Origin of the sequence: Caballeronia choica, assembly GCF_001544535.1 — a bacterium.
Classification (GTDB): domain Bacteria; phylum Pseudomonadota; class Gammaproteobacteria; order Burkholderiales; family Burkholderiaceae; genus Caballeronia; species Caballeronia choica.
Genome location: NZ_FCON02000016.1, coordinates 1 through 57438, shown reverse-complemented (window position 1 = coordinate 57438; position 57438 = coordinate 1). Strand labels below are relative to the sequence as shown.

The window sequence follows — 57438 nt, the reverse complement described above, 5'->3', positions numbered from 1 at the left end:
GCGCATCGTATTGAAGAACACGAGGTCGCCGGGCTTCAGTTCGCTCACGCGAACCTTCTCGCCGACACGGCTCATTTCCTCGGCGCGGCGCGGCAAGGTCATGCCGAGCGTGTCCTGGAAGACGTAGCGCACGAAGCCGCTGCAGTCGAGGCCCGAATCCGGCGTGTCCCCGCCCCAGCGGTAACGCACGCCGATCATGTTCAACGCGCCGACGACAACGTCGCCCGCTTTGCTGGCCATGCCGGAGAGGAAGGATTTGGTACCGGAGGGAGCGGTGTTGCCCGAGTCGGCGACCGGGTAGATATCGTTTGCTCTTGACGACGAAAAAATGCCATTGCTGGCATTTTGGTTGGAATTGCTGACTTCGTCGGCGAATGCGCCGGAAGTTGCTGTCATCAGTAGGCCGATCAACATCCCGGCGGCGGCGCGCGCGCAGGTCTGAGTCAAGGTGATTGGCTGCATCGGTCGATAGTATTTGCGAAGAAAGGCTGAAAAATCAGAGGTATACGTAAAGTTTGGGTGATACTAGCTAGGAATTATTTGCCTGTCAAAAGGAATAGATAAAATCAATCACTCTTCGCACCTAATTGGTGAGAAGAGTGAGATTTAGGCTTGCAACGCCGCTTTCAGTAGTTTCCTAGTGTAGGCGTGCGATGGCGTCGAAAAAATCCTCTCGACATCGCCCGTTTCCACGATGAAACCGTTCTGCATCACCGCGACGCGATGCGCCATCGCGCCGATCACTTCGAGATCGTGGCTGATGAAAACGTAGCCGAGGTTGTACTTCTTTTGCAGGTCGGCGAGGAGCTTCAGGACCTGCATCTGGATCGATACGTCGAGCGCGCTGGTCGGTTCGTCGAGGATCAAAATGCGCGGTTCCAGCACGAGTGCGCGCGCGATCGCGATCCGCTGGCGCTGGCCGCCCGAGAATTCGTGCGGATACCGGTTGAGCGCGGTGCGGTCCATGCCGACTTCCCGCAGCACCGACACCACTTTCGCGTGACGCGCGGCGGCGCCGAGTTCGGGGCGATGCAGCGCGAGCCCCTCGCCGACGATCCGCTCGATCGTCTGCCGCGGCGACAGCGAGCTGTACGGGTCCTGGAACACGACCTGCATGTTCGAGCGCAGCACGGTTTTTTCGCGTCCGCGATAATCGCCGAGCGCCCTGCCCTGGAATTCCACCTTGCCTTGCGAAATGCGCTGCAGGCCGAGCAGCGCCATCGCGAGCGTCGATTTGCCCGAGCCCGATTCGCCGACGATGCCGAGCGTCTCGCCCTGCCGCACGGACACCGACACGCCGTCGACCGCCTTGAACGCGCCGCGCCGGAACCAGCCGGCGACGCCGGGAATTTTCGTCGAGTAGTCGACGGACACGTCCTTCGCATCGAGCAGCACCGGCGACAACGGCAGCACCGGCAGCACCGCGCGCTGCGGGCGGCTCTGCAGAAGACGCTGCGTATAGGGATGCTGCGGCGACGTGAAAATCGACTCCACCGTCCCGCTCTCGACGAGCAGGCCCTTCTCCATCACCGCGATGCGCTCGGCGAAGCGGCGCACGAGGTTCAGGTCGTGCGTGATCAGCAGCACGGCCATGCCGCGCTTCTCGGCTTCGTCGCGCTGCAACTCCAGCAGCAGGTCGACGATCTGCGCGCGGATCGTCACGTCGAGCGCGGTGGTCGGTTCGTCGGCGAGCAGCAGCCGCGGGCGGCATGCCAGCGCCATCGCGATCATCACGCGCTGGCGCTGGCCGCCCGACAACTGGTGCGGGTAGCTGTCGATGCGGCGCTCGGGCTCCGTGATGCCGGTGCGCGCGAGCAGGTCGATCGCGCGCTTCCTGGCATCGCGCGGCGACACGCCGTCGTGCAGCCGGATCGTCTCGACGATCTGGTCGCCGACCGTGTAGAGCGGGTTGAGCGCGGTCATCGGCTCCTGGAAGATCATCGCGATGTCGGAGCCGCGCAAGGCCCGCATCGCGCGCTCGCTCTTCGTGAGCAATTCGTCGCCGGCGAAGCGGACCGAGCCGGAAAGCTCGGCATCGCGCAGAAGGCGCAGGATCGACAGCGCCGTCACGCTCTTGCCCGAGCCGGATTCGCCGACGAGCGCCACGCGCTCGCCCGCTTCGATCGTGAGGCTGACATCGTCGACGGCGATGGTGTCGCCGAAGCGCACGCGCAGCTTGTCGATTTGCAGCAGCGGCACGCTCACTGGCCGCCTCCGGCCCGCACCGCATCGGCGATGCGCGCATCGAGCGCGTTGCGCAGCGCGTCGCCCATGAAGGTCAGGAGCAGCAACGTGGCGACCAGCACGCCGAAGGTCGACAGCGAGATCCACCACGCGTCGAGGTTCGCCTTGCCTTGTGCGAGCAGTTCGCCGAGCGACGGTGTCGGCGACGGCACGCCGAGGCCGAGAAAATCGAGGCTCGTGAGTGCGAGGATCGCGCCGCTCATCCGAAACGGCAGGAACGTGATGACGGGCGTGAGGCTGTTCGGCAGGACGTGACGCCAGATGATCTGCCAGTTCGACAGCCCCATCGCCCGCGCGGCGCGCACATAGTCCTGCATGCGATTGCGCAGGAACTCGGCGCGCACGTAATCCGACAAGCCGATCCAGCCGAACAGCGACAGCAGTATCACCAGCAGCAACAGGCTGGGCTCGAAGATCGACGCGAAGATGATCAGCAGGTAAAGCTCGGGCAGCGCGCTCCATATTTCGATCAGGCGCTGGCCGGTGATGTCGATCCTCCCGCCGAAGTAGCCCTGCACCGCGCCCGCGAGCACGCCGAGCACCGTGCCGATCGCGGTGAGCACGAGCGCGAACAGCACCGACACGCGAAAGCCGTACACGAGCCGCGCGAACACGTCGCGGCCGCGATCGTCGGTGCCGAGCCAGTTTTCGCGCGACGGCGGCGCCGGGTTCGAGCCCTTCGAGAAATAGTTGAGCGTGTCGTAGTAGTAGTGATTCGGCGGATACACCGCGAAGTTGCCCGGCGCGCTGAAGCGGTCGCGAATATACGGGTCGAGATAATCGGCGGGCGTCGGGAAGTCGCCGCCGAAGGTGGTTTCCGCGTAGGTCTTCACGAGCGGAAAGTAAAGCTGCCCCTGATAGCGCACGACGAGCGGCTTGTCGTTCGACCACAGCGGCCCTGCGAGACTGATCGCGAATGCGACGACGAACGCAATCAGGCTCCAGTAGCCGAGCCGATGCTGCCTGAAACGCAGCCAGACGCGACGTCCCGGCGTCATCGAGATGGGCGCGCGAAGCGGCTGCCCGTCGGAGTCGGCAGCGGTTCGTCGCGACGATGCGGCTCGGTTCAAGTCAGCGCTCCAGTTGTTCGAATTGAATCCGCGGATCGACCCAGACGTAGCACAGGTCCGAGATCAGCTTGGTCGCGAGCCCGATCAGCGTGAATAGATAGAGCGTGCCGAGCACGACCGGATAGTCGCGCCGCACGACGGATTCGTAGGACAGCAAGCCGAGGCCGTCGAGCGAAAACAGCGTCTCGATCAGAAGACTCCCGGTGAAGAACGCGCCGATGAACGCCGCCGGAAAACCCACGATCAGCGGCAGGAGCGCATTGCGAAACACGTGCTTCCACAGCACGCGCCGCTCCGACAAACCCTTCGCCCGCGCGGTCAGCACGTATTGCTTGCGGATTTCGTCAAGGAAGGCGTTCTTCGTCAGCATCGTGATGACGGCGAAGCTGCCGACCACCGACGCCACCACCGGCAACGTGATGTGCCACAGATAATCGACGATCTTGCCGCCGACGGAGAGCGTCGCCCAGTTGTCGGAGGTGAGGTTGCGCAGTGGGAACAGTTGCCAGAACGTGCCGCCGCCGAACAGCACGAGCAGCAGCACGCCGAGCACGAAACCCGGAATCGCGAAGCCGACGAGCACGATGAGGCTCGTCGCGACATCGAATTTCGAGCCGTTGCGCACGGCCTTCGCGATGCCGAGCGGCACCGATATCAGGTACGTGATGAAGAACGTCCACAAGCCGATGCTGATCGACACCGGCAGTTTCGACACGATCAGCGACCACACGCTCTGATGGCGGAAATAGCTGTCGCCGAGATCGAAGCGCGCGAACTTGCCGAGCATCGACACGTAGCGTTCGAGCGGCGGCTTGTCGAAGCCATACAGCGCCTTCAGTTGCGCGACCTGCTGCGCATCGACGCCCGTGTGCGTCCGCATGCCGAACGCGCCGCCCTGCTCGTTGCCGCGGCGCAGGTCGTGCACTGCCTGCTCGACGGGGCCACCCGGCACGAACTGGATCACGGCGAAGGTCAGCGTGAGCACGCCGAGCAGCGTCGGGATCATCAGCAGGATTCGCTTGAGGATGTAGCTCCACATGGCGGCGGTCCGGGTTGGATAAGAGGGGAGCTTACTTCGCGGCGGGCTTGAACCACCACGTCGACGTGATCCAGTCCTCTGCGGTGTAGTAAAGCGGCAGCGTCGACGGAAAGCCAAGGGTGTTCCGATACGCCACCCGATGCGTCGCCGAATACCAGTGCGGGACCACATAGTAGCCGTGCATCAGCACCCGGTCGAGCGCGTGCGTGGCGTCGACGAGTTGCTCGCGCGTCTCGGCCGACACCACCGCCTGCAAAATCGCGTCGACGGCAGGCGACTTCACGCCCGACAGATTGTCCGAGCCCTGCTCGTCGGCGGACTTGCTGCCGAAGCGCGAAACCTGCTCGGTGCCCGGCACCTGCACGTCGGGCATGCGCACGCTCGTCATGTCGAAATCGAATGCGTCGAGACGCTTCTGGATCAGCGCGTAGTCGACCGTGCGAAAATTGCAGGTGATGCCGAGCTTCTGCAGATTGCGCGCGAACGCGGCCGCGACCGGCTCCATCGATGCGCCGCCGCCCGTGTCGTCGAGAATCTCGAAGACGAACGGATCGCCCTTCGCGTTGCGCAAGGCGCCGTCGCGATAGGTCCAGCCAGCGTCCGCGAGCAACTGGCGCGCCTTGATCAGGTTCGCGCGCAACGAGTTCGGCGGCGGTGCCGTGCGCGGCTGCTGCGTCATCTCGCCGAAGACCGACGGATCGAGTTGCGAGCGCAACGGCGCGAGCAGCGCCAGTTCGCCCTCGCTGGGCGTGCCCTTGGCCTGCAAATCGGTGTTGACGAAGAAGCTGTCGGTGCGCTTGTACTGGTTGAAGAACAGTTGCCGGTTGAGCCACTCGAAGTCGAGCGCGAGATCGAGCGCTTGCCGCACGCGCACGTCCTTGAAGAGCGGCCTGCGCACGTTCATGAAGAAGCCCTGCATGCCACTGCCGTTGTGCTGCGGGAATTCGCGCTTGATCAACTCGCCGCTGTCGAAGCGCTTGCCGATGTCGCGCCGCACCCAGTTGCGCGCGACGTTTTCGACGAGCGCATCGTATTCGCCCGCCTTGAACGCTTCGAGCCGCGCGACGCCATCCGAATACAGCTTGTAGTTGATGCGCTCGTAGTTATACGTGCCGACTCGCACGGGCAGCTTGTCGCCCCAATACGAAGGATTGCGCCTGTAGGTGATCGTGCGGCCGTTGTCGTACTGCTCGATCAGATACGGGCCGCTGCCGATCGGCTTCTGGAACGCGAGTTGGTCGAAAGGAATGCGCGTGCCATCCGGGTTCATGCCCCACTTGCGCGAGAACACGGGGATGCCGCCCGCGAGCAGCGGCATCTCGCGCGTGCGCTGCTTGAAGTCGAAGCGGATCGTGAGCGGATCGATCACGACCGCGCGCGCGATCTGCCCGAAATAGACCGCGTATTGCGGCGCGGCCTTCGGGCTCTTCAGCGTTTCGAACGAGAACTTGACGTCCTCCGCCGTGACGGGGTCGCCGTTAGAAAAGCGCGCCTTCGGGTTGAGGTGGAACGTGGTGGAAAGACCGTCGGGCGCGATCGCGATATCGTCGGCGAGAAGGCCGTAGGCGGTCGCCACTTCATCGAGACTGCCCGTCGTCAGGCTCTCGAACATGAAACCGAGGCCGGGTGCCGGATTACCGCGCAGCGTGAACGGATTGAACTTGTCGAAGCTGGTCAGGCGGTTCGGATTCGCGAGCACGAGCGTCCCGCCGCGCGGCGCGTCGGGATTCACGTAGTCGAAGTGACGGAAGTCCGGCGGGTATTTGGGCTCGCCGTATTGCGCGATCGCATACACGGCGAACGCTGCGTGAGAAAGCCCCAAGCCGATCGACCCGATGGACGCGCTTGCGAGCAGAACACGTGTGATCCGTCGCGACGCGGTCGTGATGCGAGTCGTCATAAGCCCTTTTGGAGGAAAATTGGACGAAAAGTAAGGATTGGCCGATGGCGCAAACGCCGCACGAGGTGTAGGACGGCCATCGCAATGTGAGAGAATTCTACCCAAATCCCACGCGGTTCCGCTCGTGTGTTGCCTCGGCCGAGACAGCAATCCGCAGGAGCGCACGCGTGATATTACTAACCGCAGCTATGTTGCAGGGGATCAGCGTCACCGCTGAAGCGCTAACTCTGATCGACCGCGGCGATGCTGCATGGGATCAGCGCAACCGCTGAAGCGCTAACTCTGATCGACCGCAGCGACGCTGCATGGGACCAGAGTAAGCGCTAAAGCGCTAACTCTGGTCGACAAAGGAGCATTCATGGGCTTTCTCGCTGGAAAACGAATTCTGCTGACGGGCTTGCTGTCCAACCGATCGATCGCCTACGGGATCGCGCAGGCGTGCAAGCGCGAGGGCGCGGAACTGGCGTTCACGTATGTCGGCGAACGCTTCAAGGACCGCATCACCGAGTTCGCCACCGAATTCGGCAGCGACCTGGTGTTCTCGTGCGACGTCGCCGAAGACGCGCAGATCGACGCGCTGTTCGCGTCGCTGAAAGAACGCTGGGATACGCTCGACGGCCTCGTGCATTCCATTGGCTTCGCGCCGCGCGAAGCGATCGCGGGCGATTTCCTCGACGGCATGACGCGCGAGAACTTCCGCATCGCCCACGACATTTCCGCGTACAGCTTCCCTGCCCTCGCGAAGGCCGCGGCGCCGATGCTGGCGGCGGACGCATCGCTCCTCACCTTGAGCTACCTCGGGGCCGAACGCGCGATCCCGAACTACAACACGATGGGCCTCGCGAAGGCATCGCTCGAAGCCAGCGTGCGCTATCTCGCGGCGTCGCTCGGCACGAAGGGCGTGCGGGTCAACGGCATTTCGGCCGGCCCGATCAAGACGCTCGCGGCGAGCGGCATCAAGGGCTTCGGCAAGATTCTCGAGTTCGTCGAAAACAATGCGCCGCTCAAGCGCAATGTGACGATCGAACAAGTGGGCAACGTGGCGGCGTTCCTGCTGTCCGATCTCGCGGCCGGCGTCAGCGCGGAAATCGTGCACGTCGACAGCGGGTTCAATGCGGTCGTCGGCGGAATGGGGGCGGTCGCGGAATAACGCGGCGGGTCGTCTCATTGCTTGCCACGGAAACCGTTCCCTTTGCGGGGGACGGTTTTTTTTCGCGCTCGCGACTCAATGACGATGATTGTCATGCCCATGCCCGTGCCCATTACCCTTCCCGTGATCATGATGCTTGTCGTACCCGCGACCGTGATGTCGATACCAGTCGTCGCGATCCCAATACCGGCGGCCGTCGTAATAGCGGTTGCCATACCAGCCGATCACGACCGGCGGTCGCACATACACGGGCGCCGGCTGATAGATGACGGGCGGCGGAGGCGGCGCATAAACCGGCGGCGGCGCGACATAGACCGGTGCCGGAATGCCGACGTTCACGCCAATGTGGACGTCGGCGGCCTGCGACGCGCCGCTGGCGAAGAGTGCACCGGCCGCAATGGAGCCTGCCAGAAACCGGACGATCGAATTCCTTGTCATGCGTAGCGCACCTCGGCGAGTTCGTTGATTCTTGTCGAGAGCGAATATAACGGATAGCTTTCAATACGATATTTCAGTTTTGTAAGTTGTTTCGCCGATCGGGGAAATGTCAGGAGAAACCTTACCTTTTGTTACATCGGACGATAGCGCAAACGCCCAAGAAAAAAGCCATCTGGCTCGCACCAGATGGCTTTTTTGTTCCGCTACCGCGGCGCTCAGTGCCAGCCGTTGTGATGTCCGTGATCGTAGTGCTCGTGATAATTGTTCGGATGATGGCGATACCAGTCATCGCGATCCCAGTAGCGACGGCCATCGTAGTAACGATCGCCGTGCCAGCCGATCACGATCGCCGGTTGCACCGCGTACACGGGCGGCGGAGGCGGCGCATACACGACGGGCGGAGGCGGCGGCGCATACACCGGCTGCGGCGCCACATACACCGGTGCGGGAACCCCGATGTTCACGCCGATATGCACCTGCGCCATTGCCACGCCCGACATGCCCAGACTGCCGAATGCAACCACTCCTGCCAGCAAATAAGCCTTCGATACCTTGTTCATGTGAAGCCCACCTCGACGGGTTGTTTATTGTGTTGAGGCAAATATAGCGGATTGATCCCGGCGAGTTGTTTCAGGCTGGTAACCCCGTATTACCGTCCGATGGATGCTGATTTCTTACACCGCGAAAGCTACCTCAGCAACCGGAACCGGCGCGGCCTTCGCCCTGGAAATCTGATTGGCTAACCGGCACACCGCCGAGTTGTCGGGCTTCGCTGGATCGCTGCGTCCGAAGGTGCCATCGGCGCGGGGAACCTCGGCCCGATGGCTGTTCCATTCGCAACCTCTCCCGGGTTATTCCGGCGCCGAACAACAACGCGCGGAGACCGATCCGGAACGCGTTCACCGTGCGCACGACCTGCAGTTGAGTACCTTCATGCCAAGCATGGCCGGGGCGACATTCACCGCGCGTGCCTCTCGGTTTGCTAACATCTTCCTTACGATCACCGTCACGCGCGCATGGCGGCCAACACGGCGCCGTAAGCAAATAGGAAACATCGGGTAGCGCTGCCCTTTCCTTCTGCCGACCATCGCGCACCAGCGGCGCATGCCGCTATCGACGTTCTTCAACACAGGAAAAGCAAACAATGAGACTTCACCGTTACTTCATCGCGGCTTCGCTTGGAGCGTGCGTCGCCGGCTGCGCCGGCATGGACCCTAACGCGCTCGCACAGTCGGGCCAGCTCGCCACGCAGGCCGCCATGCTCACCGACGCCGACGTCCGCACGCTCTCCGCCAAATCGTGCGCGCAACTGGACAGCGAGAACCAGATCGCCCCGGCCGACAGCCCGTACACGCAGCGCCTGAACAAGATCGCGACGCAACTCGGCGACAACATCAACGGCGTCCCGGTCAACTACAAGGTCTATCTGACGAAAGACGTCAACGCATGGGCAATGGGCAACGGCTGCGTGCGCGTCTATAGCGGCCTCATGGACCTGATGAACGACGACGAAGTACGCGGCGTCGTCGGACACGAGATGGGGCACGTCGCGCTCGGCCACACGAAGAAAGCGATGCAGGTGGCTTACGGGACGTCGGCGGTGCGCTCGGTGGCGTCGGCAGGGACGGGCGTGATCGCGAGCATGTCGGCGTCGCAGTTGGGCGACCTGTCGGAGAAGTTCGTCAACGCGCAGTTCTCGCAGTCACAGGAAACCGCCGCCGACGATTTTTCGTTCGACATGCAGAAGAAAAAGGGACTCGACCCGTCGGGGCTGGTGACTTCGTTCAACAAGCTCGCGCAGATCGACGGCGGCCAGTCGAGCATGCTCAACTCGCATCCGGCCTCGGCCGCGCGAGCGAAGCATATCCAGGACCGGATCGCGTCGGGGAAGTAAGGCGCCTTGTTTGATGAGCGGTGGAACGCATGGAGACTCCGCCGCTTCGCGCATCGAAGCAGGTGCGCTGGCCACCGGCGTACCTGCTCACATCAAGCACAGTGTCGCGAGTTGGTGGCGAACCGGTGCTCGCACGCAAACACTGGAGCTTATGCGTAGCTTGCAGAGACGGAAAAGGGCCTCTCGTCCGCTTGTGCTTAGTCGAGCCAATCAATGCAAACGGGGGCCGCCTGCGTGATGTCGATGAAACGGCGCGACGCGATATTCGGTTGGAACATCGGCGCATCGCGGAACATTTCGCGACCCGCAAAACAAAAACCCCGCAGAGCCTAGACTCTGCGGGGTTTTCTCCACCATCGCTGGCGGAGACGGAGGGATTCGAACCCTCGATCCAGGTTTTGGCCCAGATGCTCCCTTAGCAGGGGAGTGCCTTCGACCTCTCGGCCACGTCTCCCAAACTTTCGGTCGCGCAGGGAGTCAGCGCGACGAAGCCAAGATAATAGCGGGTTCAAACGCGCTGGTCAAATTCGCAGACGAATTTTTTCATCCATCCAGCGCTTGTCCTGCACGCGAAAAAACCCGCCACGACACTTGCAGCCCGCAGGCCGCCAACGCCGCATCAAACGGCCATGCCAAACAGCAACATCAAACCAGCCTCATCAAGCCTGATCGAGTTCGAACGCCTTATGCAGCGCGCGCACGGCGAGCTCCGTGTACTTCTCGTCGATGAGCACCGAGATCTTGATCTCGGACGTCGAGATCATCTGGATGTTGATGCCCTCTTCCGACAGCGTGCGGAACATCGTGCTCGCGATACCGACATGCGAGCGCATGCCCACGCCGACCACCGACACCTTCGACACCTTCGAGTCGCCCAGCACGCGCTCGGCCTTCACGTGATCCTTCACCTGGCCGTTGAGAATCTCCATCGCGCGATGGTAGTCGCCACGACCCACCGTGAACGTGAAGTCGGTCTTGCCGTCCACGCTCTGGTTCTGGATGATCATGTCGATGTCGATGTTCGCATCGGCAACGGGCCCGAGGATCTGGTACGCGACGCCCGGCTTGTCGGGCACGCCCATGACGGCGATACGCGCTTCGTCACGCTGGAACGCGATGCCCGAAATCACTGCTTTTTCCATGTTCTCGTCTTCTTCAAAAGTAATCAGGGTGCCCGAGTGCATTTCGTCTTCGAGCGGAATCAGCGGGTCGGTCAGGCTGGAGAGCACACGCGTCTTCACCCGATACTTGCCGGCGAATTCCACCGAGCGGATCTGCAATACCTTCGACCCGAGGCTCGCCATCTCCAGCATTTCCTCGAAGGTCACGCGGTCGAGCCGGCGCGCTTCCTCGACGACGCGCGGATCGGTCGTATAGACGCCGTCGACGTCGGTGTAGATCAGGCATTCGTCGGCGGCGAGCGCCGCTGCGATCGCAACCGCCGACGTGTCCGAGCCGCCGCGCCCGAGCGTCGCGATGTGGCCTTCCGGGTCGACGCCCTGGAAGCCCGTGATGACGACGACCTTGCCGGCGTCGAGATCGGCGAGCACGCGGCCTCCGTCGATCTCGTTGATGCGCGCTTTCGTGAACGCGCTGTCGGTCTTGATCGGCACTTGCCAGCCGGCGTAGCTGACCGCTTCGAGGCCCTCGGCATGCAACGCGATGGCGAGCAGGCCGACGCTGACCTGCTCGCCAGTGGAGGCGATCATGTCGAGTTCGCGCGGGTCGGGATTGGGCGTGATGTCTCTCGCGAGGCCGAGCAGGCGATTCGTTTCGCCCGACATCGCGGACGGCACGACGACCATCTTGTGGCCGGCCTTGTGCCATTTCGCGACGCGTTTGGCGACGTTCTTGATGCGCTCGACGGAGCCCATCGAGGTGCCGCCGTATTTGTGTACGATGAGTGCCATTGTCGTTTTGAACTGGAGGGGAAACCGCGCTTCAGGCTGCTGGCGTTGCGATCGACGACTTCGGGTGGCGTTGGATCCGGCGACACGTCAGGCAGCGAGTAACTACGATAGGCGGATGCCGCTCGCGCCGGCTCGTGTGAGTCGTCTTGCGCGAAAGTGCGGTTCAGGCGGCGGAAATCGGGTCTTTTGGACGGAGATGCTGCAGGAAACGCACGGCGGACAAACGAGTTAAATTACCCGATCGGACGTCAAAATACAAGTCGAAACAGGCATTTGGCCATCGCTGCGGTCGGCCATTTCGCGTCGCAACGATCACGCGATGAGCAGGTCGGGCCGCCACGCGATACGTCGAAACGGCCCGTCGCGATCCATCGGCCGAGCGTCGCGATTCAGGCCGATCAGCGGGACGAACAGCAGCGTCTCGCCGACGAACAGCAGCGGCACATCGCGCTTCCATGCCGGCACGCCGCGCTCCTGAAAAAGGTTCTTGAGCGTACGGCTCGGTGCATCGGCGGCGAGCCGCACGCGTTCGCCGCCCGCGCGCGAACGGGCGCAAAGCCGCGTTGAACGCAGGACGCTTTCCGCGACGGCATCGTCGTGGTCCGCATCGCACGCCTCGAAGACGAACGCGCCGCGCCATTGCGCCAGGCGCCAGACCTCGTCGCCCTGCCATCGCAATTCGACCGCCATCCTCGGCGCGGGCGCGCCTTCGTCGAGATCGGCCGGATCGGCGCTATCGCCCTTTTCCCAGAAGATCGCATCGCGATACTCGCGCAGGCAATGCCCCGCGTGATCGATGCGCAGCGCGTGGCCGTCGCGCGTGGCGAGTGCATCGCGCAGTTGCCGCAGGATGTCGGTCATGCGCGCCGTCGATGCCGCCGCGAACCCGAGCGAACGCATCCAGTAACGCAGCAGGTTGATGGCGCGTTCGTCGTCGAGCGCGAGCAGCGTTTCGAGCGCGAGCGCGTTCTCGTTACTGTCATTGCGTGCATGTTCGAGATCGATGCGCGCGAGTTCATCGAGCAGGCGCTGCGCCGACGCCGCATGCGACGCCGTGCGTGCGAGCGCATCGCGAAAGCCCGGAAAGTGCACGGCGAGCACCGGCAGCACGTCGTGGCGCAATGCGTTGCGTGCGTAACGCGTATCGATGTTCGATTCGTCATCGATCCAGTTCAGGTCGCGCTCGTGCGCGTAGTGCTCGAGTTGAGCGCGCAGCAGGTTGAGCAGCGGCCGCACGCGCGGCACCGACATCGTACCGTCGATCCGTTCGGGCGACATCGCGGCGAGCCCCGCCACGCCCGCGCCGCGCAGCAGTTGCAGCAGCACGGTTTCGGCCTGGTCGTCGGCGTGATGGGCGAGCCAGAGCGCCTTCGCACCGTGCTCGTCGCAAAGCTGATCCAGCGCGCGATAGCGTGCATCGCGGGCGGCCGCTTCGAGGCTTTCGCCGCCCGCGCGCACCACGTCGACGCAGCGCGCTGCAAAACGCACGCCGAGCGAATCGGCGAACGACTCGCAATGCGCGGACCATGCGTCAGCGTTCGGGCTCAACCCGTGATGCACATGCAACGCGACGACACGCGACGCGCCCGCGCATCGCGCGGCGGCGTCGAGCAGAACGGTCGAGTCGAGACCGCCGGAGAGCGCGACCGCGAACAGCGAATCGGAGGAAGAAGCCGCCACTCGACCGAGCGCCACGCGAACCGCCTCGATCACGAGGCGGCTGGCGGGAGTGTCGGTGTCGGAGGTCACGGGGAATGTGCGCGCGTCGAGCGCGTCGGGCGATTGGCGGCGTGGGCGTGTCTTACGCGCCCGGCAGCGTTTCCTTGAACTTGCCGTAGGCCATCAGCTTGTCGAAGCGGCGTTCGCGCACGTCCTGCACGCTCATGCCGTGGAACTGACGCAGCGAATCGGCGAGCGCGCGGCGCAGCAGTGCGGCCATGCCCTTCGGATCGCGATGCGCGCCGCCGAGCGGCTCGTTGACGATCTTGTCGATGAGACCGAGCGCCTTCAGCCGATGCGCGGTCAGCCCGAGCGCTTCGGCGGCTTCCGGCGCCTTCGCCGCGCTCTTCCACAGAATCGACGCGCAGCCTTCCGGCGAGATCACGGAATACGTGGAGAACTGCAGCATCATCACGCTGTCAGCGACCGCGATAGCGAGCGCGCCGCCCGAGCCGCCTTCGCCGATGATCGTCGTGATGATCGGCGTCTTCAGTTCGGCCATCACATACAGGTTGCGCCCGATCGCTTCCGACTGTCCGCGCTCTTCCGCGCCGATGCCCGGATACGCGCCCGGCGTGTCGACGAACGTGAAGATCGGCAAGCCGAACTTCTCGGCGAGGCGCATCAGGCGCTCAGCCTTGCGATAGCCTTCCGGACGCGGCATGCCGAAGTTGCGCAGCGCGCGCTCCTTCGTGTCGCGGCCCTTCTGATGACCGATCACCATGCACGGCTGGCCGTTGAAACGCGCGAGGCCGCCGACGATCGCGAGGTCGTCGGCGAACGAACGATCGCCGTGCAGTTCGTGGAAATCGGTGAACAGCTCGTTGACGTAGTCGAGCGTATAAGGCCGCTGCGGATGGCGAGCAATCTGCGAAACCTGCCACGGGGTGAGGTTCGCGTAGAGATCCTTGGTGAGCTGCTGGCTCTTCTTCGACAGCCGCTCGATTTCTTCCGAAATATCGACAGCGGAATCGTCCTGGACGAAGCGCAACTCTTCGATCTTCGCTTCGAGTTCGGCGATCGGCTGTTCGAAATCCAGAAACGTGGTCTTCATTATTCGAATCCTAGGAGCTGGGCAGCGCGTATTCTAACCGCGCGTCACCCTTTCAAATTCGGGTCGCAACTATCGATTATAAGATAACGATAGCGGCCACGGCTTCTTCTGATTTTCAATGATCCGCAGGTATCGGATCGAGACTGCGCCACATGTACCATGTTGCCACCGTCCGCCAAGGCTCCCAGTTTGCCGCTACTTCACGCGCTTCGCTTCGCGTGACCGGCTCGCCGCTGAAATAGTTGACGCTGATCGCCTGGATGAGGCCGAGGTCGTCGAGCGGCAGAACGTTCGGGCGCGACAGGTTGAAGATGAGGAACATCTCCGCCGTCCATCGCCCGATGCCGCGAATCTGCGTCAACTCGCCGATCACGGCTTCGTCTTCCATCGACGTCCAGGTATCGACGTGCAGCGCGCCCGATACGAAATGCTGCGCAAGATCAAGAATGTATTCCGACTTGCGCCTGGAGAGTCCGCACGCCTGCAGTTTTTCGTGACCGAGCTTGATGAACTGCTGCGGCGCAAGTTTCGCGCACGCGGTCTCGACGCGTTCCCAGATGGTCTGCGCGGCACGCACGGAAATCTGCTGGCCGACGACAGAACGCGCGAGCGTGGTGAACGGATCGTCGCGATTGATCAGGTGAACGGGGCCGAACTTTGGAATCAGTTTCTTGAGGATGCGGTCGCGCTTCACGAGGTCGGCGCACGCCTTGTCCCAGTACTCGGGACGCGTGATCTCGGCCTTGAGCCCGGCGATCTGGACCGGCACCGCAGCCTGCTCCGTGACCGCGCGCGACTTGCGTACGACCTCGCCTTCGTGCTGCGGGTCACGCACGAGCGCCTGCGCCGATGCGCCGTCGCCTTTGCCCGGTGCGGCCTCGCCGTTGCCGCTGTTGCCGCTGTTGCCTTTGGTGTTCGCACGTTTTCGCGATGCCGGCACTTGCGCGCCGGTCTTGCTCGCGCCCGCAGCGCCGTTGCGACGGCCGGTGAGCTTTACCTCGGCGCTTGCGGCCTTCTTCGCGGTGGTCTTGCGCGCGCTGCCATGCGTGGCTCCATTCACTGCCTTCGCCGGCGCCTTCGCCGACGTGCGCCGCGTGCTCTTCGTCACGGGCGACGTGCTTACTGCGGACGCGGCTCGTTTAGCCGGCGCCTTCCTGGCCGTTGCCATCATGCCTCCTGCCTGGTGAGTCGATTGAGGGTGTGAATGGCCGCGCTCAAACGCGGCGCCATTCCGTCGACCCACCCGGTTTGTCTTCAAGCGCAATACCGGCTTCGAGCAATTCGGCGCGAATCCGGTCTGCTTCGGCATAGTTCTTCGCCTGCTTCGCTGCAACGCGAGCGGCGATCATCGATTCGATCTCGGCCGGTGCGATGCTCGCGCCGGCCGTGTTGCTGGCGCCCACGGCCTGCTGAAGGAACGCGCGCGGCTCGCGCCCGAGCAATCCGAGCACGCCGGCGAGCTGCTTCAACTGGCGCGCGAGCGCGCGCTCACGCGTGCGGTTCACTTCGCTTGCGAGGTCGAACAGCACCGACACCGCGACGGGCGTGTTGAAGTCGTCATTCATCGCCGACTGGAAACGCTGCGCGTTCGCTTCGTTCCAGTCAAGCGCTTGATCGTCCGGCTCCACATCCTTGAGCGCCGTATACAAGCGCGTCAGGGCACCACGTGCGTCGTCGATGTGCACGTCGCTGTAATTCAGCGGCGACCGATAGTGTGCCCGCGCTATAAAGAAACGCACGACTTCTGCATCAAATTTTTCAAGTACTTCGCGGATCGTGAAGAAGTTGCCGAGTGACTTCGACATCTTCTCGTTGTCGATCTGCACATAGCCGTTGTGCATCCAGTAGTTCACGAACTGCTTGCCGGTCGCGGCTTCGCTCTGGGCGATCTCGTTCTCGTGGTGCGGGAATTGCAGGTCCTGGCCGCCGCCGTGGATGTCGAACTGTTCGCCGAGCAGCGTGCATCCCATCGCCGAACATTCGATATGCCAGCCCGGACGGCCACGGCCCCACTTCGAGTCCCAGCCGCTGTCGGCGGGTTCGTCGGGCTTCGCCTGCTTCCACAGCACGAAGTCGAGCGGATCGTCCTTCGCGTCGTTCGCGGCCACGCGCTCGCCCGCGCGCAGGTCCTCGATCGACTTGCCAGAGAGCTTGCCGTAGCCCGCGAACTTGCGCACCGCGTAGTTGACGTCGCCGTCCTTCGCCTGGTACGCGTAGCCGTTGGCTTCGAGCATATCAATCATGCCGAGCATCGGCGCGATGAAGTCGGTCGCGCGCGGTTCGAGATCGGGGCGAGCCACGCCGAGCGCATCCGCGTCTTCGTGCATCGCGTCGGTGAAGCGGCGCGTGAGCGCCTTGATCGGCTCGCCATTCTCGAGCGCGCGGCGAATGATCTTGTCGTCGATGTCGGTGACGTTGCGCACGTAGGTCACCTTGTAGCCGAGCGTGCGCAGCCACCGCTGCACGATGTCGAACACGACCATCACGCGCGCATGGCCGACGTGACAATAGTCATACACCGTCATTCCGCAGACATACATGCGCACCTCTCCATCCCGGAGCGGCACGAAAGATTGCTTGTCACGCGCGAGCGTGTTGTAGATGCGCAGTGAATTCATAGAAGACGGTGCGGGTCGGGAAACATCCGTGTGTTGGTGTCGCTGGGTCACGTATCGGCACTACCATGCTGGCAAAAGTGGCAAGAGCGGCGCGAAGATCCAGCCGTGCGTTGCGCTGAAGGACCCAGGCGAGGATCCAACCAAGGACCAGACATCCTTCGGCAACAGCCCTGGATCACGCGTGCCACCTGAGCAAAACACGGGGCTCACGCTGCGATCAAAACGGAGACGACCACGAGTGGCGTAAAGACAGCCTGACGTCCGACGGAACGTGCAGACCTTTTGTTAGAATGGGTCGGAGTATAACATCCAGACTTGAGCCTATGAAACCTTCAAGCGGCCGCGCACAAGGCGTTGCCAACCGAGCTGCAAGCCCCGTCGCCACTCGCGCCGCGGGCATCGTCGCAACCGCGATCGCCACCACTCTGGCCACTGCAAGTTTCGGTCTCGCCGCAAGTTTTCTTTGCATCGCCACCGCTCATGCGCAGGTGTCCACCGCCACCTCGGACGGCACGCCGCAGATCGACGCATTGATCGCGCAGAAAGACTGGACCCACGCGCTCGCGCAACTTGACGAGCGCCTCAAGACGAACCCGCGCGACGCGCAGGCGATGTTCAAGCGCGGCACGGTACTCGCGCGCCTGAATCGCGACAACGACGCGATCGCCGCGTTTACCGAACTGACGCAGGCCTATCCCGAACTGCCCGAGCCGTACAACAATCTCGCCGCGCTGTACGCGAAGCACGGCCGCTATGAAGAAGCGCGCGCCGCGCTCGAAACTGCGGTCAAGGCGAACCCGAGCTATGCGCTCGCGTACGACAATCTCGGCGATCTCTATCTGCGGCTCGCCAGCGAGTCGTACAAGCGCGCGCAGTCGCTCGGGTCGAAGAGCCCGCTCACGCGGCAGCGCGTCGCCGATATCCAGAACGTCATCACGCCGCCTCCGGTGTCGAAGAAGCGCGTGGGACCGGCCGGCGCGTCAGCCGCTCCCGCTGCAAGGGCGCCTTCCATCGAAGACTGGGCGCCGGGCGCGGCAGGCACCACGCCGGATGCGCCTGCCTTCGCGGTGCCCGGCGTCTACTCGCCGTTCGGCGGTCCGACCGGCCCGTTCCCGACCACGCCCTACGTCGCACCGAACACCCAGCCCTGACATCGGACGCCTCAGCGGCGTTCAGCGCGATAGAAAGCCGTACCCGTAGCAACTCTAACCAGAGGATCGATTGTTCATGAAATTGCTGATGTTGGCGCTCGGCAGCGCCGCACTGATCGCGAACGCTCCCGCCTTCGCTCAAGCTGCACCGCAGGCCGCGCATCCGGGCGTGCTGTTCAAGACCTCGCAAGGCGACATTCGCGTCGAACTCTATCCCGAGAAGGCGCCGAAGACCGTCGCGAACTTCCTCGATTACGTGAAGTCAGGCCAGTACAACGGCACGATCTTTCATCGCGTGATTCCGGGCTTCATGATCCAGGGCGGCGGCTTCAGCACGAGCTTCGTCGAGAAGCCGACGCGCGCGCCGATTCCGCTCGAGAGCAAGAACGGCCTGAAGAACAGCGTAGGCACGCTGGCGATGGCCCGCACGAGCGACCCGAACTCGGCCACCGCGCAGTTCTTCATCAATACGGTCGATAATACGGGACTCGACTATCCGAATCCGGACGGCAATGGCTATGCCGTCTTCGGCAAGGTCACGGCGGGCATGGACGTCGTGAAGAAGATCGAAGGAACGCCCACCACCACGCGCGGGCCGATGGCCGACGTGCCGCAAAAGCCGGTCATCATCGAATCGGCAACGGTGGTCTCGAAGTAAGCCGCGCAGGATGTCGCCCGCGGGCGGCGCATGGTGGCATTCGCCAGCCACACATCAACAAACAACATCGGAGAGCAACACATCATGGTCGAACTGCATACGAACCACGGCATCATCAAGATCGAACTGGATGCCGAGAAGGCGCCGAAGTCAGTCGAGAACTTCCTCAACTACGTGAAGAAGGGCCACTACGACAACACGGTGTTTCATCGCGTGATCGACGGCTTCATGATCCAGGGCGGCGGCTTCGAGCCGGGCATGAAGCAAAAGCCCACCGACGCGCCGATCGACAACGAAGCGAACAACGGCCTGAAGAACGAAAAGGGCACGCTCGCGATGGCGCGCACGAACGACCCGCATTCGGCCACCGCGCAGTTCTTCATCAACGTGAACGACAACGAGTTCCTGAACCATACGTCGCCGACGCCGCAGGGCTGGGGCTATACGGTGTTCGGCCGGGTCGTCGACGGGCTCGACATCGTCGAGAAGATCAGGAAGGTCAAGACGGGTTCGAAAGGCTTTCACCAGGACGTGCCGGTCGACGACGTGGTGATCGAGAAGGCGGTGGTGGTCGAGTAATCGTCGAGCAATGATCGACGCCACGCATTTCGATGCGCAAACAGCGGGTGCGACCAGCGAGCGCCCGCTGTTTTTTATTGCGGACCTGCATTTGAGCGACGCGATCCCGAATACGGTCGCGGCGTTCGAACACTTCATCGGCGTGACGGCCAACGAGGCCGATTCCGTGTTCATCCTCGGCGACCTGTTCGAGTTCTGGGTGGGCGACGACGTGCTCGACGCATCGGTCGATCACGAACGCGGGCGCTTCGCGCGCCGCATGACGACGCTGATGCACACGCTTGCGGAGCGCGGCATCGCGCTTTACGTGATGCACGGCAATCGCGATTTCCTGCTCGGCAGGCGCTTCATGAAGGAAGCCGGCGCGCTGCCTCTGCCCGATCCGTTCGTCATCACGGCGTTCGGCACGCGCATCGTGCTCGCGCATGGCGACGCGCTCTGCACCGCCGACGCGGGCTATCAGCGCTTCCGGCGTTTCGCGCGCAACCGGCTCGCGCAAGGTCTCTTCCTGAGTCTGCCGCTCACGGCACGGCTTGGGATCGCGGAACGCATGCGCTCGAAAAGCGAAGATGCGCGCATGCAGCCGGTGTCGGCGAAATACGATGTGACGCGCGAAGCCGTCGCGCAATTGTTCGCGTCGAGCGGCACGCACACGATGATCCACGGGCACACACACCGGCCGGCGCGGCATCGCGAAGCCGACGGCACGCGCTGGGTCATCCCCGACTGGGAACTCGACCATGGCGAACCGCGCGGCGGCTATCTGCGGCTCGACGCCGACGGAATCCGCGCGCTGCCGCTCGAACTCGAATCAGGCGCGCGCTTCAGCGCCGCGCCGTCTCCCCTTCCATTGCCGCCGACAGCCGCTTGAGATCGAGCAGCGCCGCGCCGTCAATCCCGTTCAACGCTTCCACGCGCGTGCCGAGCCGCTCCAGCGCCGCGACGATCTCGTCGATGCGCTGTGTTTGCGTCGACGCGTGGTCGATCAGGCCGTGGATCGCGAGCGAGACGGGATCGTCTGCGTTCGGCGTGATGCCGTACGCGCAAAAGCCGCCGCGTCCGGCGGCGCTCGACGCATCCGCGGCTTGCGCCGTCGCGGGCACAACGATCCGCGCGGGATTGCCCACCGCCGTGCCGCCTGCCGGCACCGGCTTCACGACCACCGCGTTCGAGCCGATCTTCGCCCCCTCGCCGACCGTGAAGCCGCCGAGCACCTTCGCGCCCGCGCCGACGATCACGCCGCGTCCGAGCGTCGGATGGCGCTTCGCGCCGCGCGTGAGCGAGGTGCCGCCGAGTGTCACGCCCTGGTAGATCGTGCAGTCGTCGCCGATCTCGGCCGTCTCGCCGACCACGACGCCCATGCCGTGGTCGATGAACACGCGCCGTCCGACGGTCGCGCCGGGGTGGATCTCGATGCCGGTCAGAAAGCGCGCGATCTGCGAGACGAAGCGCGCGAGCCAGCGCCATTGCCCGCGCCAGCACGCGTGCGCGAGCCGGTGCAGCACGATCGCGTGAAAGCCCGGATAGCACGTGAGCACTTCCCAGGCGCTGCGGGCGGCGGGATCGCGCTCGCGGATGGCGGCAATGTCTTCGCTCAGGCGTTTGAACATGTCGATGGCTCTGTGAGGGGGATCGGCCTTGCGTCGACCGGGCTTTAGCACGGAGCGCGCAATCCTTATATGGTTTTCGCCAATGGCTTCGACGGATTGTAGGACGGCCTCGCGGACTCTGCTCAATGCCCCCGTCGCCCGCGCGGTCGCTTCAGTCCTGCTTCAGCCGCAGCAGAATGTGCTTCGCGATGCCGCGCAGGATGTTCACCTCTTCGCGCTCCAGTCCGGAACGCGCAAAGAGCCGCCGCACGCGCGACATCAGCTTCTTCGGGTTCGCGGGATCGAGGAAATCGAGCGCGACCAGCGCGCTTTCGAGATGCGCGTACATGCCTTCGATTTCGTCGCTGGACGCGCTGGCGCTTGCCACGCTCAAAGCTCCCGACGCGGCCGGCGCGGCCGGCGCCGTGGATTGCAACGCCAGGCGCAACTCGTACGCGAGTACCTGCACCGCCTGCGCCAGATTCAGCGAGCTATACGCCGGATTGGCCGGAATGTGGGCCAGCGCGCTGCATCGCTCGACATCCGCGTTCGACAGGCCGGTGCGCTCGTTGCCGAACACGCACGCGATCTCACCGTGTCGCACGAACGCGTGCGCGCGCTCGGCGGCGGCGCGCGGCGGCAGTTGCGGCGGCCCGTATTCGCGCAGGCGCGCGGTGAGCGCGACCGACCAGTGCACGCCCGCGAGCGCGTCCGCGAGCGTATCGACCACAACCGCCGAGGCGAGCACGTCGTCGGCGCCCGACGCCATTGCGATGGCTTCCGGTTCGTTCTTGACATTGGCGACGCGTGGCGCCACGAGCACGAGGCGCGCGAAGCCCATCGTCTTGAGCGCGCGGGCCGCCGCGCCGACGTTGCCGGGATGGCTCGGTTCGACGAGAACAAAGCGCGTCGACGTGAAACCGCCGCTCAGGTTGGGGGAATCGAGTGAGTCCAAAGCTTGAATCGCCGGTCGGAGGGAATAACCCAATATGTTAGCGCCTCTCGCGTCCGGCTCCCGAAGCCGGACGCAATAGGACACCGCAGGACACCGCCGAAACGTCTCCGGGCCTGGCTTGCTTTCAGGTAAAATACCGCCTTCGCGCGCCTCGGACTGCCGCCGGCCGCCCCGCTCTTCTCCAATTCGTCTTTCGTCGACATTGTCGTTGTCGCCAACTTTCCGGCTCGCCCGCGTACCCGCAAGGCACACCCCGCGCGCCGGCCATAGGATTTCGCTCATGCATCCGATGCTCAATATCGCTGTCAAGGCCGCTCGCCGCGCCGGGCAGATCATCAATCGCGCGTCGCTCGACCTGGACCGCATCCAGGTCAGCAAGAAGCAGCACAACGACTTCGTGACGGAAGTCGACAAGGCGTCCGAAGCCGCCATCATCGAGACGCTGCACACCGCCTACCCCGACCACTCGATCCTCGCCGAAGAATCCGGCAAGGACGATCGCAAGTCCGAGTTCCAGTGGATCATCGATCCGCTCGACGGCACGACGAATTTCATCCACGGTTTCCAGTATTACTGCGTATCGATCGCGCTCGTGCACAAGGGCATCGTGACGCAGGCGGTGATCTACGACCCGACGCGCAACGACCTCTTCACGGCGTCGCGCGGCCGTGGTGCATACCTGAACGAGCGGCGCATTCGCGTCGGCAAGCTGGACCGCCTCTCCGACGCGCTGATCGGCACCGGCTTCCCGTTTCGCGACGGCGCGGGCCTCGACGCCTACATGAAGCTCTTCTCCGACATGACGCTGTCGTGCGCGGGCCTGCGCCGTCCGGGCGCGGCCGCGCTGGATCTCGCGAACGTCGCGGCTGGCCGGATGGACGGCTTCTTCGAACAGGGCATTCACGCGTGGGATGTCGCGGCGGGCAGCCTGCTCGTCACGGAAGCAGGCGGGCTGGTTGGCAACTACACCGGCGAATCGGACTTCCTGCATGAGAACGAGATCGTCGCGGCCAATCCGAAGGTCTATGCGCAGATGATCAAGATTCTCGATCCGTACACGCGCACGCGTGAAAACGCTGCCGGAGGGAAATAACAGGTAGCGATTTGCATCGATGAAAGGCGGCCTCGGCCGCCTTTTTCGTTTTTGCAGGCGCGATCCGCCGACCTCCTTTCAATAGGCCTCGCTCGCCCGGCGACGCACTGGGCGCGCATCGTGCTGCGCGTTCTGCAAGCGGAGCGCCGCTCCGCTACAGTGCATTTCCTTGCCGCCCGTGTCGCCAGTCACCTCGTCCCCATGAAAAAAGGCTTCTACACGATCATCGCCGCGCAGTTCGTCTCGTCGCTCGCCGACAATGCGCTCCTGATTGCCGCGATCGCGATGCTTACCGTGATGAAGTCGGCGTCGTGGATCACGCCGCTCCTGCAAATCTTCTTCACAATCTCCTACGTGCTGCTCGCGCCCTTCGTCGGTGCATTCGCCGATGCCCTGCAGAAGCGCCATGTCATGTTCATTTCGAATGCGCTCAAGGCGGCCGGCTGCGCGATGATGATCGCCGGGCTGCATCCGATGATCGCGTATGGCATCGTCGGCCTCGGCGCCGCGGCTTATTCGCCGGCGAAATACGGCATCCTCACCGAGCTTCTGCCGCCCGAAAAGCTGATCGCGGCGAACGCATGGCTCGAATCGGCGACGGTCGGCTCGACGATCCTCGGCACCGTGATCGGCGGCGCGCTCGTGAGCCAGTACGTGAACCACTGGGTGACGGATGCGCACTGGCCGCTCGTGCGCACCGCCGCCGACGCCGCCATGACCGCCGTGATGCTCATCTACGCGGCGGCGGCCGCGATCAATGTTGGCATCCCGGACACGGGCGCGCGCTATCCGAACCGGCTCACCGAGCCGACGAAGCTCGTCGGCGATTTCTCCCACTGCTTCAAGGTGCTGTGGTCCGACAAGCTCGCGCAGATCGCGCTTTGGGTCACGACGCTTCTCTGGGGCGCGGCGGTCACGCTGCAACTGCTGGTGCTCAAATGGGCCGGAACGAACCTCGGCCTCACGCTTTCGAAGGCGGCGGTCCTGCAAGGCGTGACGGGCCTCGGCATCGCCCTCGGCGCGGGCGCGGCGGCGGCGTTCATTCCATTGCGGCAGTCGCTGAAGGTGCTGCCCGTCGGTGTGGTGACGGGCGCGGTCGCCGTCGCGATGGCGTTCTACAACAAGGACCTCTTTCCGGCCGGCGCCGGCGTGCATCTCGGGCCGCTGTTCGCGCCGGCCTATATCCTGATGGCGTATCCGCTGATGATCCTGCTCGGCAGCCTGTCGGGATTTTTCATCGTGCCGATGAACGCGATTCTCCAGCATCGGGGCGCGACGCTGCTCTCAGCCGGGCATTCGATCGCGGTGCAGAACTTCAACCAGAATCTCGCCGTCCTCGGCATGCTCGGCTCCTACGCGCTGCTTCTGACGATCAAGGTGCCGGTGCAGTGGATCATCGTGATCTTCGGCTTGTTCGTCTGCGCGATGATGTGGCTCGCGATGCGCCGCCATGCGCGCAACGAGCGGCAATTCGACCTGGGCGGGCTGGTTGAGGAATGAAGCTTGCTGATGGGTATACTCTCGCTCTGTCACCCCGCTCTCGCGACGTCAAAACAAGCGGGGAACGATGAGGCGGGGTCAGTCGTAAATACTGGACGACTCGTCGCGCACCCGGTTGCCACGCGCCCGGGCGCCCGAGCGAGCCGCGATTTTCACTTTCCGGCACGTCAAAAGGAGCAGCAAATGGGATTGTTCACACGTTCGACGCTCGATAGCAAGATCAATGGCGCGGCCGACCTCGGCCAGCGCGCCGTCAGCGGAGCAAGCGATGCGATCGACAGCGCCAGCAGCCAGTTGCGCAGTCTTCTGGACGACCTGGACAGCTCGATTCGCGACGCCAAGGATCTTGATGCCGACAAGCTTCGCAAGGAATTGCAGTCGAAGCTGAAATCGGTGCGCTCGCAGATGGATGGCGCAAGTTCGGCGGTCACGGCCAAGCTCGGCGACGCCGCCGGCTACGCCGACGAGTTCGTGCACGACAAGCCGTGGCATACCCTCGGCGCAGTGGCGGGTCTCGCGCTGCTTGTCGGTTTTCTCGCGGGACGCGCCTGATCTTTTTTCTTGCATGCGGCAGACAGGCCGGGCGCCGGTTTTCGAACCGGCGCCCGGCCTTTTCATAGGTATCACGCATAGCACCGTTGGCCATTCGGCCGACGGCGCATCGCCCGCCCGACGGGTTACACTCTCGCCCTATATGACCGGCTCGTCTCGTAGCTGGTCCTCCTGCACCGAACGCACGCAAGATGGGCACTCAAACCGCGACTCCCGACACATCAAGCGCTCCGGCGGCGACAGTCGATCTGTCGCATCACACGCCGATGATGCAGCAATACCTTCGCATCAAATCGGAGCATCCCGGCACGCTCGTTTTTTATCGGATGGGCGATTTCTACGAGCTCTTTTTCGACGACGCCGAAAAGGCCGCGCGCCTGCTCGACCTGACGCTCACGCAGCGCGGCGCATCGGGCGGCAATCCGATCAAGATGGCGGGCGTGCCGCATCACGCGTGCGAGCAATACCTCGCGAAACTCGTGAAGCTCGGCGAGTCGGTCGCGATCTGCGAACAGATCGGCGACCCGGCGACCTCGAAAGGTCCGGTCGAACGCAAGGTCGTGCGCGTCGTCACGCCCGGCACGCTCACCGATGCCGCGCTGCTTTCCGACAAGAGCGACGTCTATCTGCTCGCGCTGTGCCCATCGCACAACCGACGCGGCGTGGTGACGAGCGTCGGGCTCGCGTGGCTCAACCTCGCGAGCGGCGCGCTGCGTCTCGCGGAAGTCGCGCCTGAAGAAGTTGGCGCGGCGCTCGAGCGCATCCGGCCGGCCGAGACGCTGATCGCCGATTCGATCACCGATATCGGCGCGTCGTTCAGCGTGCCGGGCATCGGCGCGACGACGCGGGTGCCCGCATGGCATTTCGACGTCGTCTCCGGCGGCCAGCGGCTTTGCGAGCAACTCGACGTCGCGAGCCTCGACGGCTTCGGCGCGCATTCGCTCACCTGCGCGTGCGGCGCGGCGGGCGCGCTGCTGCTCTACGCCGCCGCGACGCAGGGCCAGCAACTCAGGCATATCCGCAGTCTCAAGGTCGAGCACGAATCCGAATACATCGGGCTCGATCCCGCAACGCGGCGCAATCTCGAACTCACTGAAACTCTGCGCGGCACCGAATCGCCGACGCTCTGCTCGCTCCTCGATACCTGCTGCACGACGATGGGCAGCCGCCTGTTGCGCCACTGGCTGCATCATCCGCCCCGTGATGCATCGATCGCGCGTGCGCGTCAGCAGGCGATCGGCGCGTTGCTCGACGCGCCGCCGGGTGCGAGTCTCGACACGCTGCGTTCGTCGCTGCGGCAGATATCGGACATCGAACGGATCACCGGACGGCTTGCGCTGCTGTCGGCGCGGCCGCGTGATCTGTCGAGCCTGCGCGACACGTTCGCTGCATTGCCCACGCTGCGCGAACAGGTGAGCGCCGTGAGCCTGCACGCGGCTGCGCTCGAACGCATCGATGCCGCGCTCGAACCGTCGCCCGAATGTCTCGACTTGCTCGCCGCCGCCATCGCGCCCGAGCCTGCCGCGCTGATTCGCGACGGCGGCGTGATCGCGCGCGGCTACGACGCCGACCTCGACGAGCTTCGCGACATCTCCGAAAACTGCGACCAGTTCCTGATCGACCTGGAAACACGCGAACGCACGCGCACCGGCATCGGCAACTTGCGGGTCGAGTACAACAAGGTGCATGGCTTCTACATCGAAGTGACGCGCGGCCAGACCGACAAGGTCCCCGACGACTATCGCCGCCGCCAGACGCTGAAGAACGCCGAGCGCTACATCACGCCGGAGTTGAAGGCGTTCGAGGACAAGGCGCTCTCCGCGCAGGAACGCGCGCTCGCCCGCGAGCGCGCGCTGTACGACGCGCTGCTGCAAAGCCTCTTGCCGTTCATCGCGGATTGCCAGCGCGTCGCCGGGGCGCTGGCGGAGCTCGATTTGCTCGGCGCATTCGCCGAACGGGCACGCGCGCTCGACTGGGTCGCGCCCGAGTTCGCCGCCGATGCGGGCATCGACATCGAACAGGGACGGCATCCGGTCGTCGAAGCGCAGGTCGAGCAGTTCATCGCCAACGACTGTTGTCTCTCCACCGAACGCAAGCTCTTGCTGATCACCGGCCCGAACATGGGCGGTAAATCGACGTTCATGCGGCAAACCGCGCTGATCGCGCTGATGGCGTATGTCGGCAGCTACGTGCCGGCAAAACGCGCGCGCTTCGGCGTGCTCGACCGCATCTTCACGCGCATCGGCGCCGCCGACGATCTGGCCGGTGGCCGCTCCACGTTCATGGTCGAGATGACCGAAGCGGCCGCGATCCTCAACGACGCGAGCGCGTCGAGCCTCGTGCTGATGGACGAAATCGGCCGCGGCACGTCGACCTTCGACGGTCTCGCGCTCGCGTGGGCCATCGCGCGGCATCTGCTGTCGCACAACAACTGCTATACCCTTTTCGCCACGCACTACTTCGAATTGACGCAGTTGCCGAACGAGTTTTCCCACGCGGCGAACGTGCATCTGTCGGCGGTCGAGCACGATCACGGCATTGTCTTCCTGCATGCCGTGAACGACGGGCCCGCCAACCAGAGCTACGGCCTGCAGGTCGCGCAACTGGCTGGCGTGCCGTCGGCGGTGATCCGTGCCGCGCGCAAGCATCTCGTGCATCTGGAGCAGCAGTCGATCGGACAGCCGTCGCCGCAATTCGATCTGTTCGCGGCGGCACCGTATGTGGAGGATGCCGTGGAGCCTGAGCCGGTCGTGGCGGCGGCGGAGCATCCGGTGCTGGAGAAGCTGCGCGCGCTCGATCCGAACGACCTGCGTCCACGCGAGGCACTCGATCTGCTCTACGAACTGCATGAACTGGCGACGCTCGCGCCGGATGCATCGCGTTGAGATGATTTCGCCCGCGCGCTCGCCATGCGTCGAACGCATGAGGGCGCGCGCATTGCTCGCCGCATTGGTGTGCGGCGCATTGATGCAGCACGCGGCCGCGCAAGACGGGCCGCTGACCTTCGCCATCGTCGCCGATGCGCTGACCCGACCCGCCGACGAAGCGCCCGTGCGGCACATGCTCGATGAGATCGCGCGCGAGCACGAGGTGTCGTTCATTGTCTACGACGGCAACGTCAAGGGTCCCGCCGAGGCGTGCCGCGACAAGGTCTATGAAGCGCGGCACGACCTGCTCGATGCGTCGCGCACGCCGCTCGTCCTCGTGCCGGGCCAGCACGACTGGGCCGATTGCGGTCTCGCGCAAGCCGGCGGCTACGACCCCGTCGAGCGGCTCGACTTCATGCGGCAATTGTTCTTCGGCGACTCGAATTCGCTCGGGACCGTATCGCTTTCCGTGACGCGCGAGAGCGAAGTCGCGCGCTTTCGTCCGTTTCGCGAGAACGTGCGCTGGCAGGCGCAGGGGGTCGCGTTCATCGGCATCAATGCACCAGGCCCGAACAACCACTACCTGACGGCCGGCGGACGCAACGGCGAGTACGAAGACCGGTCGGTGGCGAACGCGTTCTGGCTCCAGCATGCGGCGGAATCGGCGCGGCGTTCGGAGCAGCGCGCGCTCGTCGTCATCCTGCAAGGCGATCCGGATTTCGCGCGCTACGAGCGACGCGACCGCTTCTCGTGGCTGCGTTTCACTCGCAGCAGCCAGCCGCACGACGGCTTTGTCGAGTTCAAGCGCAGCCTCGTCAAGGTGGCCGAACTGTTTCGCGGTCCTGTGATCGTGATTCACGGCTCCGAAACGCCGGTGCCGGGCGGCTTTCGTATCGACCAGCCGCTCCGTGACGAAAAGGGCACGGTCGTCGGCAACCTGACGCGGATCGCGATCGCGCTCAAGAAACCGCAAGGGCAATGGCTCGAAGTGCAGACGGATCCAGGCTGGCGTCCGCCGTTCAGGCTGCGGGTGCGCGAGATGCCCGCGCGCGCCGGCGCGCGATCCGCCGAGCCGGCCATCGAAACGAGCGAGCCGACGACGACCAACCCCGCGCCGCCCCAGCCTCGCGACGACCTGCCGGCGTCGCTCCCCGTGCCGCCGGGCTTGCCGCCTTCTACGCAACCTTCGCAACCTTCGCAACCTTCACTGCCGCCGCTCCTCAATCCGCCGCAAGCATTGCCCCCGATGCTGCCGACGCCCGCCTCGGGTGTTCAGAACGGCACCTACCGCGGGAATCCGGCAAGCGCGGCTGAAGAATGAGCGCACCATGAAAAAGGGCGCAGCCGTTGCTGCGCCCTGCTTCATTCAATTCGCTTCGATTCGCTTCGGTTCAAGTGCTTAATGCAGTGTCGGACCTGACTCCTTGCCCGGTTCATCGTCGGCATCGTCTTCGTCCTCGTCGAGGATTTCGAGGCCATCGGCGCCATGCGCGTGCTGGTGTTCGATTTCGTCTTCGGTCGCGGTGCGCACCTCCTGCACCGACAGCGCGAAACGCAGCGCCATGCCCGCGAGCGGATGATTGCCGTCGAGCACGACCTTGTCTTCAGCGACGTCGGTCACCGTGTAGATCAGCGAATCGATGTCGTCTTCGCCGTCTTCGGGCGTGCCTTCGAACTGCATGCCGACTTCCAGCGGTTCGGGAAAGCGGTTGCGCGCCTCGACCTTCACGAGATCGGGATCGTACTCGCCAAAAGCGTCCACGGGTTCAAGCTGGATCTGCGTCTGATAGCCAGCTTCCTGGCCGTCCAGCGCTTCCTCGATCTTGGGGAACGTGCCATCATAGCCGCCGTGCAGATAGACCATCGGCTCTTCGCTTTCCTCGATCAGATTGCCCTGCGCATCCGAGAGCTTGTAGGCGACTGATACGACGGTGTCTTTTGCGATTTTCATTGGATTCTCCAAGATACAAGCCTTAATTATACGATGCCAAAGCGGCCCCCTGAAGCAACCGCCGGCCGGCTGAACGCGCCGCTCCCGGATGAAGTCACCCCCTTGCTGGGCAACCAGACGCCGACGCAGTTCATGCGTCGTTACTGGCAGAAAAAGCCGCTCCTGATCCGCCAGGCGATTCCCGATATCCAGGCACCGCTTGCGCGCGAAGACCTGTTCGAACTCGCCGATCTCGACGACGTCGAGTCGCGCCTCATCACCCATTTTCGTAACACGTGGGCGCTGGAACATGGCCCCTTTGCGCCTGACGAATTGCCGTCGGTGAAAAAGCGCGAATGGACTCTGCTCGTGCAAGGGGTGAACCTGCACGACGACCGCGCCCACGCGCTGATGAACCGCTTTCGCTTCATTCCGGACGCTCGCCTCGACGATCTCATGATCTCCTACGCGACCGATGGCGGCGGCGTCGGCGCGCATTTCGACTCCTATGACGTGTTCCTGCTGCAGGTGCACGGCAAGCGCCGCTGGCGAATCGGCGCGCAGCGCGATCTCTCGCTAAAACCGGGACTTCCGTTGAAAGTTTTACAGCATTTCGACGCGGAAGAAGAGTGGGTGCTGGAGCCGGGCGATATGCTGTACCTGCCGCCGCATATCGCCCACGACGGCGTGGCCGAAGGCGAATGCATGACCGCGTCGATCGGCTTTCGCGCGCCGTCCACGCAGGAACTGACCGGCCAGTTTCTCTATCACCTGGCGGAGCGCGCAGGGGACGCCAACGGCGCCGCCGCTCATTATCGCGATCCGAAGCAGGAACCCGTCGCCCATCCGGCCGAGTTGCCGCCTTTGCTCGTCGAACGGGTTGGCGCGATCCTTGCAACCGTCAGTTGGGACGAAAAAGATGTGGCGTCGTTTCTCGGATCGTATTTGAGCGAGCCGAAAGCGAATGTGGTCTTCGATCCGCCTGCTCGCCCATTGAGTGAGCAAAAGTTTGTCGAGCGTGCAAAGAAGTCCGGCTTGAGGCTCGATCGAAAAAGTATTCTGCTTTACAACAAGCGATCGTATTTCCTCAATGGAGAAGCAGAAATACTCGATGCGAAACTCAAAAAATGGCTGCCCGAATTGGCCGATAACCGGCTTCTGGAGGCGAAACGCTTTGTAACACTTGCAGACGATTCGTCAATGACAGCCTTGCTGCACGAGTGGTATCGTGCGGGCTGGATTCAGGCAGACGCTTACGCCTGACTAAGCGACTTTGCTGTTCCGCAATGTGGAAATTTGTATGAGAAAGACAACGTATTGGCCCCGCATTTATCGACGGTCGGTACGAAAGGCCATATAATTTCCGCCCAAGCCGTGGGAAGTCTCACACTCTCCAATAAAATGTGGGTCTCCACAGCGGCCCTGGTCGGTGTTGGAGCACACATTACCGGTACTTTGCGCTGTTGCTTACCTTTAACCATAAAAGGACGTGATCATGAAGAAATCTCTCCTCGTAGCATCCCTGTTGGCTGCTGTTGCGCTTGCTGCATGCAACAAGTCTAGCGATACGGCTGCTCCGGGCGCTGCAAGCGATACGTCGGCTGCTTCGGCACCGGCTGCTGCTGCATCGGACGCAAACACCGCAGCATCGAGCGCATCGGCTGCCGCAAGCGACGCCAGCGCCGCTGCAAGCGACGCTTCCGCTGCTGCTTCGGGCGCGATGGCCGCTCCGGCATCGGGCGCAAGCCAGTAAGGTTTGCATGCGGGTCTCCTAGCGGGACTTGCGTAAAAAAACCGGCTCTCGAGCCGGTTTTTTTACGCCTGCGCCATGCGCGCTTTCTGCACGGCTCGTCACTTATAGCGTGAGCCAGTCGAAGCCGTCCGCCTGAGTCGCGACGACCACTTCCGCGGACGAAGCCCCCAGCACCGCCGACAAGGCCGCCTGCGCGAGATGCGGCAGGTTGTTCTGCTGGCTGAGATGCGCCGCCACCAGATGACGCAGCTTCGAACGATCGAGCGAGGCGAGTATTTCTGCGGCCGCGTCGTTGTTCAAATGCCCATGCATGCCGCCGATGCGCGCCTTCAACGACGCCGGATAACGGCTCGTCGCCAGCATTTGAAGGTCGTGATTGGATTCGAGGACGAGCGCGTCACAGCCCGAGAGAACGCTCGTGATATGCGGCGTCGAGACACCGACGTCGGTCAGGACACCGAGACGGCACGCGCCGTCGGAGAAGACGTATTGCAGCGGTTCGCGAGCGTCATGCGGCACCGTGTACGGCAGCACGCTCAGGTTCCCGATAGCGACGCTCTCGTCGCCCCACAGCACGTGCAGGTCGACGCTCGCCTCGTCGGCGCCGGTCGCGCGCGCCGTGCCCCAGCTCATATGAAGCGGAATGGACCACTTCCGGCCGAGCGTCAGTGCGCAGCCGATGTGGTCCGTGTGTTCATGCGTGATCAGGATCGCGTCGAGATCGTCGACGCGCAGCCCGATCCGGCCGAGCCGGCGTTCGACTTCCTTCGCTGAAAAACCGCAATCGAGGAGGATTCGCGTGGTCGTCGTGCCGCACTGTGACTCGACCAGCAACGCATTGCCTTCGCTGCCGCTGCCGAGACTGGCGAATCGCACGGCGCGTGCTCAGTTCAACTGGGCATGCAGCAGCGAGACGATGCGCTGCGCATCGGTCGATGCATCCACTTGACCGTTCGCATCGACGACGGCGACCTGCGTAATCGAATCCGCTTTCGGACGCACGTTGACGAGGAACTGGCGGGTCGGCTTCGGCGTGTTGCTCGAGAAGAACTTGCCGAAGAGTCCATCCTTCTTCAGCTCCTGCGTCGAATCCGAGTAGTGCACGTAGTACAGGCCCTTCTCGCGATCGCGGTTGTCGACGGTGAAGTTCGTGCGATCGAGCGCGAGACCCACGCGCAGCCATGCGCGATCGAACGGCTCGGCGATATCGAGCGTCGACGCACTGCCCGACTGCTCGACCGCCACCTTCGCGCCGGCCGGACGCGCCTGGGTGATCAACTGCTTCGCTTGCGCGTCGGTCAGGCCGAACTTCTCCATGATCTTCGCGAGGAACGCCGCTTCGAGCGCCGGATTGCGCGGACGCGCCTCCCAGCGCGACGACGTCTTGTCCTGACCCGTCAGCACTTCTTCCATCGCGCTGTGCGTGACGGAGATGTCGGTCGAGCCGTCCGCCGCGCGATCGACCTGCGTGCGGAACATGTCGCGCGTACCCGACGAATACGCGAAGTCCATCAGCTTGCCGATGCTGTTCCTGAACCAGTCGTCCGGGATGTTCGCGCGGTTCTCGGCCCAGTCGGTCGTCATGATGCCGGTCTGCGGCGCGTCGGTTTTCAGCGTGAAGCCGTTGTCCTGCCAGAACTCCTGCAGTTGCGGCCAGATCTGGTCCGGCGTGCGGCCATCGACGACGAGCCAGCGGCGATCGCCGTCGATTTCGACGTGCATGCCGTACGGGTCCTGCGCGCTCGGCACGCCGAGCGTTGCGTTGCCGGCGGGCGTGAGCGCGCGCTCCGTGCCGCCGCCAAGCGAGTTGACCTTCGGCGGCGCGGCGTAGCGCTGGCTGATGTTGGCGGTCGAGAGGTCGTTCGGCACGTTCAGGTTCGGCGCGGTTTCGGCGGCCTTGTAGTTGACGCGGTCGGGGGCGAGCCAGTCGTTGAGCGTATCGCAACCGGAGAGCGCGACGACCGTGGCAAGGCCAAGCGACAACGCGCCCAGGCGCGTGGCGTGAGTGGAAAGTGCGGATCGTTTCATGGGGTCCTTCGTGATGCTGAAAGCGCGTTGCCTGGAGCAGATGCCGGGAACGGGGTAGATAACGGGCGGTTGATGACGGGCTGCGTGGCTGGTTTCGATGATTTGCGGCGGCACGGTCCGATGGTTCTGTGTGCGCCGCCGCGAGCCATCAGGCCAGGAGCCCTGTTTCGCGCAACGCGTCACGCACGATGTCGTGATAGCGCGCGTCGAGCGGCGTGAGCGGCAGGCGGATTCCGCCGGCCATGCGCCCCATTTCCTGGAGCGCCCACTTCGCCGGAATCGGATTCGATTCGCAGAAAAGCTGCTTGTGAAGCGACAAGAGGCTCAGGTGAATCTTGCGCGCAGTGATCGCGTCGCCTTCGAGCGCCGCGCGGCAAAGCTGGCTCATCGCCTTCGGCGCGACGTTCGCCGTCACCGAAATATTGCCGTGGCCGCCGAGCAGCATCAGCGCGATCGCGGTGGGATCGTCGCCGCTGAAAATGCCGAAACCCGCGGGCGCATACTTGATCAGATGCGCGGCGCGATCGATGTTGCCCGTCGCTTCCTTCACGCCGATGATGCCCGGCACGCCCGCGAGACGCAGGATCGTTTCGTTGCTCATGTCGGCAACCGTGCGGCCCGGCACGTTGTACAGCACGACCGGCAGGTCGACCGATTCCGCGATCTTCGCGAAATGGCGATACATGCCTTCCTGCGTCGGCTTGTTGTAATACGGGACGACCTGGAGCGTCGCGTCGGCGCCGACTTTCTTCGCCGCCTTCGACAGTTCGATGGCTTCCGACGTGGAGTTGCCGCCCGCGCCCGCGATGATCGGAAAGCGCCCGGCCGTGTGCTCGACCGCCGTCTGGATCATCAGCACGTGTTCTTCGACCGAGAGCGTGGCCGATTCGCCGCTCGTGCCCACCACGACGAGGCCGTTCGAGCCTTCCGTGACATGCCAGTCGATCAGCTTTCGAAACGCCGGCAGATCGAGACTACCGTCCTCGTGCATCGGTGTGACGATGGCAGGAATGCTGCCGCGGAGCTGGATGCCGCCGTGTGTTCCGTTTGTCATGAAACGCTATGATTTAATGGGTAAACCGCGATTGTAGCGGATTAGCCCGCCAACTCGTAACGCGGCGGGTAAGACGCATTGTTACGAATGGTGAGGCCGGTTGAGGATCGGTCCGGCTCGCGGACCGCGCAGATTCGCTGCACATAGGATGCGCGCGGAACGCTCGCAAAGCCATCCTGATAAGCGATGATCCGCAAGCGCGGATGAAAGGCATCGAGCAGCTCGCCGGGCTTCAGGAGGAACGCCGGATTCGACGGCTTGCCGACGCTTTCGTTGCCCACCGCGAAGGTTTCGTAGATCAGCACGCCGCCGGGCGCGAGCGCACCGGCGAGATGCGCAAACAGCGGCCGATGCAGGTAGTTCGTCACGACGACCGCGGCGAACCGTTCATCGGCCTTTAAGGGCCACGCGGCGTTTTCCAGGTCGGCGGCAAGCGTCGAGATGCGAGCGGCGTCCGCCATCGAGCGAAGCGCTTCCTCGTCGCGATCGACGGCGAGCACCGCATGACCGCGCGACGCAAACCAGCGCGCGTGCCGGCCGCTGCCCGCCGCGACGTCGAGCACCGTGCCGCCCGCCTCGACGAGATGCGCCCACTGCCTCACCCATGCGCTCGGGACGTTCAACCCGTCCGCCATCAGTTGTACGACAGGCCCATCGCCTCGCGCACGTCGCGCATGGTTTCGGTCGCGAACTTGCGCGCCTTGTCGCAGCCATCGGCGACGATCGCGCGCAAGAGCGACGGATCGTCCATGTACTTTTGCGCGCGCTCGAGCATCGGCTGCTGTTCGCGCAGGATGCCTTCGATCACCGGCTGCTTGCAGTCGAGACAGCCGATTCCCGCCGTGCGGCAGCCCTTCTGGACCCATTCGTGGGTGGCTTCGTCGGTATAGGCCTGATGCAGCTTCCACACCGGGCATTTGTCCGGATCGCCCGGGTCGGTGCGGCGCACGCGCGCCGGATCGGTCGGCATCGTGCGGACCTTTTTCGCGATCGTCTCCGCGTCTTCGCGCAGGCCGATCGTGTTGCCGTAGGACTTCGACATCTTCTGGCCGTCGAGGCCCGGCATGCGCGACTCGGCCGTGAGCAGCACCTGCGGCTCGACGAGAATGATCTTGCGCGCGCCTTCGAGATAGCCGAACAGCCGCTCGCGATCGCTCATCGACAGGCTCTGCGACTCCTGCAACATCGCGCGAGCCTGTTCGAGCGCTTCGTCGTCGCCTTCCTGCTGGTACGCGACGCGCAACTCGTGATACAGCTTCGCCCGCTTGCCGCCGAGTTTTTTCGCGGCGTCGAGCGCCTTCTCCTCGAAGTCCTTCTCGCGGCCGTACAGGTAGTTGAAGCGGCGCGCGATCTCACGCGTCATCTCGACGTGCGGCACCTGGTCCTCGCCGACCGGCACCAGCGACGCGCGATACAGCAGGATGTCGGCGGCCATCAGCACCGGATAGCCGAGAAAGCCGTACGTCGACAGGTCCTTTTCGCGCAGCTTCTCGATCTGTTCCTTGTAGGTCGGCACGCGTTCGAGCCAGCCGAGCGGCGTGCCCATGCCGAGCAACAGCGACAGTTCCGCATGCTCCGGCACGCGGCTCTGGATGAACAGCGTAGCCTGCGCCGGGTCGATGCCGGACGCGAGCCAGTCGATCAGCACTTCCCAGACGTTCTGCTCGATCACTTCGGGCGTTTCGTAGTGCGTCGTGAGCGCGTGCCAGTCGACGACCGCGAAAAAGCATGGGTATTCGGACTGCAGCCGCACCCAGTTTTTCAGCACGCCGTGATAGTGGCCGAGATGCAGCGAGCCGGTCGGCCGCATGCCTGAGAAGATACGGTCAGGGAACATGGTTTTATAGAAAGAACGAAGCAAAGGGATTCAGGATGGCCGACACCGCCGCGTAGCCCACGTTCACGAGCGGGCCGAGCCAGTAGCGCGTGAGCACGCCCGTCACGACGAGCGCCATCACGATGAAAAAACCGTAAGGCTCGAGCCGCTGCAGGGTGAGCGAGGCGCGAACCGGCAGGAGCGCCATCAGCACGCGGCCGCCGTCGAGCGGCGGCAGCGGAAAGAGGTTCAGCACGCCGAGCACGAGATTCACGCCGACGCCGGCCGCCGCCATGCGCGTGAAAAACGCTTCGTCGACGTGAAAGCCCGCCAGCATGACCGCGATCACGCCCCATACGAGCGCCTGCACGAAGTTGCTGGCAGGTCCCGCGGCCGCGACCCAGAGGCTGCCCCAGCGCGGATTGCGCAGGTTGCCGAACGCGACGGGCACGGGCTTCGCGTAGCCGAACATGAATGCGCCGCTCGTCACGAAGTACAGGACGATAGGAATGACGATGGTGCCGATGGGGTCGATGTGACGCATCGGATTGAAGGACACGCGGCCGAGCACGTAAGCGGTGTTGTCGCCGAGCAGGCGCGCAACGTAGCCGTGCGCGGCCTCGTGCAGCGTGATCGCGAAGATCACCGGGAGCGCGTAGACCGCGATTGTCTGTATCAGGGAAGAATCCATAGCTCGCTATTCTATCAAGCGTATCTTGCAGTTCAGGCGCCACTCATGGCGGGAAAGTCACGGTTGCGCGCGGCGAGCGTGGGCAGGCATAGGTGGGCGGGTTTCGGGCCCGCTTGCGGCAAATTGCGGGAGGCGAACGCAGATGATGCCTCCTGTCGGGAAATTTCGCCCGATTTTATGCCGTCAGGCTCAGGGGCGAAGCTCAGGGGTCGGGCTCAGCTTTCCGCAGTAAGGCCGAACGGCTCCAGACTTCCGCGGCCCGGGCGCACCAGCACCGGTGCGGCGCCGGTCAGGTCGATGACCGTCGACGGCTCCGCGGCGCAAGCGCCCGCATCGATCACGAGGTCGATCTGCTTTTCGAGGCGGTCGCGGATTTCCTCGGCGTCGTTGAGCGGCTCGGTGTCGGGCGGCAGGATCAGCGTCGAGCCGAGCAGCGGCTGGCCGAGCGCTTCGAGCAGCGCCAGCGTGATGGCGTGCTCGGGCACGCGCAGCCCGATCGTCTTGCGCGACGGATGCGAGAGCCGCCGAGGCACTTCCTTGGTCGCCTGCAGTACGAACACATACGGCCCCGGCGTCACCGATTTGATCAGCCGATACTGCCGGTTGTCGACCTGCGCGAAATTGGCGAGCTGCGACAGGTCGCGCACGAGCAAAGAGAGCAGTTGCTTCTCGTCGAGCCCGCGGATGCGGCGGATGCGCTCGACGGCGTCCTTGTCGTCGAGATGACAGGCGAGCGCATAGCTCGAATCGGTCGGCATCGCGATCACGCCGCCGTCGTTGATGATCTGCACCGCCTGGTTGATCAGGCGCGGCTGTGGATTGTCCGGATGAATGCGAAAGAATTGAGACATGGCGGCGTGGTTTTTATGATGTCGCTTGACGCGGGACGCGGCGGGACGCGTGTCCGCGCAACGTTCGCGAAGACCGGACGGTTCGGTGCGATTCAGGACGCGAAAACTGGCGTGCTGCATGATGTGGCCCCAGCATTGGATAGCACGGGTGGAACATGCGAGAAGCGTGCCAGCTTTGCGCCTTGCAGCGCACCGCGAGCTGTCAGAGCCAGCGCTCCCAGACCGGCTTGAGATCGGATGGAAGCGGCGGAAGCTGGCCGAGGTCAATGCGGCCCTCGCCGGCGCCGTGGAAGTCCGATCCGCGCGACGCGTAAAAACCATAGCGGCGCGCCACATCCGCGTACTCTCGATACTGGTCCGGCGTGTGGCTGCCGGTCACGACTTCGATGGCGCCGCCGCCCAACTGTATGAATTCGTCGAACAGTGCGGCGAATTCTGTTGGCGAATAATCGTAACGGCCGGGATGCGCGATCACCGGCTCGCCGCCCGCCCCCTTGATCCACTTGACGGCGTCCGGCAGCTTCGACCAGCGATGGCCGACGTAGCCCGGCTTGCCCTCGCCCAGGTAGCGCGCGAACACGTCCGACGTGGACTGCGCAAGCCCTTCCTCCACCAGATAGCGCGCGAAGTGGGTGCGTGAAATCATCTTCGGATCGCTGACGTAACGCAGCGCGCCTTCGTACGCATTTGGAATGCCGACTTTCTCCAGCGCCTCGCCGATCGCGACACCCCGCGCGGCACGGCCGTCGCGCGTGGCGGCGAGCCCGTCGAGCAGTTCCTGGTTCTCAGGGTCGACGTTCAGGCCGACGACGTGCACCGTGCGCCCCGCCCACGTCACCGAGATCTCGACGCCGCTCAGGTACTGCATGCCGAGCGCCTCGGCCGCCTCGCGCGCCTCGCGCTGGCCGCCCAACTGGTCGTGATCGGTGAGCGCCCACAGCGTCACGCCGCCCGCGTGCGCACGCTCCGCAACCCGCGCGGGCGTGAGCTGGCCGTCGGAAACAGTGGAATGGCAGTGGAGATCGGCGTTCATCGTGGGCTTCATGTGCATGGCTAACATTCTACTGCAATGCAAGTTTCAGTCCGTGCGGGCTCTTACGCGCAAAAATCCGCGATCAGCGCCGCGACCTGCTCCGGCTGGTCATGGTGCAGCATGTGTCCCGCGTCGCCGACAATGGCCTCGCGCCAGTCCGGAAAAGCCGAAAAACGTGTCTTGAACTCGTCGACCGGAAGATTGCCCGCGAACATCGTGAGCGTCTGCGACCGCGCCGCCTCGACGTGCAGCACCTTCGCGCGCACCTGCGACCAAGCCGCCATCACTTCATCCAGCCGATACAGCAACGGCCCGCGCAACTTGTGCGCCGGATCGGCGAGCAGGCGGTAACGGCCGTCGTCCGCCTGTTTCGACCAGTGCTGCGCGAGAAACCGGGCACGTGTCCGGGCAAGACGCGGGTTGGTGCGGATCAGGCGCTCGGCGACTTCCTCGAGCGTGGCGTAGGTCCGCAGTTCGGGCGGCACGCGCAGGTCGTCGAGCCATTGCGCGATGCGCGCCGGGGAGCGCTTCGGATCGGCGGCGGCAAGCCCGAAGCCTTCGAGATCGACCACGCGCCGCACTCGCTGCGGCCGCACGCCCGCATACAGCGCGACGACGTTCGCGCCCATGCTGTGGCCGACCAGGTTCACTTCGCCATGCGGCGCGTAGCGGTCGAGGATGACGTCGAGGTCCGCGAGATAGTCCTGGAACCAGTAGCTCCCGCCGCCGCGCTCCGCAACCGGCCACGCCGACAGCCCGAAGCCGCGCCCATCGGGCGCGATCACCTGCCAGCCGTCGCCGAGCGCATCGACGACGAACTGGAACGACGCCGCGACGTCCATCCAGCCGTGCAGCATGAAGAGCGTCGGCGCGTCGGGGGCGCCCCAGCGCCGTATGTGCAGACGCACGCCGCGCGCATCGACGAAATCGGAAGAAGACACACGCATTGGGTCGATCCAGAAAGGAATGATCGTTCGATTATAGCCAGCAGCGAACCTTTTCGAGATGGATTCAGCCGTCCAGCCCGGCCAGCGCACGCAGTTCCGCTTCGTCGAAGCCGGCGTCGCGGCGCGCTTCGAAGTTGAACGGCCCGCGGAGTTTCGGCGCGTGGTACTGCTCGGCGAGGCGCGCGTAGGTGGGATGCGGATCGGCGCCCGCCGCATCGCACAGATGACGAAACCAGCGGTTGCCGATCAGCACGTGGCCGATCTCGTCTTCAAGGATCACGTCGAGGATTGCCGCCGATGCGTGGTCGCCCGCCTGTGCGAGACGCTTGCGGATCGGCGGCGACGCATCGAGGCCGCGTGCCTCCAGCGTGCGCGGCACAAGCGCCATGCGCGCGAGGACGTCGCCGCAGGTGCGTTCGGCCATTTCCCAAAGGCCGTCGTGCGCCGGGAAGTCGCCGTAGACATGCCCGAATTCCCCGAGCCGCGTGTTCAGCAGCGAAAAATGATGCGCTTCTTCCGCCGCTACTTTCAACCAGTCGAGATAAAAATCGTCCGGCATCGACGCGAAACGCCAGACGGCGTCGAGCGCCAGGTTGATCGCGTTGAATTCGATATGCGCGAGCGCGTGCAGGAGCACGGCGCGCCCCGCTTCGGACTGCATGCCGCGGCGCTTCAGCGAACCCGGTTCGACGAGCGGCGGCCGTTCGGGGCGGCCAGGCAAGTCCGCAGGCTCGCTCAACTGCAACGACGGTTCGATCACCGCCTTCCCGTCCCGCGCCGCGTCGTAAAGCGGACGGGCGCGCGTGGCTTTCGTCTGCGGATCGCGCTCGCGAAGGATGTCGAGCGCCGTCTGACGCGCACAGGGAAATGAAGAGGAATCAGTGGACATGGAAAAGGACATTCAAACTCGATCGACGGACCGCCGCCCTGCGCGTCGCCCGCGCCCGCGACGGCGGCTTTACCGCGCAAACGGCTAAAATAGCGCTTTGCGCATCAGACATTGCCTAAAAGCACACCGCCGCCCGGCATTGTAGCGCCGGCGCCGGCAGCCATCGGTGCTCCAACCCGAGCATCGCCCAGACCGCTAAGGAGACATAGTTGGCCATCTACAAGCTCGGCGAAGAAGCCCCCACGATCCACGAAAGCGTGTTCCTCGCGGATACCGCGACGATCATCGGCCGCGTCACGCTGGAAGAGAACGCGAGCGTCTGGTTCGGCGCGGCACTGCGCGGCGACAACGAGCCGATCGTCGTCGGACGCGGCAGCAATGTCCAGGAAAACGCGATCCTGCACGCCGACCCCGGCTTTCCGCTGACGATCGAAGCGAACGTCACGGTCGGCCACCAGGCGATGCTGCATGGCTGCACCATCAAGGAAGGCTCGCTGATCGGAATTCAGGCCGTGGTCTTGAATGGTGCGGTCATCGGCCGCAACTGTCTGGTTGGCGCGGGCGCGGTGGTGACGGAAGGCAAGGTGTTTCCCGACAACACGCTGATTATCGGGTCGCCTGCGAAGGCGGTGCGCGAAATCACCGAGGCGGATATCGCCCGCATGCAGTCGGCCACCCGCAGTTACACGGACCGACGCGAATACTACAAGGCGCAACTCGTGCGAATCGGCTGATACCGAACCCGCATCGAGGTTTCCCGCCGCATCGATCAAGGAAGAGTTGTGAACGACCAGTTGCAGAAATTCATGTTCAACGCGGCGCCCGTGCGCGGCGAGATCGTCTCGCTGCGCGACACCTGGCAGGAAGTGCTCGCGCGCCGCTCGTACCCGCTGCCCGTGCGCAACCTGCTCGGGGAAATGATGGCCGCGTGTGCGCTCCTGTCGGCGAATCTCAAGTTCGACGGCACGCTCATCATGCAGATCTACGGCGACGGGCCGGTCAAGATGCTGGTCGTGCAGTGCAACTCGGACCTGTCGCTGCGCGCGACGGCGAAGCTCGTCGCCGGCGCCGAAGCGCTCATCGGCGACGACATGACGCTGCCCGACCTGCTCAACCAGCACGGCCACGGCCGCTGCGTGATCACGCTCGATCCGGGCGCCAAAAAGCCGGGACAGCAGCCGTATCAGGGCATCGTGCCGCTGTCGGGCGAACATGGGCCACTCGCGTCGATGGCCGAAGTGCTGGAACACTACATGCATCATTCCGAGCAGCTCGACACGCGCATGTGGCTTGCGGCGAACACGGACCGCGCGGTCGGGATGTTGCTGCAGAAGCTTCCTGGCGACGGCGGCATCGTGCCCCATCCCGGCGAGCATGATGCGGATACGTGGCAGCGCGTCTGCCATCTCGGCGGCACGCTGTCGAGCGCCGAGATGCTCAAGGAAGAGCCGGAAACCCTGTTCCGGCGCCTTTTCTGGCAGGAGAACGTGCAGCATTTCGAGCCGGCAGCAACGCGTTTCCAGTGCTCGTGCTCGCGCGAGAAGGTTGGCTCGATGCTGAAGATGCTCGGCCGCGAGGAAGTGGATGGCGTAATCGACGAGCGCGGCACGGTCGAAGTGCATTGCGAGTTCTGCAATCAGCGCTACGAGTTCGACCCGGTCGACGTTGCGCAACTTTTTGTCGCAAAAGAACTCTCACAAGGCGTGAGCGAGGCATCTCAACAGCGGCATTGAGGCTTGATTTTCAAGGGATTTTTCGGGATCGGCCGCTTCGGGCCGCCCGCAGTTGGCATCGCCCGGACACTGCCCGCGAGTGATCTGGCACGATATGATTCGAGCCTGTCCAGTTGTCCGGCCCGGTGGAGGTCGAAATGAAAAGCGCTTTGTTGTTCCGGGGTCTGTCGGTGTCGGTCGTGGCCGTCGCGTTGCTCGCCGGTTGCATGATGGACCCGCCCGGCCCTTCGCCCATCTACAGCCGCCTGCCTGCCGCGCAGACGCAGCCGCCGCAGCCGTTGTCGAAGGAAGAGCAGGAACGTTATAACCAGATCGACCGGCAGGCGCTCGCCGAACAGCAGCAGGCCATGAGCTACGATGCCGCCGCGCAGGCGGCGTCGCAGTATTACCGGGCACCGGTCAGCGTCTACGGCGGCTACTCCACCGGCGGATGGGGCTCGGGCTGGGGAACCGGCGTGGGCTTCGGAACCGGATATCGGTGGTAAGCGGCCAGAGTTAGCGGTCCATAAATAAAAAAAGCGCGGTCGATGACCGCGCTTTTTTATCTTCAATCACTCAGCCGCTTGTTTCTTCTTCGCTGCGTCTTCCTTGTCCTTCGTGGCCTTCTTTTCAAAAGCCCGGCGCTCTTCCTTCGAGCGCGACACCGGATTCGGCACCACCCGCAACGGCGCCGCCGACACCTGGCCCCGCGTCGATGCATTCGCTCCAGGTGCGTTCGCCGAATTCACGGGCGCAGCCGAATTCGGCGCGACGAACTGCACGAAAACCTCGCTGTCCTTCACCATGCCCATCTCATAGCGCGCGCGCTCTTCGACGGCAGCCGTGCCGCTTTGCAGATCCTGCACTTCGCCCTGCACGCGTTCGTTGCGCAGTTTCAGGTCGGCGTTTTTCTGGGTCTGCTGCGCGAGCTGTCCCTGCAATTCGTGGACGCGCAGCCAACCACCGTGCCCCCACCAAAGCGGATATTGGATCAGTGCCAGCAGAAGCACGAGGACGACAGTAACAAGCCGCATTGATAGAGCCGAAATAAGCGCCGCCCTGCGTCCGGAAGACGCGAGGGCGGCGGGCTGAAAAATTAACTAACGTCCAATTCGGCTAAAAACTTTAGCGCAGGTTGTAGAACGCCGACTTGCCCGGATAGCTCGCGATATCGCCGAGATCTTCCTCGATGCGCAGCAACTGGTTGTACTTCGAGATGCGGTCGCTGCGGGAAAGCGAACCGGTCTTGATCTGACCGGCGTTCAGGCCGACCGCGATATCCGCGATCGTCGAATCTTCGGTTTCGCCCGAGCGGTGCGAGATCACGGCCGTGTAGCCCGCGCGCTTCGCCATTTCGATCGCGGCGAAGGTTTCCGTCAGCGTGCCGATCTGGTTGATCTTGATCAGGATCGAGTTCGCGATGCCCTTCTCGATGCCTTCCTTCAGGATGCGCGTGTTGGTCACGAACAGGTCGTCGCCGACTAGTTGGATCTTCTTGCCGAGCTTGTCGGTGAGAATCTTCCAGCCTTCCCAGTCGCTTTCGTGCATGCCGTCCTCGATCGAGACGATCGGGAATTTGTCGGCGAGTGCCGCGAGGTAGTCGGTGAATTCCGCCGACGACAGTTGCAGGCCTTCGCCCGCCAATTGGTACTTGCCGTCGTGGTAGAACTCGCTCGCGGCGCAGTCGAGCGCGAGCAGCACGTCTTCGCCCGCGCGATAGCCCGCCTTCTCGATGGCTTGCAGGATGGTCGACAGGCATTCGTCATTGCTGCCGAAGTTCGGCGCGAAGCCGCCTTCGTCGCCGACGGCCGTGCTCATGCCGCGATCGGACAAAATCTTCTTGAGCGCATGGAACACTTCGGCGCCGCAGCGCAGCGCTTCTCGGAAAGTCGGCTGGCTGACCGGGACAATCATGAATTCCTGAATGTCCAGGCTGTTGTTCGCGTGCGCGCCGCCGTTGACGATGTTCATCATCGGCACCGGCAATTGCATCGCGCCCGAGCCGCCGAAATAGCGGTACAGCGGCAGGCCGGCTTCTTCGGCGGCCGCTTTTGCAACCGCCATCGACACGGCCAGCATCGCGTTCGCGCCGAGGCGCGACTTGTTGTCGGTGCCGTCGAGTTCGAGCAGCGTCTTGTCGAGGAACGCCTGCTCCGACGCGTCGAGGCCCATGATGGCTTCAGAGATTTCGGTGTTGATGTGCTCGACGGCTTTCAGTACGCCCTTGCCGCCATAGCGATTGCCTTCTTCGTCGCGTAGTTCGATCGCTTCGCGCGATCCCGTGGATGCGCCCGACGGCACGGCGGCGCGGCCCATCGTGCCCGATTCGAGCAGCACGTCGCATTCGACGGTGGGATTGCCTCGCGAATCGAGAATCTCGCGGCCGATGATATCTACGATAGCACTCATGGTTTCCTCAAGAAATGACGTTGAATTCCTGCTGCCGGCGGCGGCTTTCTGCCGGCTTCACTTAAGATTTTCGAAGGAAACGGTCGCCTGAACCCTCAAATGACACAGGCCGACCGTTCAGACTCCTTCGACTACCATCAGGTTCATCTGCGCCGCGTACGCGCGCTCGTTTCGCGCGATTTCGTATTCGGCGGAATGATAGAACGTCTTTGCTGCATCGGAGGAGGGAAATTCGATGACGACGGTGCGCGCACGGGAAATGCCTTGCGTCTCGCTTAGCGCGCGATACGCGGCATGTTGATCGGGGTTCGTCATTTCCACGTTCGCGATGATGCAACCCTTCGCCACTGCGTTCTCCCCCATTTTGACGCGCCGCTTGCTGCAGCACTTTATGTGAAGCGGACGTCCGCCATGTGAAGGGGACGCCCGCTTTGATGCATCAATTGAAATCGTTCTCGAGAAACGGGCCGCGCTTGACCGCCTGGTCGAGTGCGACGAGCGTTTCCAGCAACGCTTCCATCCGATGCAGCGGCACCGCGTTCGGGCCGTCGGACTTCGCGCACGCCGGGTCGGGATGCGTCTCCATGAAGAGCCCGGAAACGCCCGTTGCGACCGCCGCGCGCGCCAGCACCGGCACGAACTCGCGCTGGCCGCCGGAACTCGTGCCCTGCCCGCCCGGCAACTGCACCGAATGCGTGGCATCGAAGACGACGGGCGCCGCGGTCTCGCGCATGATCGCGAGCGAGCGCATATCGGAAACGAGGTTGTTATAGCCGAACGACACGCCCCGTTCGCACGCCATGAAGCGATCTTCCGACAAACCCGCTTCGCGGGCGGCGTCGCGCGCCTTGTCGATGACGTTCTTCATGTCGTGCGGCGCGAGGAACTGGCCCTTCTTGATGTTCACGGGCTTGCCCGAGCGCGCGCAGGCGTGGATGAAATCGGTCTGGCGGCACAGGAAAGCGGGCGTCTGCAGCACGTCGACCACCGATGCCACCGCTTCGATTTCATGCTCCGAATGCACATCGGTGAGCACGGGAACGCCGAGCTGCTTCCTCACTTCGCCGAGGATGCGCAGGCCTTCGTCCATGCCGAGGCCGCGAAACGACTTGCCGGAACTGCGGTTCGCCTTGTCATACGACGACTTGTAGATGAACGGCACGTTCAGCTTCGCGCAGATTTCCTTGAGCCGCCCGGCGACGTCGATCGTCATTTGCTCCGATTCCACGACGCACGTGCCCGCGATCAGGAAAAACGGCTTGTCCAGCCCGACTTCGAAATCGCACAGTTTCATGCCTGCGCTCCAGCCGTGGCACGCACGGCAGCGACTGCCGGCTTCGCCTCACCCGGCGCCTCGCGATGCACGCGCGCAGCGTCGACGAACGCCTTGAACAACGGATGCCCGTCACGCGGGGTCGACGTGAATTCCGGGTGGAACTGGACGCCGACGAACCACGGATGCATCGATTGCGGCAACTCCATCATTTCCGGAAGGTCCTCGCTCGGGGTACGGGCGCTGATGATAAGGCCGCCCGCTTCGAGCTGGGGCACGAATCGGTTATTGACTTCATAACGGTGACGATGACGCTCGTTCACATCCGTGCCGTAAATGCGCGAGGCCATCGTGCCCGGCTTGATCGGGCACTTCTGCGAACCGAGGCGCATCGTGCCGCCCAGGTCCGATTCCTCGTTGCGCTTCTCGACGCGGCCCGCGCGGTCGTACCACTCGGTGATCAGCGCGACGACCGGGTTCTGCGTGTCCGAATCGAACTCGGTGCTGTTCGCGTCGGCGAGGCCGGCGACGTCGCGTGCGAATTCGATCACGGCAAGCTGCATGCCGAGGCAGATGCCGAGATAAGGCGTCTTCGATTCGCGCGCGTACTGGATCGCCTTGATCTTGCCTTCCGTGCCGCGCCGCCCGAAGCCGCCCGGCACCAGCACGGCGTCGAGGTGCTTGAGGCCCTCGACGCCTTCCGCGTCGATCTGCTCGGAGTCGATGTACTCGATGTTGACCTTGGTCGACGTATGGATCGCCGCGTGGCGCAGCGCCTCGATCAGCGACTTGTACGATTCGGTCAGCTCGACATACTTGCCGACCATGCCGATCGTCACTTCGCTCTGCGGGTTCTCCAGCTTTGCGACGAGTTTCGACCACATGGAAAGGTCGGCGGGCTGCGGCGAGAGCCTGAGTTCCTCGCAGATGATTTCGTCGAGGCCCTGGTCGTGCAGCATCTGCGGAATCTTGTAGATGCTGTCCACGTCCCACACCGAGATGACCGCGTCTTCCGGCACGTTCGAGAAGAGCGAAATCTTCTGGCATTCGTCCTCGGGGATCGGACGGTCCGCGCGACACAGGAGCACGTGCGGCGAGATGCCGATCTCGCGCAGCTTCTGCACGCTGTGCTGGGTCGGCTTTGTCTTCAGTTCGCCCGCAGTGGCGATGTAAGGCACCAGCGTGAGATGCACGAAGCAGGCGCTGTTGCGGCCGAGGCGCAGGCTCATCTGGCGCGCGGCTTCGAGGAACGGCAGCGATTCGATGTCGCCCACCGTGCCGCCGATCTCGACGATCGCGACATCCGGCTCACCGCACGTCGCCGCTGCGGCGCCGCGTTCGAGGAATGCCTGGATTTCGTTCGTGATGTGCGGAATGACCTGGACCGTCTTGCCGAGATACTCGCCGCGGCGTTCCTTGCGAATCACCGATTCGTAGATCTGGCCGGTCGTGAAGTTGTTGGCCTTGCGCATCTTCGTGCTGATGAAGCGCTCGTAATGGCCGAGATCGAGGTCGGTTTCCGCGCCGTCTTCCGTCACGAATACTTCGCCGTGCTGAAACGGGCTCATCGTGCCGGGGTCGACGTTGATGTAGGGATCGAGCTTGAGGAGGGTGACTTTGAGGCCGCGCGATTCGAGGATCGCGGCGAGGGAAGCGGCGGCAATACCTTTGCCAAGGGAAGAAACTACGCCGCCGGTGACGAATACATATTTGGTCATCGCTGGGTGCTCGCGGGAAAAACGGATTATACCGTAAAGGCGCCTTCCCACCCAGCGCCCGCGACGCGAGTTTTGCGCTGCAGCGTAGCTGCTTTCAGGCGTTCACGAAAGCGACTCCGAGAGCGCATTAAGCATTCGCTGCACTGCGCGCGCCGTGTCGATCGGCCGCTCCATCGGGTACAGATGGCTGCCCTCGATCCATTCGAAATGCTCGCCCGCGATGCGCCGCGTGAGTTCGAGTCCCACTTGCCGCACCTCCTTCGATTGCGTCCCCGCGATGAACCCGACCGGCACCTCGACGCCGCGCGCAAGCCGCGCGCCGATCGTGCGCGGCAAGGTCCGGTAGACGAGATATTCGACGTGCCGGTCGAACGCGAGCGTGCGGCCGCCGTTTGCGCCCGTTTGCGGAATCGCGAAATCGATGTAGTCGGACAGCATGCGCTCGTCCCAGCGCGCAAACGCCGGCTTCGAATGAAAGTGCCGCCACGCTTCGTCGCGGCTCGCCCACTGCGTGCGCCGGTTCTTGGTCGCGGCGGCGGGCGACAGGCGCTCGTCGAGCCCCGTCCACTGCGACACGCCGAGGAGACTGCTGCGCCAGCCGCCGATCACCGGCGAATCGAGCATCACGACGCCCTTCACCCACTGCGGGCGTTTCATCGCCGCCATCAGCGACAGGTAACCGCCGAGCGAATGGCCGACCAGCCAGACTTTCGGTTGCGTCGGCCGCTCGCCGTAGCGCACGCTGCCGATGTCGTCGAGCAACTGGTCCACGAGATGCGGCCAGTCGCGCGTGACCGGATAGCGCGGATCATGGCCGAAGCGTTCGACCGAGCGGATTTCGTAGTCGTCGGCGAGTTCGGCGAAGATCGTCCGGTAGGTCGAGGCCGGAAAACCGTTCGCGTGCGAAAAATGAATGATGTCCTTCAAGCGGTGCCGGCTCCTTGCTTTTATGTTTTGTGTTCTGGGTAAGTCACCGGTTCATCCAGTAGCGCGCGTGCGTCTGACGGTAGCGTTCGAGCGTGATCGACGACGAGACTTCGATGCGCGCGGCGCCGTCGTCGTCGCTGCGCGAGAGTTCGATCGCGCGCAGTTGGTAACGCTCAAAGACAGTCGGATGCGGATGGTGAAAACGGTTGCGATAGCCTACCTGAAATACCGCGACGAGCGGCCCGACGGAGTCGAGGAAAGGCTCGGTCGATGACGTCCTGCTGCCGTGATGCGGGACGAGCAGCACGTCCGCTTTCAGCGCCTGGCCGTCGCGCCGCAGCAGGGTGCGCTCGACGTCGGCTTCGATGTCGGCGGTGAGGAGCGCGGAGCGGCCGGCCGCGCTCGTCACTTTGAGCACGCATGACGTCGCGTTCGGCTTGACCGCAAGCGGACCCGGGTCGGGCCACAACATCGAGAACTCGACGCCGTCCCAGGTCCAGTGCTGGCCTGCCGCGCAGCGCAGCGATTGCGCGTGGCGCTCGCTGGCTGTGTGCCACAACGCGTCTCGCGCCGGCAGCGAGGCGAGGAGTTGACGCACGTCGGTCGCCTGCAATACGGCCGGCGCGCCGCCCGCGTGATCCGAATCGGAATGACTGATGACGAGGGAGTCGAGCGTCACGGTGCCCGAGGCGAAAAGATACGGCACGACGATGCGCTCGCCCGCATGCGTCGATTCGGGTCCGGGGCCGGCGTCGAAAAGCAAGGCGTGGCGCGCTGTCTCGACCACGATCGACGAGCCCTGCCCGATGTCCAGCGCCGTCAGTCGGAACGCGCCCGGTGCCGGCGCATTGGGCGCCGGAAGCACGAGGGGCAGCCACGTCAGCGGCGCCGCGAAACGCAGCGGCCAGCCACGCGGCGCGAGCGCCCACGCGACGCCGACTGCGGCCGCGGCCAGCGCGAACGGGCCGGGCTGCGGCAGGCGCCACAGCGCCCATGCGGGGCCGCAGAGCCAGGCGAGCGCGTCGCACATGATGGCAAGCAGGCCGTGCGCGGCCCGATAGGCGAAGGCGTCGAGCGGCGCGGGCAGCAGGACGGCTGCGAGCACCGTCGGCGTGACGAGCAGGCTGACCCACGGAATCGCGATGGCATTCGCGAGCGGGCCGATCAGCGGGATTTGCGAAAACCAGTAGGCGGTGAGCGGTGCGAGGCTGATCGTCACCGCGTACTGGACGCGGCCGCTCGATGCGAGGTGGCCGTGGAGTCGTCGGGCTTTGCGGTGGAAGATGGCGCGGAGGCGGTCTACGGATTGTGGCACTGGCTCACGCACGCGACCGGTGGAATCGTAGGGCACCGGGTCCGCGTGAGCCTCGCCGCCAGCGTCGCGCCAGTCGCGCCACTTCGACGCGCGCCGCCCGTACGCCGCCATCGCATACAGGATCGCCGCGACCGCGCAGAACGACAGCCAGAACCCGGCCGCCGTGACGGCCCAGGGATCGGCGACAAGCACCAGCGCAAGCGCCCACGCCAGCACCAGCGACGACGCGATCCGTCGCCCGCTGACCAACGCGATTGCGGCGAAACAGAGCATCCACAATGCGCGCTGCGCGGGCACGTTGAAACCCGCGAGACCCGCGTAGCAGGCCGCAAACACCGCAGCGCCGGCCGCCGACACTTTCGGCGCCGACACGTAGAGCGGCAACGGCACGCCGCGCCATCGCGCTCGACGCCAAACGAAGCCCGTCAGCAGCGCCGCCAGCCCCGCGACGAACCCGATGTGCAGCCCCGAGATCGCCACGAGATGGCTCGTGCCGGTGGCGCGCATGAGGGACCAGTCGTCGTCGCTGACGCCGTCCTGCGCGCCCACCGCGAGCGCCACGACGATCCCCCGATGCGGCGCATCGCCGAGCACCCGTTCGATGCGATCGCGCAGGTGCGCACGCCATCGATCGATTGCGAGCGTGATTCCGAAGGCATCGCGAGCCAGCCTCCGGGCGCTCGATGCCGCCGTCACGTATCCCGTCGCGCGGATGTCGCGCGCGAGGAGCGCCGCCTCCGCGTCGCGCGCGCCGAAGTTCGCGTTGCCGTGCGGCCGCTTCAGGCGCACTGTCAGCGACCAGCGCTGGCCGGCCTGCAACGCAGGCGGCGGCGCGTCATCGATATTCAGCCACGACAACCGCACGACGCGTGGAAAGTCACGCAATCGCGCATCGTTCGATTCGACTTGGAACAAAAAGCGCGTGCCCTCCGCGCCGATCGAGGGCAGGCCGCGAACAAATCCCGCGACTCCAATGTTGCGGGTTTCGTAGGCGATCGGCAGTTGCGCTTGCAGGCGGATTTCGGCACGCAATGCGGCATAGCCGAAGCCGAAAGCAAACGCGGCGACCGGAAACGCAACGCAGCGCCAGCGACGACACCAGCACGCCACGCAGAAGCCAGCGCACAGCACGGCCCAACCGATCCACCCCGGCAACGCGGCCTGCTGCTGCAAGCACCACACGCCCAGCGCGAAGCCAACGAGAACACCCCGCACACGCGCCCCTCATAAAGTCCGCGGCGAGCGCATCCACACCGGATGACCGCCTCATCCGGTGCCCGCATTCGACCCGCAAACGATTATGAAGAGATAAGCCCAAGCCGCGGCAGCGCGGCGTGCGCGTTAGCCGTTGTGCCTATGGAAAGCGCCTCTTCGCCGATGCCGCGCAGTTCCGCCAGCACCTTGGCGATGCCCGCGACCTGATCCGGCGCATTGCGGCCCTTGTAACACCACGAAGGCGCGATATCGGGCGCATCGGTTTCGAGCACGATTGCAGCGAGCGGCAGTTGCTCCGCGAGCCGACGAATCTGCCGCGCGCGCTCGAACGTGAGATTGCCGCCGAAGCCGAGATGCATGCCCTGCGCGATGAACGCCTCGGCCTGCTGGAAACTGCCATTGAACGCATGCGCGATGCCGGTTTTCACGCCGTGCACGCGCAATCCCTTGAGCACCTTGTCCTGCGACTTGCGCACATGGCAGATCACCGGCAGATCGAACTCGCGCGCGAGCTTCAATTGTTCGTTGTAGAAGAACTGCTGGCGCGCATCGTCGAGGGTCGGCACGAAATAATCGAGGCCGATCTCGCCGATGCCCACGAAGCGCGGATCATCGAGACTCGCTTCGATTTCGGCGCGCAAGACGCGCAGATCGTCGTCGGTCGCGCGCGGCGTGAAAAGCGGATGGATGCCGAGCGCATACGCACCCCCGTCGATGCGATGCGCGAGGGTGCGCACCGTCGCGAAGTTCGCGCGCTCGACGCCCGGAATCACGATACGCGTGACGCCCGCCCGCCGCGCCGATGCGGCGACCTCGTCGCGGTCGGCGTCGAATTCCGATGCATCGAGATGGCAGTGCGTATCGATCCACATGATGCGTTTTACACCGGTACGGGCGGCTCTTCGTGCAGCACGCCGTCGCGCAGACGCATGATGCGGTCGCAGCGCGCCGCCAGATCGGGATCGTGCGTGACGATCACGAAGCTCGTCTCCAGCGTCTGCGACAGTTCGAGCATCAGGTTGAACACAGTGTCGGCGGTGCCGCCGTCGAGGTTGCCCGTCGGCTCGTCGGCGAGCACGCAGGCCGGATGCGTGACCAGCGCCCGCGCGATCGCGACGCGCTGCCGTTCGCCGCCCGACAGTTCGCCCGGCCGATGCTTCGCCCGATGCCCGATGCCCACGCGCTCCAGCATGTCCATCGCCTGCCGGCGCGCATCGTCCTCCGACATGCGGCGAATCCTGAGCGGCATCGCGACGTTGTCGAGCGCCGTGAATTCCGCGAGCAGATGGTGGAACTGATACACGAAGCCGAGCGCGCGATTGCGCAACTCGTTGCGCTCGCGCTCCTTCAGATCCGTGAACGGCTTGCCGAGCAGCGACACGCGGCCGGCGCTCGGCTCGTCGAGCCCGCCGAGCACGTGCAGCAGCGTGCTCTTGCCCGACCCCGACGCCCCGACGATCGCCAGCTTCTCGCCGCGATGCACCTGCAATTGCGCGTTGTCCAGCACCTGAACGTTGAAGCCGCCCTGCACGAAGGTCTTCGAAATCGCCGATGCCTGCAGCACGACGTCCTTGTCATTCACATCACTCATACCGCAGGGCCTCCGCCGGACGAACCTTCGCGCCGCGCCAGCTCGGATAGAGCGTTGCGAGCGACGACAACACAAACGCGATGACGCCGATCTTCGCGACATCGGCGGGGACGAGTTCGGATGGCAGCTCGCTGATGAAGTACACCGACGGCGGCAGGAACTGCACGCCGATCAGATGCTCGATCATCGGCACGAGCCACGGAATGCTCCACGCGATCAGACACCCGAGCGTCACGCCGATCGCCGTGCCGATGAAGCCGATCGTCACGCCCTGAATCACGAAGATCTTCATGATCGAGCCGGGCTGCGCGCCGAGCGTGCGCAGGATGGCGATGTCGGCCTGCTTGTCGGTGACGGTCATCACCAGCGACGACACCAGGTTGAACGCCGCCACCGCGATGATCAGCGTGAGGATGATGAACATCATGCGCTTCTCGATCTGCACAGCGGAGAACCAGGTCTTGTTCTGCTGCGTCCAGTCGCGGATATAGAGGTCGCCCGACAGCGTGCGCGCGAGCTGGTGCGCGACTTCCGGCGCGCGCTGCATGTCCTTGAGCTTGAGGCGCACGCCGGTCGGCGCGGGCAGGCGGAACAGCGCCTCGGCGTCCTGCATCGAGATGAGCGCGAGCGTCGAATCGTATTCGTAGTGCCCCGACTCGAACACGCCGACGACCGTGAACTGCTTCAGGCGCGGCATCATGCCGGCCGGCGTGATGGTGCCTTCGGGTGCGACGAGCGTGATCTTGTCGCCGTCGGTGACGCCCAGGTTGGTCGCGAGGTCGGCGCCGAGCACGATGCCGAATTCGCCCGGCACGAGGCTCGTGAGCGAGCCGGCGCGCATTTCCTTGCCGATATCGGAGACCTGCGGCTCCAGCGACGGCTCCACGCCGCGCAGCGCGACCCCGCTCACCGCACCCTGCCGCGTGAGGAGCGCCTGCGCCTCGACGTACGGCGCGGCGCCGATCACTTCCGGGTTGCGGCGGGCTTCCTGCGCGGTCAGTTGCCAGTTGGGCATCGAACCGGTCGGCGAGAAGATTTCGACGTGCGAGAGCACGGAAAGCATGCGGTCGCGGACTTCCTTCTGGAAGCCGTTCATGACCGAGAGCACGACGATCAACGCCGCGACGCCGAGCGCGATGCCAGCCATCGAAACGAGCGCGATGAACGAGATGAAGCCGTTGCCTGTCGTGCGTTTGCCGGCGCGCGTATAGCGCCAGCCGATCTGCCATTCGTACGGTAGTTTCAAGCGGGTCCTTTGTTTGTTTATTTCCATCCACGCGCGCGAAGCGGACGGCGTTTCAGCCGGCACATCCGCAAGGTAGCTGCGCCGATCGAGTCCTTTGGGTTTTCCGGAAATATCCTCTTTCGGACGTTTCCGTACGCATTGCGGCCACCCTTTTTAATGGGTTTCTAAATGGGTTTCTAATGGGAATGGTTTTCGGATAACCAAGAAGTTTGCCATACAATGCGCACCATCATGCCGCTTCCCGACCTCCACCTCCTGCTCCCCTTCGCGCTGCCCTCGGCTGCGGACGCCGCGACCGCGCTGCACAACCTGGAGACGCCGGCCCTCGAAAAGCTGCTCGCCCGCGCGACGCTCGACGAACGCGTGATCGGCGAGGATTTCCAGCGCACCCTGCCTCACGAACGCTGGATCGCGCGCCAGTTCGGCCTCGCCAGCGCATCGGCGGACGCGAAACCGTCGGACGATGCGCCGCTCGCGCCCTACATGCTCCTCGCCGATGGCGGCACGCCTGGAGCCGCGCTCTGGGCCTGCATCGAACCCGTGCACGTGCGCATCGCGCACGATCACCTGGTGCTGATCGATCCCGCGACGCTCGACGTTTCCGCCGACGAAGCCCGCGCGCTCTTTCAGGTCGTGAAACCGCTGATCGAGGAACTGGGCGTCGAGGTCCAGGCGCCCAATGCGACGCGCTGGTACGTCTCCGGTGCGAGCCTCGGCACCTTGACGGGTGCGTCCCCATTGCGGGCGAGCGGCCGCAACATCGAGATCTGGCTGCCGCACGAAGCGAAGACCGGCGAACGCTCGCGCGCGTGGATGAAACTCCAGAACGAAGTGCAGATGGCGTGGTTCGAGCATCCGCTTAACGAAGCGCGCGAAGCGCGCGGACTGCCCGCCGTCAATTCGATCTGGCTGCACGGACAAGGCGCATTTCAGCCGGTGACGAGCCCGTTCGCCCGCGTGATGTCGGACGCCGCCGCGACGCGCGGCCTCGCGCTCGCCGGCGGCGTCGCGCCCGACGCGCCGCCGGCATCGTTCGCCGCGTTGATGGCGTCGGATAACAAAGGCCGCACGCTCATCGAACTCGATCCGTTCTCGGTGCCGTTCATCGAGCAGGACTGGGCGCGCTGGAACGCATCGCTGCAGCAGCTCGAAGCCGACTGGTTCGCGCCCGCCCTCGCCGCCCTGAACGACGGCTCGCTCGGCACCCTGCGCTTCACGCTTTGCAGCGATACCGGCTCCGTCATGCTCACGGTCACGCGGGGCAGCCTGCGCAAGTTCTGGCGCCGCCGCCCGATCGCGGCCCTTTTCATCGAATAACTCAACGGCTTACTTCGCATGACCCGAATCGTCACCCGCGCCTCATCCCCCGCCGATGCAGAAGTCCTGATGCGCCACGGCCTGCATCCGGTGATCGCGCGGCTTTACGCGTCGCGCGGGGTGTCGTCGCCGGACGAGATCGAGACCGAACTGAAGAAGATGCACGCGCCCGCCGGCCTGAAAGGCTGCGAGGATGCCGCCGTCGTGCTGGCCGACGCGCTCGCCGCGCAACGCCGGATGCTGGTCGTCGCCGACTACGATTGCGACGGCGCGACCGCCTGCGCCGTCGCCGTGCGCGGCCTGCGCATGTTCGGCGCGCAGATCGACTATCTCGTGCCGAACCGCTTCGAATACGGCTATGGGTTGACGCCCGAGATCGTCGGACTGGCCGCGCGCCGTCCCGGCGGCAAGCCCGACCTGCTGATCACGGTGGACAACGGCATCGCGAGCGTCGACGGCGTCGAGGCGGCGAACGCGCTCGGCATCGACGTGCTCGTCACCGACCACCACTTGCCGGGCGACCAGTTGCCGCCCGCGCGCGCGATCGTCAATCCGAACCAGCCGGGCTGCTCGTTTCCGAGCAAGTGCATCGCGGGCGTCGGCGTGATGTTCTACGTGCTGCTCGCGCTCAGGGCGGAATTGCGCCGCCGCAACGCCTTCACCGACGCGCATCCCGAGCCGCGCCTCGACGGCCTGCTCGACCTGGTCGCGCTCGGCACGGTCGCCGATGTGGTGAAGCTCGATCCGAACAACCGCATCCTGGTCGCGCAGGGCCTGAGGCGGATTCGCGCGGGCCGCATGCAGCCCGGCGTCGCGGCGCTGTTTCGCGCGGCCGGGCGCGATGCGCGCGTCGCGTCCGGCTTCGACATGGGCTTCGCGCTCGGACCGCGTCTGAACGCGGCGGGACGGCTCGCGGACATGTCGCTCGGCATCGAGTGCCTGACGACCGACGACATCGGCCGCGCCTGGGAACTCGCGCAGCAGCTCGACTCGATCAACCGCGAGCGGCGCGAGATCGAAGCGGGCATGCAGCAACAGGCGCTCGACGACCTCCAGTCGGTCGATGCCAGCGACCGCGCCACGCTCACGCTGTTCAATCCGGACTGGCATCAGGGTGTGATCGGGATCGTCGCGGGGCGGCTGAAGGAGCGCTTTCACCGGCCGTCGTTCACGTTCGCGCACGCCGACGGCAGCGGCGTGCTGTCGAAGGGTTCCGGGCGCTCGATTTCCGGCTTTCACCTGCGCGACGCCGTCGACCTGATTTCGAAGCGCGAGCCGGGGATGATCGTCAAGTTCGGCGGCCATGCGATGGCCGCCGGCCTCACGATCGCCACCGCGGACATCCCGCGCTTCACGGCGGCGTTCGAGGCGATTGGCCGCGAGTGGCTGACGGCGGAAGCGCTGTCGCGGGTGGTGGAAACGGATGGCGAACTGGAAGACGCGTATTTCACGCCGCAGTTCGTCGAGTTGATCGATGCTGCTGTCTGGGGCCAGGGATTTCCGGCGCCGGTGTTTTCGGGCGAATTCGACGTGGCGTCGCAGGCGCTCGTGAAGGACAAGCACCTGAAACTGCAATTGCTGCGCGGACGCCAGCGCTTCAACGCGATCTGGTTCAACCACGTCGATCCGTTGCCGGCGCGCACGACGGTGGCCTACCGGCTGGTGAGCGACACGTGGAATGGCGTCGCGCGCGTGCAGATGATCGTCGAATATGCGGGGGGGTGATCGCTGGCGCTTGGGGGT

At 64.4% G+C, this 57438-nt stretch carries 52 protein-coding genes, 1 tRNA gene and 1 pseudogene (1 of these 54 only partly in view); 18 read left to right on the top strand and 36 right to left on the bottom strand.

Features of this window, described 5'->3' with window-relative positions; translation table 11 throughout:
- From AWB68_RS10075 to AWB68_RS10055, 5 genes are all read right to left on the bottom strand, one after another.
- On the bottom strand, window positions 1-462 hold the 5' portion of the coding sequence (locus tag AWB68_RS10075) for a C40 family peptidase (protein ID WP_087644194.1). 207 nt of this gene lie to the left of the window's left edge; 462 of the gene's 669 nt are visible here — the first part of the coding sequence; its start codon is at window positions 460-462; the stop codon falls past the left edge of the window.
- Window positions 463-606: 144 nt separating this feature from the next.
- Window positions 607-2205 carry an ABC transporter ATP-binding protein gene (locus AWB68_RS10070; protein ID WP_087644193.1) on the bottom strand — a complete coding sequence of 533 codons (1599 nt, stop codon included), beginning with the start codon at window positions 2203-2205 and terminating at the stop codon, window positions 607-609.
- A complete protein-coding gene (locus AWB68_RS10065; RefSeq protein WP_087644192.1) occupies window positions 2202-3314 on the bottom strand; it encodes an ABC transporter permease in 1113 nt (370 codons plus the stop codon). Before AWB68_RS10065 ends, AWB68_RS10070 begins: the two co-directional genes overlap by 4 nt.
- Window position 3315: 1 nt before the next feature.
- The gene (locus tag AWB68_RS10060) at window positions 3316-4353 is read right to left on the bottom strand and encodes a microcin C ABC transporter permease YejB (RefSeq protein WP_087644191.1); all 1038 of its coding nucleotides are present in this window, start codon (window positions 4351-4353) and stop codon (window positions 3316-3318) included.
- Between the two features lie 31 nt (window positions 4354-4384).
- On the bottom strand, window positions 4385-6253 hold the full coding sequence (locus AWB68_RS10055; protein WP_087644190.1) for an extracellular solute-binding protein: 1869 nt from the start codon (window positions 6251-6253) through the stop codon (window positions 4385-4387).
- Between the two features lie 358 nt (window positions 6254-6611).
- On the opposite strand from AWB68_RS10055, the gene fabI reads away from it, so the two are divergent.
- Window positions 6612-7403 carry an enoyl-ACP reductase FabI gene (gene fabI / locus AWB68_RS10050; protein WP_087644189.1) on the top strand — a complete coding sequence of 264 codons (792 nt, stop codon included), beginning with the start codon at window positions 6612-6614 and terminating at the stop codon, window positions 7401-7403.
- Window positions 7404-7478: 75 nt separating this feature from the next.
- Here the strand turns inward: fabI and AWB68_RS10045 are convergent, their stop codons facing one another.
- A complete protein-coding gene (locus AWB68_RS10045; protein ID WP_087644188.1) occupies window positions 7479-7841 on the bottom strand; it encodes a hypothetical protein in 363 nt (120 codons plus the stop codon).
- Window positions 7842-8056: 215 nt separating this feature from the next.
- Window positions 8057-8401, bottom strand: coding sequence for a hypothetical protein (locus tag AWB68_RS10040; RefSeq protein WP_087644187.1), 345 nt, complete (start codon window positions 8399-8401; stop codon window positions 8057-8059).
- Window positions 8402-8985: 584 nt separating this feature from the next.
- Here AWB68_RS10040 and loiP point away from each other — a divergent pair.
- Window positions 8986-9735, top strand: a complete 750-nt coding sequence (gene loiP / locus AWB68_RS10035) for a metalloprotease LoiP (protein WP_087644186.1) — start codon at window positions 8986-8988, stop codon at window positions 9733-9735.
- A gap of 360 nt (window positions 9736-10095) precedes the next feature.
- Here loiP and AWB68_RS10030 read toward each other — a convergent pair.
- From AWB68_RS10030 to cysS, 6 genes are all read right to left on the bottom strand, one after another.
- Window positions 10096-10189 (bottom strand) — tRNA-Ser (locus AWB68_RS10030).
- Between the two features lie 205 nt (window positions 10190-10394).
- On the bottom strand, window positions 10395-11645 hold the full coding sequence (locus AWB68_RS10025; protein WP_087644185.1) for an aspartate kinase: 1251 nt from the start codon (window positions 11643-11645) through the stop codon (window positions 10395-10397).
- A gap of 312 nt (window positions 11646-11957) precedes the next feature.
- The gene (gene tilS, locus AWB68_RS10020) at window positions 11958-13394 is read right to left on the bottom strand and encodes a tRNA lysidine(34) synthetase TilS (protein WP_087644184.1); all 1437 of its coding nucleotides are present in this window, start codon (window positions 13392-13394) and stop codon (window positions 11958-11960) included.
- Window positions 13395-13446: 52 nt separating this feature from the next.
- Complete coding sequence (locus tag AWB68_RS10015) at window positions 13447-14418, bottom strand: acetyl-CoA carboxylase carboxyltransferase subunit alpha (RefSeq protein WP_087644183.1); 972 nt, start codon at window positions 14416-14418, stop codon at window positions 13447-13449.
- A gap of 115 nt (window positions 14419-14533) precedes the next feature.
- A complete protein-coding gene (locus AWB68_RS10010; protein WP_087644182.1) occupies window positions 14534-15586 on the bottom strand; it encodes a DNA-3-methyladenine glycosylase family protein in 1053 nt (350 codons plus the stop codon).
- 46 nt (window positions 15587-15632) lie between these two features.
- Window positions 15633-17036: a cysteine--tRNA ligase gene (cysS, locus tag AWB68_RS10005; RefSeq protein ID WP_087644181.1), complete on the bottom strand. Its 1404-nt coding sequence runs from the start codon at window positions 17034-17036 to the stop codon at window positions 15633-15635.
- Window positions 17037-17326: 290 nt separating this feature from the next.
- Here cysS and AWB68_RS10000 point away from each other — a divergent pair, with 290 nt between their 5' ends.
- From AWB68_RS10000 to AWB68_RS09985, 4 genes and pseudogenes are all read left to right on the top strand, one after another.
- Window positions 17327-18187, top strand: a complete 861-nt coding sequence (locus AWB68_RS10000) for a tetratricopeptide repeat protein (protein WP_087644180.1) — start codon at window positions 17327-17329, stop codon at window positions 18185-18187.
- Between the two features lie 76 nt (window positions 18188-18263).
- Window positions 18264-18845: a peptidylprolyl isomerase gene (locus tag AWB68_RS09995; protein WP_087644179.1), complete on the top strand. Its 582-nt coding sequence runs from the start codon at window positions 18264-18266 to the stop codon at window positions 18843-18845.
- An 84-nt stretch (window positions 18846-18929) separates the two neighbouring features.
- Window positions 18930-19424, top strand: a complete 495-nt coding sequence (locus AWB68_RS09990; RefSeq protein ID WP_087644239.1) for a peptidylprolyl isomerase — start codon at window positions 18930-18932, stop codon at window positions 19422-19424.
- Window positions 19425-19434: 10 nt separating this feature from the next.
- Window positions 19435-20229, top strand: a pseudogene (locus AWB68_RS09985) (UDP-2,3-diacylglucosamine diphosphatase); the annotation flags it as partial.
- A 19-nt stretch (window positions 20230-20248) separates the two neighbouring features.
- On the opposite strand, the gene cysE reads toward AWB68_RS09985, so the two are convergent.
- Window positions 20249-21034 carry a serine O-acetyltransferase gene (cysE, locus tag AWB68_RS09980; RefSeq protein ID WP_087644177.1) on the bottom strand — a complete coding sequence of 262 codons (786 nt, stop codon included), beginning with the start codon at window positions 21032-21034 and terminating at the stop codon, window positions 20249-20251.
- 151 nt (window positions 21035-21185) lie between these two features.
- A complete protein-coding gene (locus AWB68_RS09975; protein WP_327382245.1) occupies window positions 21186-21968 on the bottom strand; it encodes an RNA methyltransferase in 783 nt (260 codons plus the stop codon).
- Between the two features lie 280 nt (window positions 21969-22248).
- Between AWB68_RS09975 and AWB68_RS09970 the strand changes: the two genes are divergently transcribed.
- The 5 genes from AWB68_RS09970 (at window position 22249) to AWB68_RS09950 (ending at window position 29301) form a co-directional block, all read left to right on the top strand.
- The gene (locus AWB68_RS09970; RefSeq protein WP_087644175.1) at window positions 22249-23061 is read left to right on the top strand and encodes an inositol monophosphatase family protein; all 813 of its coding nucleotides are present in this window, start codon (window positions 22249-22251) and stop codon (window positions 23059-23061) included.
- A 201-nt stretch (window positions 23062-23262) separates the two neighbouring features.
- Window positions 23263-24561, top strand: coding sequence for a lysophospholipid transporter LplT (gene lplT, locus AWB68_RS09965; RefSeq protein WP_087644238.1), 1299 nt, complete (start codon window positions 23263-23265; stop codon window positions 24559-24561).
- 183 nt (window positions 24562-24744) lie between these two features.
- The gene (locus tag AWB68_RS09960; protein ID WP_087644174.1) at window positions 24745-25113 is read left to right on the top strand and encodes an ElaB/YgaM/YqjD family protein; all 369 of its coding nucleotides are present in this window, start codon (window positions 24745-24747) and stop codon (window positions 25111-25113) included.
- Between the two features lie 191 nt (window positions 25114-25304).
- A complete protein-coding gene (mutS, locus tag AWB68_RS09955) occupies window positions 25305-27998 on the top strand; it encodes a DNA mismatch repair protein MutS (RefSeq protein WP_200828665.1) in 2694 nt (897 codons plus the stop codon).
- Entirely contained in the window at window positions 27961-29301 is a 1341-nt protein-coding gene (locus tag AWB68_RS09950; RefSeq protein ID WP_235028270.1) for a hypothetical protein, read from the top strand. The genes mutS and AWB68_RS09950 overlap by 38 nt, the downstream gene beginning before the upstream one ends.
- A 78-nt stretch (window positions 29302-29379) precedes the next feature.
- On the opposite strand, the gene AWB68_RS09945 is transcribed toward AWB68_RS09950, so the two are convergent.
- Complete coding sequence (locus AWB68_RS09945) at window positions 29380-29931, bottom strand: FKBP-type peptidyl-prolyl cis-trans isomerase (protein WP_087644173.1); 552 nt, start codon at window positions 29929-29931, stop codon at window positions 29380-29382.
- 33 nt (window positions 29932-29964) lie between these two features.
- Between AWB68_RS09945 and AWB68_RS09940 the strand changes: the two genes are divergently transcribed.
- Window positions 29965-31173 (top strand): cupin domain-containing protein, encoded by a 1209-nt coding sequence (locus AWB68_RS09940; protein WP_087644172.1) that lies wholly within the window; start codon window positions 29965-29967, stop codon window positions 31171-31173.
- A 232-nt stretch (window positions 31174-31405) separates the two neighbouring features.
- Window positions 31406-31663: a hypothetical protein gene (locus AWB68_RS09930; protein ID WP_200828664.1), complete on the top strand. Its 258-nt coding sequence runs from the start codon at window positions 31406-31408 to the stop codon at window positions 31661-31663.
- Window positions 31664-31765: 102 nt separating this feature from the next.
- Here AWB68_RS09930 and AWB68_RS09925 read toward each other — a convergent pair whose 3' ends face one another.
- The 10 genes from AWB68_RS09925 to AWB68_RS09880 form a co-directional block, all read right to left on the bottom strand.
- Complete coding sequence (locus AWB68_RS09925) at window positions 31766-32539, bottom strand: MBL fold metallo-hydrolase (RefSeq protein WP_087644170.1); 774 nt, start codon at window positions 32537-32539, stop codon at window positions 31766-31768.
- A 9-nt stretch (window positions 32540-32548) separates the two neighbouring features.
- The gene (gene bamC, locus AWB68_RS09920; RefSeq protein WP_087644169.1) at window positions 32549-33691 is read right to left on the bottom strand and encodes an NlpB/DapX family lipoprotein; all 1143 of its coding nucleotides are present in this window, start codon (window positions 33689-33691) and stop codon (window positions 32549-32551) included.
- Between the two features lie 148 nt (window positions 33692-33839).
- Window positions 33840-34745: a 4-hydroxy-tetrahydrodipicolinate synthase gene (gene dapA / locus AWB68_RS09915; RefSeq protein WP_087644168.1), complete on the bottom strand. Its 906-nt coding sequence runs from the start codon at window positions 34743-34745 to the stop codon at window positions 33840-33842.
- Between the two features lie 41 nt (window positions 34746-34786).
- A complete protein-coding gene (locus tag AWB68_RS09910; RefSeq protein ID WP_087644167.1) occupies window positions 34787-35380 on the bottom strand; it encodes a class I SAM-dependent methyltransferase in 594 nt (197 codons plus the stop codon).
- Window positions 35380-36582, bottom strand: coding sequence for a tryptophan--tRNA ligase (locus AWB68_RS09905; protein ID WP_087644166.1), 1203 nt, complete (start codon window positions 36580-36582; stop codon window positions 35380-35382). Before AWB68_RS09905 ends, AWB68_RS09910 begins: the two co-directional genes overlap by 1 nt.
- Before the next feature lie 4 nt (window positions 36583-36586).
- On the bottom strand, window positions 36587-37252 hold the full coding sequence (locus tag AWB68_RS09900; protein ID WP_087644165.1) for a site-2 protease family protein: 666 nt from the start codon (window positions 37250-37252) through the stop codon (window positions 36587-36589).
- A 215-nt stretch (window positions 37253-37467) separates the two neighbouring features.
- Window positions 37468-38103: an L-threonylcarbamoyladenylate synthase gene (locus tag AWB68_RS09895; RefSeq protein WP_087644234.1), complete on the bottom strand. Its 636-nt coding sequence runs from the start codon at window positions 38101-38103 to the stop codon at window positions 37468-37470.
- 202 nt (window positions 38104-38305) lie between these two features.
- A complete protein-coding gene (locus tag AWB68_RS09890) occupies window positions 38306-39136 on the bottom strand; it encodes a 3',5'-nucleoside bisphosphate phosphatase (protein ID WP_087644233.1) in 831 nt (276 codons plus the stop codon).
- A 62-nt stretch (window positions 39137-39198) separates the two neighbouring features.
- Complete coding sequence (locus AWB68_RS09885; protein ID WP_087644231.1) at window positions 39199-40083, bottom strand: alpha/beta fold hydrolase; 885 nt, start codon at window positions 40081-40083, stop codon at window positions 39199-39201.
- Between the two features lie 64 nt (window positions 40084-40147).
- Complete coding sequence (locus AWB68_RS09880) at window positions 40148-40972, bottom strand: ferritin-like domain-containing protein (protein ID WP_087644232.1); 825 nt, start codon at window positions 40970-40972, stop codon at window positions 40148-40150.
- A gap of 209 nt (window positions 40973-41181) precedes the next feature.
- On the opposite strand from AWB68_RS09880, the gene AWB68_RS09875 reads away from it, so the two are divergent.
- From AWB68_RS09875 to AWB68_RS09865, 3 genes are all read left to right on the top strand, one after another.
- Window positions 41182-41706: a gamma carbonic anhydrase family protein gene (locus AWB68_RS09875; RefSeq protein WP_087644164.1), complete on the top strand. Its 525-nt coding sequence runs from the start codon at window positions 41182-41184 to the stop codon at window positions 41704-41706.
- A gap of 48 nt (window positions 41707-41754) precedes the next feature.
- Window positions 41755-42705, top strand: a complete 951-nt coding sequence (gene hslO, locus AWB68_RS09870; protein WP_087644163.1) for an Hsp33 family molecular chaperone HslO — start codon at window positions 41755-41757, stop codon at window positions 42703-42705.
- 137 nt (window positions 42706-42842) lie between these two features.
- A complete protein-coding gene (locus tag AWB68_RS09865; RefSeq protein ID WP_087644162.1) occupies window positions 42843-43190 on the top strand; it encodes a hypothetical protein in 348 nt (115 codons plus the stop codon).
- Between the two features lie 66 nt (window positions 43191-43256).
- On the opposite strand, the gene ftsB is transcribed toward AWB68_RS09865, so the two are convergent.
- The 10 genes from ftsB to AWB68_RS09815 form a co-directional block, all read right to left on the bottom strand.
- On the bottom strand, window positions 43257-43718 hold the full coding sequence (ftsB, locus tag AWB68_RS09860; RefSeq protein WP_087644161.1) for a cell division protein FtsB: 462 nt from the start codon (window positions 43716-43718) through the stop codon (window positions 43257-43259).
- A gap of 91 nt (window positions 43719-43809) precedes the next feature.
- Window positions 43810-45093: a phosphopyruvate hydratase gene (gene eno, locus AWB68_RS09855; protein ID WP_087644160.1), complete on the bottom strand. Its 1284-nt coding sequence runs from the start codon at window positions 45091-45093 to the stop codon at window positions 43810-43812.
- A 117-nt stretch (window positions 45094-45210) separates the two neighbouring features.
- Complete coding sequence (locus AWB68_RS09850) at window positions 45211-45441, bottom strand: DUF1330 domain-containing protein (RefSeq protein ID WP_087644230.1); 231 nt, start codon at window positions 45439-45441, stop codon at window positions 45211-45213.
- 91 nt (window positions 45442-45532) lie between these two features.
- On the bottom strand, window positions 45533-46387 hold the full coding sequence (kdsA, locus tag AWB68_RS09845) for a 3-deoxy-8-phosphooctulonate synthase (protein ID WP_087644159.1): 855 nt from the start codon (window positions 46385-46387) through the stop codon (window positions 45533-45535).
- Window positions 46384-48084: a CTP synthase gene (pyrG, locus tag AWB68_RS09840; RefSeq protein ID WP_087644158.1), complete on the bottom strand. Its 1701-nt coding sequence runs from the start codon at window positions 48082-48084 to the stop codon at window positions 46384-46386. Before pyrG ends, kdsA begins: the two co-directional genes overlap by 4 nt.
- 102 nt (window positions 48085-48186) lie before the next feature.
- Window positions 48187-49011, bottom strand: coding sequence for an alpha/beta fold hydrolase (locus AWB68_RS09835; protein WP_087644157.1), 825 nt, complete (start codon window positions 49009-49011; stop codon window positions 48187-48189).
- A 43-nt stretch (window positions 49012-49054) separates the two neighbouring features.
- Window positions 49055-51541 carry a DNA internalization-related competence protein ComEC/Rec2 gene (locus AWB68_RS09830; protein WP_087644156.1) on the bottom strand — a complete coding sequence of 829 codons (2487 nt, stop codon included), beginning with the start codon at window positions 51539-51541 and terminating at the stop codon, window positions 49055-49057.
- Window positions 51542-51624: 83 nt separating this feature from the next.
- Window positions 51625-52413 carry a TatD family hydrolase gene (locus AWB68_RS09825; protein WP_087644155.1) on the bottom strand — a complete coding sequence of 263 codons (789 nt, stop codon included), beginning with the start codon at window positions 52411-52413 and terminating at the stop codon, window positions 51625-51627.
- A gap of 8 nt (window positions 52414-52421) precedes the next feature.
- Complete coding sequence (gene lolD, locus AWB68_RS09820; protein ID WP_087644154.1) at window positions 52422-53132, bottom strand: lipoprotein-releasing ABC transporter ATP-binding protein LolD; 711 nt, start codon at window positions 53130-53132, stop codon at window positions 52422-52424.
- A complete protein-coding gene (locus tag AWB68_RS09815) occupies window positions 53125-54378 on the bottom strand; it encodes a lipoprotein-releasing ABC transporter permease subunit (protein ID WP_087644153.1) in 1254 nt (417 codons plus the stop codon). Before AWB68_RS09815 ends, lolD begins: the two co-directional genes overlap by 8 nt.
- A 219-nt stretch (window positions 54379-54597) precedes the next feature.
- Here AWB68_RS09815 and AWB68_RS09810 point away from each other — a divergent pair, with 219 nt between their 5' ends.
- Both AWB68_RS09810 and recJ read left to right on the top strand, forming a co-directional pair.
- Complete coding sequence (locus tag AWB68_RS09810; protein WP_087644152.1) at window positions 54598-55695, top strand: regulator; 1098 nt, start codon at window positions 54598-54600, stop codon at window positions 55693-55695.
- A gap of 18 nt (window positions 55696-55713) precedes the next feature.
- The gene (recJ, locus tag AWB68_RS09805; RefSeq protein ID WP_087644151.1) at window positions 55714-57420 is read left to right on the top strand and encodes a single-stranded-DNA-specific exonuclease RecJ; all 1707 of its coding nucleotides are present in this window, start codon (window positions 55714-55716) and stop codon (window positions 57418-57420) included.
- The last annotated feature ends 18 nt before the right edge of the window (window positions 57421-57438 follow it).

What these genes read in the sequence shown, in the direction of transcription:
- dapA (WP_087644168.1), bottom strand. Translation starts at nt 34,745, where the DNA reads ATGACAAACGGAACACACGGCGGCATCCAGCTCCGCGGCAGCATTCCT.
- AWB68_RS10000 (WP_087644180.1), top strand. Translation starts at nt 17,327, where the DNA reads ATGGGTCGGAGTATAACATCCAGACTTGAGCCTATGAAACCTTCAAGC.
- lplT (WP_087644238.1), top strand. Translation starts at nt 23,263, where the DNA reads ATGAAAAAAGGCTTCTACACGATCATCGCCGCGCAGTTCGTCTCGTCG.
- mutS (WP_200828665.1), top strand. Translation starts at nt 25,305, where the DNA reads ATGGGCACTCAAACCGCGACTCCCGACACATCAAGCGCTCCGGCGGCG.
- recJ (WP_087644151.1), top strand. Translation starts at nt 55,714, where the DNA reads ATGACCCGAATCGTCACCCGCGCCTCATCCCCCGCCGATGCAGAAGTC.
- AWB68_RS10010 (WP_087644182.1), bottom strand. Translation starts at nt 15,586, where the DNA reads ATGGCAACGGCCAGGAAGGCGCCGGCTAAACGAGCCGCGTCCGCAGTA.
- AWB68_RS10040 (WP_087644187.1), bottom strand. Translation starts at nt 8,401, where the DNA reads ATGAACAAGGTATCGAAGGCTTATTTGCTGGCAGGAGTGGTTGCATTC.
- pyrG (WP_087644158.1), bottom strand. Translation starts at nt 48,084, where the DNA reads ATGACCAAATATGTATTCGTCACCGGCGGCGTAGTTTCTTCCCTTGGC.
- AWB68_RS10060 (WP_087644191.1), bottom strand. Translation starts at nt 4,353, where the DNA reads ATGTGGAGCTACATCCTCAAGCGAATCCTGCTGATGATCCCGACGCTG.
- bamC (WP_087644169.1), bottom strand. Translation starts at nt 33,691, where the DNA reads ATGAAACGATCCGCACTTTCCACTCACGCCACGCGCCTGGGCGCGTTG.
- AWB68_RS09905 (WP_087644166.1), bottom strand. Translation starts at nt 36,582, where the DNA reads ATGTTCCCTGACCGTATCTTCTCAGGCATGCGGCCGACCGGCTCGCTG.
- AWB68_RS09885 (WP_087644231.1), bottom strand. Translation starts at nt 40,083, where the DNA reads ATGCGTGTGTCTTCTTCCGATTTCGTCGATGCGCGCGGCGTGCGTCTG.
- eno (WP_087644160.1), bottom strand. Translation starts at nt 45,093, where the DNA reads ATGAGTGCTATCGTAGATATCATCGGCCGCGAGATTCTCGATTCGCGA.
- AWB68_RS09865 (WP_087644162.1), top strand. Translation starts at nt 42,843, where the DNA reads ATGAAAAGCGCTTTGTTGTTCCGGGGTCTGTCGGTGTCGGTCGTGGCC.
- AWB68_RS09910 (WP_087644167.1), bottom strand. Translation starts at nt 35,380, where the DNA reads ATGGCGGACGGGTTGAACGTCCCGAGCGCATGGGTGAGGCAGTGGGCG.
- cysS (WP_087644181.1), bottom strand. Translation starts at nt 17,036, where the DNA reads ATGAATTCACTGCGCATCTACAACACGCTCGCGCGTGACAAGCAATCT.
- lolD (WP_087644154.1), bottom strand. Translation starts at nt 53,132, where the DNA reads ATGAGTGATGTGAATGACAAGGACGTCGTGCTGCAGGCATCGGCGATT.
- AWB68_RS09890 (WP_087644233.1), bottom strand. Translation starts at nt 39,136, where the DNA reads ATGAACGCCGATCTCCACTGCCATTCCACTGTTTCCGACGGCCAGCTC.
- AWB68_RS09930 (WP_200828664.1), top strand. Translation starts at nt 31,406, where the DNA reads ATGAAGAAATCTCTCCTCGTAGCATCCCTGTTGGCTGCTGTTGCGCTT.
- AWB68_RS10015 (WP_087644183.1), bottom strand. Translation starts at nt 14,418, where the DNA reads ATGAAGACCACGTTTCTGGATTTCGAACAGCCGATCGCCGAACTCGAA.
- AWB68_RS10045 (WP_087644188.1), bottom strand. Translation starts at nt 7,841, where the DNA reads ATGACAAGGAATTCGATCGTCCGGTTTCTGGCAGGCTCCATTGCGGCC.
- AWB68_RS09995 (WP_087644179.1), top strand. Translation starts at nt 18,264, where the DNA reads ATGAAATTGCTGATGTTGGCGCTCGGCAGCGCCGCACTGATCGCGAAC.
- kdsA (WP_087644159.1), bottom strand. Translation starts at nt 46,387, where the DNA reads ATGAAACTGTGCGATTTCGAAGTCGGGCTGGACAAGCCGTTTTTCCTG.
- AWB68_RS09895 (WP_087644234.1), bottom strand. Translation starts at nt 38,103, where the DNA reads ATGTCTCAATTCTTTCGCATTCATCCGGACAATCCACAGCCGCGCCTG.
- AWB68_RS09880 (WP_087644232.1), bottom strand. Translation starts at nt 40,972, where the DNA reads ATGTCCACTGATTCCTCTTCATTTCCCTGTGCGCGTCAGACGGCGCTC.
- AWB68_RS10055 (WP_087644190.1), bottom strand. Translation starts at nt 6,253, where the DNA reads ATGACGACTCGCATCACGACCGCGTCGCGACGGATCACACGTGTTCTG.
- AWB68_RS09825 (WP_087644155.1), bottom strand. Translation starts at nt 52,413, where the DNA reads ATGTGGATCGATACGCACTGCCATCTCGATGCATCGGAATTCGACGCC.
- AWB68_RS09940 (WP_087644172.1), top strand. Translation starts at nt 29,965, where the DNA reads ATGCCAAAGCGGCCCCCTGAAGCAACCGCCGGCCGGCTGAACGCGCCG.
- cysE (WP_087644177.1), bottom strand. Translation starts at nt 21,034, where the DNA reads ATGTTCAAACGCCTGAGCGAAGACATTGCCGCCATCCGCGAGCGCGAT.
- AWB68_RS09810 (WP_087644152.1), top strand. Translation starts at nt 54,598, where the DNA reads ATGCGCACCATCATGCCGCTTCCCGACCTCCACCTCCTGCTCCCCTTC.
- ftsB (WP_087644161.1), bottom strand. Translation starts at nt 43,718, where the DNA reads ATGCGGCTTGTTACTGTCGTCCTCGTGCTTCTGCTGGCACTGATCCAA.
- AWB68_RS09990 (WP_087644239.1), top strand. Translation starts at nt 18,930, where the DNA reads ATGGTCGAACTGCATACGAACCACGGCATCATCAAGATCGAACTGGAT.
- AWB68_RS09970 (WP_087644175.1), top strand. Translation starts at nt 22,249, where the DNA reads ATGCATCCGATGCTCAATATCGCTGTCAAGGCCGCTCGCCGCGCCGGG.
- AWB68_RS09960 (WP_087644174.1), top strand. Translation starts at nt 24,745, where the DNA reads ATGGGATTGTTCACACGTTCGACGCTCGATAGCAAGATCAATGGCGCG.
- AWB68_RS09900 (WP_087644165.1), bottom strand. Translation starts at nt 37,252, where the DNA reads ATGGATTCTTCCCTGATACAGACAATCGCGGTCTACGCGCTCCCGGTG.
- AWB68_RS09945 (WP_087644173.1), bottom strand. Translation starts at nt 29,931, where the DNA reads ATGAAAATCGCAAAAGACACCGTCGTATCAGTCGCCTACAAGCTCTCG.
- loiP (WP_087644186.1), top strand. Translation starts at nt 8,986, where the DNA reads ATGAGACTTCACCGTTACTTCATCGCGGCTTCGCTTGGAGCGTGCGTC.
- AWB68_RS10025 (WP_087644185.1), bottom strand. Translation starts at nt 11,645, where the DNA reads ATGGCACTCATCGTACACAAATACGGCGGCACCTCGATGGGCTCCGTC.
- AWB68_RS09950 (WP_235028270.1), top strand. Translation starts at nt 27,961, where the DNA reads ATGAACTGGCGACGCTCGCGCCGGATGCATCGCGTTGAGATGATTTCG.
- fabI (WP_087644189.1), top strand. Translation starts at nt 6,612, where the DNA reads ATGGGCTTTCTCGCTGGAAAACGAATTCTGCTGACGGGCTTGCTGTCC.